At 63.6% G+C, this 56,112-nt stretch carries 55 protein-coding genes, 1 tRNA gene and 1 pseudogene (2 of these 57 running past the window's edge); 29 read left to right on the top strand and 28 right to left on the bottom strand.

The annotated features are described in order from the left end of the window. A protein-coding gene (locus FJ492_RS08925; RefSeq protein WP_140716737.1) for an ABC transporter permease crosses the window boundary here: on the top strand, positions 1-487 show its 3' portion. It extends 458 nt beyond the left edge of the window; 487 of the gene's 945 nt are visible here — the last part of the coding sequence; its start codon lies beyond the left edge, outside the window; it ends in the stop codon at positions 485-487. 95 nt (positions 488-582) lie between these two features. Here FJ492_RS08925 and FJ492_RS08920 read toward each other — a convergent pair whose 3' ends face one another. Next, positions 583-1,350: an SDR family oxidoreductase gene (locus FJ492_RS08920; RefSeq protein ID WP_140510796.1), complete on the bottom strand. Its 768-nt coding sequence runs from the start codon at positions 1,348-1,350 to the stop codon at positions 583-585. A 265-nt stretch (positions 1,351-1,615) separates the two neighbouring features. Between FJ492_RS08920 and FJ492_RS08915 the strand changes: the two genes are divergently transcribed. Both FJ492_RS08915 and FJ492_RS08910 read left to right on the top strand, forming a co-directional pair. Then, positions 1,616-1,771, top strand: coding sequence for a hypothetical protein (locus FJ492_RS08915; RefSeq protein ID WP_140769562.1), 156 nt, complete (start codon positions 1,616-1,618; stop codon positions 1,769-1,771). Between the two features lie 132 nt (positions 1,772-1,903). Further along, positions 1,904-2,854, top strand: a complete 951-nt coding sequence (locus FJ492_RS08910; protein ID WP_140510793.1) for an LLM class flavin-dependent oxidoreductase — start codon at positions 1,904-1,906, stop codon at positions 2,852-2,854. Here the strand turns inward: FJ492_RS08910 and FJ492_RS08905 are convergent. Further along, complete coding sequence (locus tag FJ492_RS08905; RefSeq protein ID WP_246675949.1) at positions 2,805-3,422, bottom strand: TetR/AcrR family transcriptional regulator C-terminal domain-containing protein; 618 nt, start codon at positions 3,420-3,422, stop codon at positions 2,805-2,807. The two genes, FJ492_RS08910 and FJ492_RS08905, sit on opposite strands and share 50 nt — an antisense overlap. Positions 3,423-3,748: 326 nt before the next feature. Between FJ492_RS08905 and exbB the strand changes: the two are divergent. The 3 genes and pseudogenes from exbB (at position 3,749) to FJ492_RS08890 (ending at position 6,064) form a co-directional block, all read left to right on the top strand. Continuing rightward, positions 3,749-4,643 (top strand): annotated as a pseudogene (exbB, locus tag FJ492_RS08900) (tonB-system energizer ExbB). Positions 4,644-4,655: 12 nt separating this feature from the next. Beyond that, positions 4,656-5,123, top strand: a complete 468-nt coding sequence (gene exbD, locus FJ492_RS08895; protein ID WP_140751837.1) for a TonB system transport protein ExbD — start codon at positions 4,656-4,658, stop codon at positions 5,121-5,123. Continuing rightward, a complete protein-coding gene (locus FJ492_RS08890) occupies positions 5,120-6,064 on the top strand; it encodes an energy transducer TonB (protein WP_140769558.1) in 945 nt (314 codons plus the stop codon). The genes exbD and FJ492_RS08890 overlap by 4 nt, the downstream gene beginning before the upstream one ends. Positions 6,065-6,088: 24 nt before the next feature. On the opposite strand, the gene FJ492_RS29120 is transcribed toward FJ492_RS08890, so the two are convergent. The 4 genes from FJ492_RS29120 to FJ492_RS08865 form a co-directional block, all read right to left on the bottom strand. Further along, entirely contained in the window at positions 6,089-6,283 is a 195-nt protein-coding gene (locus tag FJ492_RS29120; protein ID WP_246672897.1) for a hypothetical protein, read from the bottom strand. 239 nt (positions 6,284-6,522) lie between these two features. Continuing rightward, positions 6,523-6,774, bottom strand: coding sequence for a hypothetical protein (locus tag FJ492_RS08880; RefSeq protein WP_140769556.1), 252 nt, complete (start codon positions 6,772-6,774; stop codon positions 6,523-6,525). A gap of 419 nt (positions 6,775-7,193) precedes the next feature. Next, positions 7,194-7,943 (bottom strand): helix-turn-helix transcriptional regulator, encoded by a 750-nt coding sequence (locus tag FJ492_RS08870; protein ID WP_140769552.1) that lies wholly within the window; start codon positions 7,941-7,943, stop codon positions 7,194-7,196. Positions 7,944-8,250: 307 nt separating this feature from the next. Further along, positions 8,251-8,326: transfer RNA gene (locus FJ492_RS08865), tRNA-Ala, on the bottom strand. A gap of 147 nt (positions 8,327-8,473) precedes the next feature. Between FJ492_RS08865 and FJ492_RS08860 the strand changes: the two genes are divergently transcribed. Further along, positions 8,474-8,767, top strand: coding sequence for a YggT family protein (locus FJ492_RS08860; RefSeq protein WP_015315112.1), 294 nt, complete (start codon positions 8,474-8,476; stop codon positions 8,765-8,767). A gap of 7 nt (positions 8,768-8,774) precedes the next feature. Next, positions 8,775-9,098, top strand: coding sequence for a DUF167 family protein (locus tag FJ492_RS08855; protein WP_140769550.1), 324 nt, complete (start codon positions 8,775-8,777; stop codon positions 9,096-9,098). Positions 9,099-9,105: 7 nt separating this feature from the next. Here FJ492_RS08855 and FJ492_RS08850 read toward each other — a convergent pair whose 3' ends face one another. Genes FJ492_RS08850 through FJ492_RS08840 form a run of 3 tightly spaced genes read right to left on the bottom strand, consistent with a single transcriptional unit; the run spans position 9,106 to position 11,847 of the window. Further along, positions 9,106-9,987 carry a MurR/RpiR family transcriptional regulator gene (locus tag FJ492_RS08850; protein ID WP_027144548.1) on the bottom strand — a complete coding sequence of 294 codons (882 nt, stop codon included), beginning with the start codon at positions 9,985-9,987 and terminating at the stop codon, positions 9,106-9,108. 16 nt (positions 9,988-10,003) lie between these two features. Beyond that, complete coding sequence (locus FJ492_RS08845) at positions 10,004-11,074, bottom strand: ABC transporter ATP-binding protein (protein WP_140769548.1); 1,071 nt, start codon at positions 11,072-11,074, stop codon at positions 10,004-10,006. A 2-nt stretch (positions 11,075-11,076) separates the two neighbouring features. Further along, positions 11,077-11,847 (bottom strand): SDR family oxidoreductase, encoded by a 771-nt coding sequence (locus tag FJ492_RS08840; RefSeq protein ID WP_140769546.1) that lies wholly within the window; start codon positions 11,845-11,847, stop codon positions 11,077-11,079. Positions 11,848-12,027: 180 nt separating this feature from the next. On the opposite strand from FJ492_RS08840, the gene FJ492_RS08835 reads away from it, so the two are divergent. The 4 genes from FJ492_RS08835 to FJ492_RS08820 all read left to right on the top strand — a co-directional run bounded on the left by FJ492_RS08835 (position 12,028) and on the right by FJ492_RS08820 (position 16,640). Next, entirely contained in the window at positions 12,028-13,254 is a 1,227-nt protein-coding gene (locus FJ492_RS08835; RefSeq protein ID WP_140716721.1) for a sugar ABC transporter substrate-binding protein, read from the top strand. A 140-nt stretch (positions 13,255-13,394) separates the two neighbouring features. After that, positions 13,395-14,264, top strand: coding sequence for a sugar ABC transporter permease (locus tag FJ492_RS08830; protein WP_140716719.1), 870 nt, complete (start codon positions 13,395-13,397; stop codon positions 14,262-14,264). Beyond that, positions 14,261-15,085 carry a carbohydrate ABC transporter permease gene (locus FJ492_RS08825; RefSeq protein WP_027144543.1) on the top strand — a complete coding sequence of 275 codons (825 nt, stop codon included), beginning with the start codon at positions 14,261-14,263 and terminating at the stop codon, positions 15,083-15,085. The genes FJ492_RS08830 and FJ492_RS08825 overlap by 4 nt, the downstream gene beginning before the upstream one ends. A gap of 79 nt (positions 15,086-15,164) precedes the next feature. Next, positions 15,165-16,640, top strand: coding sequence for a M81 family metallopeptidase (locus FJ492_RS08820; protein ID WP_140769544.1), 1,476 nt, complete (start codon positions 15,165-15,167; stop codon positions 16,638-16,640). 182 nt (positions 16,641-16,822) lie between these two features. Here the strand turns inward: FJ492_RS08820 and FJ492_RS08815 are convergent, their stop codons facing one another. The 6 genes from FJ492_RS08815 to FJ492_RS08790 form a co-directional block, all read right to left on the bottom strand. Further along, on the bottom strand, positions 16,823-18,877 hold the full coding sequence (locus FJ492_RS08815) for a M3 family metallopeptidase (protein WP_140769542.1): 2,055 nt from the start codon (positions 18,875-18,877) through the stop codon (positions 16,823-16,825). A 90-nt stretch (positions 18,878-18,967) separates the two neighbouring features. After that, complete coding sequence (locus tag FJ492_RS08810; protein WP_140769540.1) at positions 18,968-19,402, bottom strand: nuclear transport factor 2 family protein; 435 nt, start codon at positions 19,400-19,402, stop codon at positions 18,968-18,970. Further along, a complete protein-coding gene (locus FJ492_RS08805; protein ID WP_027144539.1) occupies positions 19,399-20,043 on the bottom strand; it encodes a carbonic anhydrase in 645 nt (214 codons plus the stop codon). The genes FJ492_RS08810 and FJ492_RS08805 overlap by 4 nt, the downstream gene beginning before the upstream one ends. Before the next feature lie 146 nt (positions 20,044-20,189). Next, positions 20,190-20,981, bottom strand: coding sequence for a DUF429 domain-containing protein (locus tag FJ492_RS08800; RefSeq protein ID WP_140769538.1), 792 nt, complete (start codon positions 20,979-20,981; stop codon positions 20,190-20,192). Then, complete coding sequence (gene pdxY, locus FJ492_RS08795; protein WP_140750580.1) at positions 20,978-21,862, bottom strand: pyridoxal kinase PdxY; 885 nt, start codon at positions 21,860-21,862, stop codon at positions 20,978-20,980. Before pdxY ends, FJ492_RS08800 begins: the two co-directional genes overlap by 4 nt. A 12-nt stretch (positions 21,863-21,874) precedes the next feature. Further along, a complete protein-coding gene (locus FJ492_RS08790) occupies positions 21,875-22,126 on the bottom strand; it encodes a hypothetical protein (protein ID WP_140503944.1) in 252 nt (83 codons plus the stop codon). 162 nt (positions 22,127-22,288) lie between these two features. Here FJ492_RS08790 and FJ492_RS08785 point away from each other — a divergent pair, with 162 nt between their 5' ends. The 6 genes from FJ492_RS08785 (at position 22,289) to ppa (ending at position 26,957) form a co-directional block, all read left to right on the top strand. Next, on the top strand, positions 22,289-22,927 hold the full coding sequence (locus tag FJ492_RS08785) for a LemA family protein (protein WP_140750578.1): 639 nt from the start codon (positions 22,289-22,291) through the stop codon (positions 22,925-22,927). Between the two features lie 309 nt (positions 22,928-23,236). Next, a complete protein-coding gene (locus FJ492_RS08780; protein ID WP_348641906.1) occupies positions 23,237-24,040 on the top strand; it encodes a YgcG family protein in 804 nt (267 codons plus the stop codon). Positions 24,041-24,044: 4 nt separating this feature from the next. Continuing rightward, the gene (locus tag FJ492_RS08775) at positions 24,045-24,935 is read left to right on the top strand and encodes a YgcG family protein (protein ID WP_140769534.1); all 891 of its coding nucleotides are present in this window, start codon (positions 24,045-24,047) and stop codon (positions 24,933-24,935) included. Positions 24,936-24,944: 9 nt separating this feature from the next. Further along, positions 24,945-25,583, top strand: a complete 639-nt coding sequence (locus FJ492_RS08770) for a TPM domain-containing protein (RefSeq protein WP_140769532.1) — start codon at positions 24,945-24,947, stop codon at positions 25,581-25,583. Positions 25,584-25,727: 144 nt separating this feature from the next. Next, positions 25,728-26,234, top strand: a complete 507-nt coding sequence (locus tag FJ492_RS08765) for a GNAT family N-acetyltransferase (RefSeq protein WP_140503934.1) — start codon at positions 25,728-25,730, stop codon at positions 26,232-26,234. Between the two features lie 189 nt (positions 26,235-26,423). Then, positions 26,424-26,957, top strand: a complete 534-nt coding sequence (gene ppa, locus FJ492_RS08760; RefSeq protein WP_140503932.1) for an inorganic diphosphatase — start codon at positions 26,424-26,426, stop codon at positions 26,955-26,957. Positions 26,958-27,016: 59 nt separating this feature from the next. On the opposite strand, the gene FJ492_RS08755 is transcribed toward ppa, so the two are convergent. Both FJ492_RS08755 and FJ492_RS08750 read right to left on the bottom strand, forming a co-directional pair. Next, a complete protein-coding gene (locus tag FJ492_RS08755) occupies positions 27,017-27,610 on the bottom strand; it encodes a hypothetical protein (protein ID WP_140769530.1) in 594 nt (197 codons plus the stop codon). Positions 27,611-27,654: 44 nt separating this feature from the next. Continuing rightward, positions 27,655-28,272 carry a TetR/AcrR family transcriptional regulator gene (locus tag FJ492_RS08750; protein WP_140716697.1) on the bottom strand — a complete coding sequence of 206 codons (618 nt, stop codon included), beginning with the start codon at positions 28,270-28,272 and terminating at the stop codon, positions 27,655-27,657. A gap of 73 nt (positions 28,273-28,345) precedes the next feature. Here FJ492_RS08750 and FJ492_RS08745 point away from each other — a divergent pair, with 73 nt between their 5' ends. Next, positions 28,346-29,629 (top strand): MFS transporter, encoded by a 1,284-nt coding sequence (locus FJ492_RS08745; RefSeq protein WP_181166611.1) that lies wholly within the window; start codon positions 28,346-28,348, stop codon positions 29,627-29,629. A gap of 169 nt (positions 29,630-29,798) precedes the next feature. Here FJ492_RS08745 and FJ492_RS08740 read toward each other — a convergent pair whose 3' ends face one another. Next, positions 29,799-30,077 carry a hypothetical protein gene (locus tag FJ492_RS08740; RefSeq protein WP_140769526.1) on the bottom strand — a complete coding sequence of 93 codons (279 nt, stop codon included), beginning with the start codon at positions 30,075-30,077 and terminating at the stop codon, positions 29,799-29,801. A gap of 198 nt (positions 30,078-30,275) precedes the next feature. Between FJ492_RS08740 and typA the strand changes: the two genes are divergently transcribed. After that, entirely contained in the window at positions 30,276-32,105 is a 1,830-nt protein-coding gene (typA, locus tag FJ492_RS08735) for a translational GTPase TypA (RefSeq protein ID WP_027145159.1), read from the top strand. A gap of 57 nt (positions 32,106-32,162) precedes the next feature. Here typA and FJ492_RS08730 read toward each other — a convergent pair whose 3' ends face one another. Continuing rightward, entirely contained in the window at positions 32,163-32,789 is a 627-nt protein-coding gene (locus tag FJ492_RS08730) for a DUF1062 domain-containing protein (RefSeq protein WP_140769524.1), read from the bottom strand. A gap of 434 nt (positions 32,790-33,223) precedes the next feature. Here FJ492_RS08730 and FJ492_RS08725 point away from each other — a divergent pair, with 434 nt between their 5' ends. Further along, a complete protein-coding gene (locus FJ492_RS08725) occupies positions 33,224-33,838 on the top strand; it encodes a LysE family translocator (protein ID WP_140769522.1) in 615 nt (204 codons plus the stop codon). A gap of 131 nt (positions 33,839-33,969) precedes the next feature. Here FJ492_RS08725 and FJ492_RS08720 read toward each other — a convergent pair whose 3' ends face one another. The 3 genes from FJ492_RS08720 to FJ492_RS08710 form a co-directional block, all read right to left on the bottom strand. Then, a complete protein-coding gene (locus FJ492_RS08720; protein WP_027145156.1) occupies positions 33,970-34,296 on the bottom strand; it encodes a hypothetical protein in 327 nt (108 codons plus the stop codon). A 195-nt stretch (positions 34,297-34,491) separates the two neighbouring features. Next, positions 34,492-36,312: an aromatic amino acid ammonia-lyase gene (locus FJ492_RS08715; protein WP_140769520.1), complete on the bottom strand. Its 1,821-nt coding sequence runs from the start codon at positions 36,310-36,312 to the stop codon at positions 34,492-34,494. Positions 36,313-36,452: 140 nt separating this feature from the next. Then, complete coding sequence (locus FJ492_RS08710; RefSeq protein ID WP_140503915.1) at positions 36,453-37,016, bottom strand: peroxidase-related enzyme; 564 nt, start codon at positions 37,014-37,016, stop codon at positions 36,453-36,455. A 137-nt stretch (positions 37,017-37,153) separates the two neighbouring features. Between FJ492_RS08710 and FJ492_RS08705 the strand changes: the two genes are divergently transcribed. Together FJ492_RS08705 and FJ492_RS08700 are read left to right on the top strand one after the other, a co-directional pair. Next, complete coding sequence (locus tag FJ492_RS08705; RefSeq protein WP_140769518.1) at positions 37,154-41,941, top strand: NAD-glutamate dehydrogenase; 4,788 nt, start codon at positions 37,154-37,156, stop codon at positions 41,939-41,941. Between the two features lie 85 nt (positions 41,942-42,026). After that, a complete protein-coding gene (locus FJ492_RS08700; RefSeq protein ID WP_140750565.1) occupies positions 42,027-43,403 on the top strand; it encodes an MFS transporter in 1,377 nt (458 codons plus the stop codon). 50 nt (positions 43,404-43,453) lie between these two features. Here the strand turns inward: FJ492_RS08700 and purH are convergent, their stop codons facing one another. Then, complete coding sequence (gene purH, locus FJ492_RS08695) at positions 43,454-45,070, bottom strand: bifunctional phosphoribosylaminoimidazolecarboxamide formyltransferase/IMP cyclohydrolase (RefSeq protein ID WP_140769516.1); 1,617 nt, start codon at positions 45,068-45,070, stop codon at positions 43,454-43,456. 150 nt (positions 45,071-45,220) lie between these two features. On the opposite strand from purH, the gene FJ492_RS08690 reads away from it, so the two are divergent. After that, positions 45,221-45,529, top strand: coding sequence for an antibiotic biosynthesis monooxygenase (locus FJ492_RS08690; protein WP_140769514.1), 309 nt, complete (start codon positions 45,221-45,223; stop codon positions 45,527-45,529). Between the two features lie 21 nt (positions 45,530-45,550). Here FJ492_RS08690 and FJ492_RS08685 read toward each other — a convergent pair whose 3' ends face one another. From FJ492_RS08685 to htpX, 3 genes are all read right to left on the bottom strand, one after another. After that, positions 45,551-47,275, bottom strand: coding sequence for a heparinase II/III family protein (locus tag FJ492_RS08685; protein WP_140750559.1), 1,725 nt, complete (start codon positions 47,273-47,275; stop codon positions 45,551-45,553). 140 nt (positions 47,276-47,415) lie between these two features. Then, the gene (locus tag FJ492_RS08680) at positions 47,416-48,807 is read right to left on the bottom strand and encodes an RsmB/NOP family class I SAM-dependent RNA methyltransferase (protein WP_181166610.1); all 1,392 of its coding nucleotides are present in this window, start codon (positions 48,805-48,807) and stop codon (positions 47,416-47,418) included. Next, positions 48,804-49,823, bottom strand: a complete 1,020-nt coding sequence (gene htpX / locus FJ492_RS08675; RefSeq protein ID WP_140769510.1) for a zinc metalloprotease HtpX — start codon at positions 49,821-49,823, stop codon at positions 48,804-48,806. Before htpX ends, FJ492_RS08680 begins: the two co-directional genes overlap by 4 nt. A 105-nt stretch (positions 49,824-49,928) precedes the next feature. Here htpX and FJ492_RS08670 point away from each other — a divergent pair, with 105 nt between their 5' ends. After that, positions 49,929-50,150, top strand: a complete 222-nt coding sequence (locus FJ492_RS08670; RefSeq protein ID WP_027145146.1) for a DUF1674 domain-containing protein — start codon at positions 49,929-49,931, stop codon at positions 50,148-50,150. 158 nt (positions 50,151-50,308) lie between these two features. Here the strand turns inward: FJ492_RS08670 and FJ492_RS08665 are convergent, their stop codons facing one another. Further along, on the bottom strand, positions 50,309-50,974 hold the full coding sequence (locus FJ492_RS08665) for an HAD-IA family hydrolase (RefSeq protein WP_140503902.1): 666 nt from the start codon (positions 50,972-50,974) through the stop codon (positions 50,309-50,311). A gap of 170 nt (positions 50,975-51,144) precedes the next feature. Between FJ492_RS08665 and FJ492_RS08660 the strand changes: the two genes are divergently transcribed. The 4 genes from FJ492_RS08660 (at position 51,145) to FJ492_RS08650 (ending at position 55,473) form a co-directional block, all read left to right on the top strand. Continuing rightward, entirely contained in the window at positions 51,145-52,014 is an 870-nt protein-coding gene (locus FJ492_RS08660) for a transglutaminase family protein (RefSeq protein ID WP_140769508.1), read from the top strand. A gap of 562 nt (positions 52,015-52,576) precedes the next feature. Then, on the top strand, positions 52,577-53,533 hold the full coding sequence (locus FJ492_RS08655) for a pilus assembly protein (RefSeq protein ID WP_348641905.1): 957 nt from the start codon (positions 52,577-52,579) through the stop codon (positions 53,531-53,533). Then, positions 53,530-53,841, top strand: a complete 312-nt coding sequence (locus FJ492_RS29555) for a hypothetical protein (protein WP_348641904.1) — start codon at positions 53,530-53,532, stop codon at positions 53,839-53,841. Before FJ492_RS08655 ends, FJ492_RS29555 begins: the two co-directional genes overlap by 4 nt. A 363-nt stretch (positions 53,842-54,204) precedes the next feature. Then, complete coding sequence (locus tag FJ492_RS08650; protein WP_140503898.1) at positions 54,205-55,473, top strand: cyclopropane-fatty-acyl-phospholipid synthase family protein; 1,269 nt, start codon at positions 54,205-54,207, stop codon at positions 55,471-55,473. Positions 55,474-55,488: 15 nt separating this feature from the next. Here the strand turns inward: FJ492_RS08650 and FJ492_RS08645 are convergent, their stop codons facing one another. Beyond that, positions 55,489-56,112, bottom strand: the 3' portion of a protein-coding gene (locus FJ492_RS08645; RefSeq protein WP_140716671.1) for an MOSC domain-containing protein. Its footprint extends 123 nt past the window's final position; the window shows 624 of its 747 coding nt (coding positions 124-747); the start codon falls outside the window, past its right edge; it ends in the stop codon at positions 55,489-55,491.

The following is a 56,112-nucleotide window of genomic DNA, read 5'->3' as shown; positions in this document are numbered from 1 at the left end:
GGTCTATATGGCGATCATTGCCATCCCGCTCGCCGCCTTCGTGCTCTACCGCACACCCTGGGGCCTGTCGGTGCGCATGGTCGGTGAAAACCCGCGTGCCGCCGATTCGGCCGGCGTCAGCGTCATTGCCACGCGTTTCCAGGCCGTCATTCTCGGCGGCGCCCTGATGGGGCTCGCCGGCGCCTTCCTGTCGATGGCGCAATTCAATGCCTTCACCTTTGGTGTCGTCTCCGGGCGCGGCTGGGTGGCGATCGCGCTGGTCGTGTTCGGCCGCTGGGACCCGTGGCGCTCGGCAGGGGCCGCGCTGCTGTTCGCCTTCGTCGATGCCTTGCAACTCCGCATGCAGGCGAGCGGTTTGGGGCATATCCCCTACGAGGCGTTCCTGATGCTGCCGTTCATCTTTACCATCATCGCGATGGCGGTCATGTCGCGCAACGCGGTGGCACCCTCGGCACTGCTGAAGCCGTTTCGGCGGGAAGAGCGGTAAGCGAACAGGACTTGGCATCCTTTCCTCTCCCCCGATCGACGGGTAGAGGAAGGCGCCAAGCTGTCCCTGGGTCGAAGACCCAAAGCCCGAATGCGTCACATCGCGGTAAAGCCGTTATCCACGAACAGATGCGTGCCGTTGACGAAACTGGACTCGTCGCTCGCCAGGTAAAGCGCTGCCTTCGCCACTTCCTCCGGCTCGCCGATGCGGCCCTGCTGCGCGGCAAGTGCGGCGTCCGAGACATCGACGCCGAGCCTGCCAAGATCGGCGACCTCGCGCAGGCCGTGCGGCGTTCTGATGAAGCCGGGACAGACCGCGTTGCAACGGATGTTGTGGTCACGGAACTCCACCGCGATGGCGCGCGCGAACATGTGGCAGGCGCCCTTGGTGGTGTCGTAGAGCACTTCATTCGGCGTCGCCGCCACCGCCGAGATCGACGAGGTGCAGACGATCGATCCACCGCCGGCGGCGATCATGCCGGGCAGCACGGCGCGTGTCATCAGGAACATCGAGCGCACATTGACGGCGTGCAGCCAATCCCATTCCTGCAGCGTCGTCTCCAGGAACGGCTTTATCACGATGGTGCCGGCATGATTGAACAGCACGGTGACGGGCCCGAGTTTTTCGGTCGCCCCTGTAACCGCAGCTTCGACCTGGGCCTCATCAGAGACGTCGGCCACCCAGTGTTCGGCTATGTGTCCCCGCGCGCGTATCGCGGCCGCGGTTGCAGCAGCTGCTTCACCGTTGCGGTCGATGATCGCGACCTTGGCGCCTTCGGCGGCAAACAGTTCCGAAGCCGCGCCGCCCATTCCCGTCGCGCCGCCCGAAATGATGGCGACCTTGCCGCCCAGTCTTTCGCCCATTTTTCTGCTCCCAACGTCCCTTTGGATGATTTCATGTTGCAACTGGCAGCGATGCTATCCCTCCTGCATCGAGTGGCCAATGCAGGAAACAAGCGCGTGAAGCGATGCCGCCATACCGTATCACTTCATCGCCTGGATATGTCTCCACAGCAATTTCGTACCAATTTTCGGCGATCAATCAGAAAATAATTTTGCCCGTGACACAAAAATAACAATCGACAAAGTCTACAAGTTTTATAGACTAACCGGCGAGACGGAGGTCGATATGTCCTATATCCAGAACGCCCAGACCGACAGCAACGGCCAGAAGCTGGCCAATGCCCAGGGCTTTCGCCCGGCCTATGCCGGCGCTTTCGCCTATCTCGTCTTTGCCCTTGCGTTCGTGTTCACCGGGGCAATCGTGCTGGGCCTTATTCCCTAAGGGATCGACAGGGGCTGTTGCCCCACAGCTTTCAGGCAATCGGAGTTGAATGAACCGGATCCCGGAGCGCTTTCGCGCACCTGAGGGCCGCATTTCACAGCATCAGTGATTCCAGAGATGGAGGAGATGACAATGCCGATCGAATTCACCCATATTCCCGGCAAGACCGCCGACGCGGCGGTTCCTTTTTTCTATGACTTCGCCGAGACCGCGACGAAGCTCGGGCTGATCGAGGACGGCGGTTTCCAGAAGATCGTCGTCGACGATTCGGCCGGGCTGCTGACCAACATGGATCTTGCGTCCCAGGTGCTCAACCGCACCGCTTCGCTGGAAGTGGTGCTCACTCATTGGGCCGGGGTGATCGACCCGACGGTGGCTGCCCGCCAGCTGGCGTCCATCGACAGGGAGAGCGGCGGACGGCTGGCGCTCAGGATGATCAGCGAGCCGCTGAACGATGACGATGCCGAGACACGGCCGGTCGGCCATGGCGTCGTCTGGCAGCGCATCGACGAATATCTGGTCCTGTTGAAGCGGCTGTGGTCGAACGACCGGCCCTTCGATCACGAAGGCGCGTTTTACAGCATCAAGGGCGGTTACGTGCCGCGCAAGGGTCCGCATGGCGCCGACCTCGTGATCCGCATGGGCGGGCAATCCGGAACGGTGCTGAGGGTGGCCGGCCGGCATGCCGATCTCTTCGAGCTGGCGCCAGGCTCGATCGACGATATCAGGCAATTGATGGAGCGGGCGCGTGGCGCCGCAGCCGAATATGGCCGTGCCGGCAAACTGCGCTTCGCGCTTCCGGTCAGGATCCACCAAGGTGTTTCCGCCGCCGGCCACAAGGCGGTCGACCTCTCCGGGCCACCGGCCCAGGTCGCGCTGTCGTTGCTTGCCTATGCGGCTCTCGGCATCGATGAGTTCATGGTCGTCGGCGTCGACACGCCACACGAGATCGCGACAGTTGGCCGGGAAACACTGGCGCTGCTGCGCAACTCCCTGGCGCGCCGGGAGGCCGATGCGCCACAGCTAGGCAGGTTCATCTCCCGGGAGCGAGGCCCGCAAGCAGCAAATCGAGGCCCTTCCTGAAGGTGCCGACCCAATCGTCGTCGAACAGCAGGCGAGAGCGTTGGATCGTGGGATAACGTTCGCCCGGATGTGCGTGGTGCTGCTGCGTGGCGGCCTTGTCGCTGTCCGCGAGGTCGAAACTCGTCCGGGTTATGGTGGCGCCCATCACATAGTTCCATAGCGACCAGATCGCGACGTTCAAATCCTTGTCCGCCACGCCGGCTCGGGACAAAGTCCTGCCGAGCAATTCCAGGCGGCTGAGAATGTTCGGTCCAAGCGCCCGGCTCGACAACAGCGGTACCGACCAGGGATGGCGCAGCATGCCGGCCCGCCAGTCTTCGAGCATATGGACAATTTCCACTCGCCAGTCCTCAGCGGCATTTATTTGCGGCGATCCGTGATATTCGAGCACGGAATCGAGCGCCAGATCGAAGACGCCGTCCTTGTTGTCGACGTGCCAATATAGGCTCATCACGCCCGAGCCGAGACGATCAGCCAGTCGACGCATCGTCAATCCGTCGATCCCCCGTGCGTCCAGCAGTTCCACCGCAGTGGCGACAATGCGTTCCAAGGAGAGAGGGCGTTCCAGCGAGAGGTGCGGTTCACCGCGCGGCTCCGGCGCGGGCTAGAACTCCGTCCGTCGGGGCCGTTTGCTCCGGGCGCCGCACACGGCGACACTGGATGCCTGTCATCGCCCCGGGGCGGATATCGCAGACCACCGGCGGCGTAGCGTTTCAGGGATTTTGCGGCGCATTCCCGAATTGTTGAGCATTGCAGTCATCTTGAATGTTGACTAATAAGTTCATGTTTCATAGTCAGCCGGGCACCTTGCCTGGCGCAGCCGGGATTGGAATGCGGCGGCCGCGCTGGAGAAATGCCATGACCGGGGCCGCTGTAAGGACAAGGAAGAAGCTCGTGTTGAGACATGGTTTGTTGGTGGCATTTGTCGCATCGGTGATCCTGGCGGCGATCGGCGCGATGGCCCAGGAGCAACCGGCCGGCGCTGCTCCAGCCGCACCGGCACCTGCCGCGCCGGCGGCTGCCGCACCCGTGACGCCGGCGCTCCCGCTGCCGGCGGCACCTGCGGGGGCGATGGAGCTGAACCTGCCGCACGACCTGTCGCCATGGGGCATGTTCATGGCCGCCGACATCATCGTGAAGGCGGTGATGATCGGACTGGCCATCGCGTCGCTCGTAACCTGGACGATATGGCTGGCCAAATCGCTGGAGATTTTCGGCGGCAAGCTGCGCATCCGCCGCGCGGTTCGCGCGATCGGCGATGCCGCGACATTGAAGCAGGCGAGCCGCGCGCTCGACCGCGGTGGCGGCCCCGGCGCGCTCCTGGTGCGGGCGGCGGCGGAAGAGACCGCGCTTTCGGCCGGTGCGCTCGACCATGTCGGGGGAGACGGCCTGAAAGAACGGGTCAGTTCGCGCCTGTTGCGCATCGAGGCGGCGGCGTCGCGGCGCATGTCGCGCGGCACCGGCCTGCTGGCGACGATCGGTTCCACCGCGCCTTTCGTCGGCCTGTTCGGCACCGTCTGGGGCATCATGAACGCCTTCATCGGCATTTCGCAGGCGCAGACCACCAATCTCGCCGTGGTCGCGCCAGGCATCGCCGAGGCGCTGCTGGCCACGGCGATGGGTCTGGTCGCGGCGATTCCGGCGGTGGTGATCTACAACGTCTTCGCCCGCTCCATAGCCGGCTACCGGCAAATCCTGGCCGATGCCTCGGCGGGCGTCGAACGGCTGGTCAGCCGGGACCTCGATTTTCCGCTACGTCGCACCCGCGACGGCGGTGGCGGCCGAGTAGCGGCGCAAGACCATGGGCAGCCGGATCCGCCAGACCATGGATGACGACCTCGAGGAGAGCCACGAGATCAATGTCACGCCGTTCATCGATGTTATCCTGGTGCTCCTGATCATCTTCATGGTCGCGGCACCGCTGGCGACGGTGGATGTCAATGTCGACCTGCCCGGGTCGACCGCGACACCGGCGCCGCGGCCGGAGACCCCGCTTTTCCTCACATTGAAGGATGATCTCACGCTCTCGATCGGCAATGACACCGTGCCGCGCCCGGCTTTTGCCGCCACACTCGACAGCCGCACCAAGGGCGCCAAGCAGACGCGCATCTTCCTGCGCGCCGACAAGGCGGTCGCCTATGGCGACCTGATGGAGGCGATGAACCTGCTGCGTGCAGCCGGCTATCTGAAGGTCGCCCTGGTCGGCCTGGAGGCCGCTCCCGCCAGTGATGCCGCCGCACCGGTGCCAGGCGCGACGGCTGCCCCATGACATGCTCCGCCGCCTCGGCCACGATGGTCCTGTCGCGCTTCGGCTGGCGCGATCTTGGCCTGTGGGCATGTGCGGCCGTGCTGATGCTTGGGGCGCACGTCGCGGTCGCCTATGCCGTGCAGAATTTCAGTCCAGCCGACCTGCCGGATGGCGGACCGCCGCCAGCCCTGATGATCGAAATGGCGCCGATGATGGTGACGCCGGCGTTACCTGAACAGGCCGCGATGCTCGGTGCGGCCATTCCCGACCAGACCGAGCCGGTTGAAGAGACCAAAAAGATCACCAAAGCCGAACCCGACAAGGTGACCGAGCAAGCGGAGCCTGCTGCCGAGCCGGAGACGGTGCCGCCGGACGAGTCAACGGAGATGACGAAAGTCGAACCAGTCGACCAGCCGCCGCTGGAGGAGGTCGTCCCCGATATCGTCGAGACCGTCGCGCCGGAGATTGTCGTTCCGCTGCCGCAGGCAAAGCCGACGGAGCGGCGCAAGGAAAAGGAACCGGCCGAAGCCAAGGTCAAAAGGCCTGTCGACATGCCCAAGCCAAAGCCGAAGAAGCAAAAGGCGGAACCGCCGAAGACGGCAAGTGCCGCAAACGCCGAGATCAAGCCCGCCGCCAAGGCAGCGACGCCGAAATCGGCGGCCGGGATTTCGGGTGTCAGCCCAGTCAAATGGGAATCGCGGCTGACGGCGTGGATCAACCGCCACAAGCGCTACCCGAGTGCCGCGAAATCCCGACGCGCGCAGGGCAATGCCAATGTGGCCTTCACCGTGGATGCCTCAGGCCGGGTGATATCGGCGCACGTGGTCCGTTCGTCCGGCGATGCCGAACTCGACCGTGCCGCGCTTGCGGTGCTGCAGGGCGCCACCGTGCCGGCGCCGCCGTCGGAACTAGGCTCGCGCGTCAGCCGTACGGCGCCATTTGTGTTCAGTTTGCGGGACTAGCAGCCGCCAGGAATTGAACGGTGTCTATCGCCGGCTCATCGATTGGCAGAGCGCCTCGACCTGTTCCAGGTAGAACGGCATTTGGTGCGCAGGATTCCAAAGGTTGGGATCGCCGACGCCATTGATGTCGATGGTCTGCATCATGAAGTCGAAATGGACGTGAAAGGCATCCGCCGCGCCCCAGAGGCTGTCGGCCTGCCAGGTATCGGCCATTGCCATGGAAATCAGCTGCCGGGCCTCGAAGCGGGCAGCATCCGGCGAGGCCGTCCGGCTGGCGATCAGGGCCTTCAGCCGAGATGCTTTCGCCGGCGTCGGCGCTCCTGATGGTCGCGATCATGTTCATTTGCTGGTCCCCTCAAATCTGTGCTCATGAATGTCCGTGTCGCGGGCTGCCGGCGATCAGGCCGAGGTCCGCGGCGACCTTTTCCAGCAGCGGCAGCAAGTTTTGCAGCACCGCGCTACGCTGTCCTTGGTTGAGCGTGGTTGCCTTTCGCGTGTGCCTTGGGGTGCATAGGGTTGGCGCTGAGCTGCGCATGTCTGGCCGGCCGTGCGCCGCGCAAGACGTCGAAGGCCTCGGCATAGGCCATGCCGAGCAGATAGGAGATCATGGGAAAACGGCTTGCTTCGGCCATCTGCACCAGCTCATTGGTCATCGTCGCGATATATTGGAGACTATCGAGCTCTGACTGACGTAAGGAATGATTTGACACGTGCTGCTCCTGTCATCGGATGGAACTCTGGGAAGGGGTATTGGCTACATTGGACATGTTAAGTCGGCTAATTGATCGACCAGCCGCCGTAGTGCATGCCCTGCGAGAAGAAGGCGGTCTGCGTGCCAGCGGCAACCGTCAGCTTCGGGGCATTGTTGACTTTCTTGGCCATTTTCGTCCCTTTCCCGACCCCCCCCCAATGGGATCTGTTGAAGGATCCCCAAAAGGGATCCGCGAGAAGAAAGGTATGGTCCGAGAAGTTAATCCTTTGTTAAAATTGTAGTAAATCAAATACGATCTAAAATATCTTTCCTGGTAGTAAAGTCTAAAAAAATCGATTTTACTCAGATATGGAGTAGGCAAAAGCCAGCATACGCTTTTTCGGGATATTCTTGTTCTTTTTCAGCGTAAGCATGCGGCTAGCCCAGTCCATCCCGGGCGAGGCTGACGACGAGCTGATCGATACCGGGATCATCGAGCCTGATGACGTGCGCCATGCGGATCGCACGCCTGGGCGGGATATTGGACATGTCCTGCCGCATGATGACCGACACGAATGCCGGTCCGGTTTCGGTCAGAAGCATGGCCTTGCCCGTCAGCACCGGTTCGGAGATAGGCGCCCATTGCACCGAGATCAGCGACGGCTCGCCTGTCTGGCGGCGGTTGACGCCGCTGAAATAGATCCAGTTGAGACGCGAGATCGCCACGCCATAGTGGTTGCCGCGCGCCCGCGCCCATGTCGAGCCGCGGCGCTCCGACCATCCGGTAACCCTGCGGAATGTGACCAATTCGGCCTCGCGACGCACGAAGGTCACCGAGCGCATCAGGAGGTCGGCGCGGGTCGGAATCGAAAAATAGGTGAAATAGGTGCCGCTCGCGATCGACGGAGCGGGCGGGCGGATCATCTGGGTGAACAGGCTTTCGGAAATCAGCGGCAGGCCGGGAGCCGAGAGCTCAGGCGTGCCGGGGTCCCGGTACAGTTCGGGTTCATCGACGCGGAAGTAGTCGCAGATCAGCTTGGCGGTGGTCTTGTTGGGAACGGTCTGCCCCTGCAGGTAACGCTCGAACTGCGTGCGGTTGATGCCCAGCTCGCGGCACACCGCGCTGACGGAAGCATGGTCCTTGCAGAGCCGCCTGAGATTTGCAGCGAGATTCTCGCGAATGGACACTTTTTTGCTTCCGCGGGCGGCTTCTTCATTTCGAGTCGGAATCCGTATAGCGCCTTCGGTCGCCCCTGCCGAAACGCCTTGTCACAACACACAGAAAAAACTGATTTGAGAACGCCAGTCTAATGGGGCGGCTTCCAAAAAAAATAGCGTCTACCGGACAGAGGCCATCGCCATAAGTCCAATTGACAACCATTTCGCCTTGGGAACGCGAAATCGCATCTGGCCATTTTTGGGGGCATTGACGCCGTGGTATCGCATGATGCTTGGGCGTTACCGCTCGGGAAAGGCGGACAATCGATTATTCCGCTGGTGGAGCTGAGGAGGATCGAACTCCTGACCTCGTCATTGCGAACGACGCGCTCTCCCAGCTGAGCTACAGCCCCGTCCAGCGGATGGCGCATTTATCGGGGGACGCGGTTTCCTGTCAAGGCGGCGCATCACCGAAAACCCGACCGCAGGTCGCATGGCGGAACCTGCCCTTGCCGGTTTGGCGTGTAATGGCTACATGTCGGCAACAATTGGAGACCGGCATGCTCGCCCTCATTCAAACCATCGTCATGGCGCTCGACCTCTATTGGTGGGTCATCATCGCCTCGGCGATCTTTTCCTGGCTCTATGCATTCAACGTCGTCAACTCGCGCAACCAGTTCGTCGGCAGCATCGGCAACATGCTCTACCGGCTGACCGAGCCGGCGCTGCGGCCGATCCGGCGCTTCATGCCCGACCTTGGTGGCATCGACATCTCGCCGATCATCCTGCTGCTGATCCTGTTCTTCCTCAGGCAGTTCATTCTCACCACGGTGGCGCCACTGCTGCTGGCCTGAAGATCGCATGAGCGCGCCGTACCGCATTAGGGAGAGCGGCATCGAGCTGTTTGTCCGGTTGACGCCAAAGTCTTCGGTGGACAGGCTCGAAAGTGTCGAGACATCGGCGGACGGACGAAGTCACGTGAAGGCGCGGCTCCGCGCCGTGCCGGAAAACGGCGCCGCCAATCAAGCGCTGGAGAAGCTGGTCGCCAAGGCGCTGGGCATGCCGGCTTCGGCCGTTTCGGTCGTTGCAGGCGGCACGGCCCGGCTCAAGACTCTGCGCATTCTTGGCGAACCGGCTGCGCTGGCAAGACGTGTCGAAGCGCTCTGCGATCAATCCTCTGCCTGAAGTTCAATCAATCGCCCAGCGGCAAACGCGGATCGTCGACCTTCAGCGTGTTCACGCTCTGCTTGATGCGACGCAGGTTCTCCAGCACCTTCGGGCCGCGCGTCTCGGCGACCGATGTCACGATCATGTCGACGATCGCCAGCAGCGCGTAGCGCGACGATGTCGGCTTGTAGATGTTGCCGTCCTCGAGCGGCTGCAGGTGGATGACCGTGTCGGCGGCCTTGGCCAGTGCGGAGTCGGGCGCGGTGACGGCCACCGTGGCGGCGCCATATTGCTGGGCGACCTGCACCGCCTCGATGACCGAGCGGGCATAGCCGGAGACCGAGAAGGCGACCACGGTGGTGTCCGGCGTGGCGACGGCGGCGTACATGCGCTGCAGTTGCCCGTCGATCTGCGCCAGAACCGGCAGGCCGAGCCTGAACAGCCGGTTCTGCATTTCGGTCGCCATCATCGAGGAAATGCCACCCGAACCGATGCACAGCACATTGCCTGACGCAGCAAGGCGCGCGGCGACATCGACCAGCGTCGTCATGTCGAGATTCTCGCTGGCGCGCTGGATGGCTGTGACAGCCGCTTCGGTGATGGCCGACGCAATGCGCTGCTCGCGGGCGTCGCGGCTCAGCGGCTCCGGCGACAGATACTGGCCGCCGATGGCAATGGCCTGCGCCAGATGGAACTTGAAGTCGCGCAGGCCCTCGCAGCCGAGGTTGCGGCAAAAACGGGTCACTGTCGGCTCACTGACGCCGACGCGCGCGGCAATCTCGGAGATCGCGGCCTTCGAGGCGAAGTCGAGGTCGGACAGGACAAGACTTGCCAGTCGGCGATCCGATTTGGTGCCGTCCTGCGACATCAGCTGCAGCCGGGTGATGATGTCGGCAGGCGTCTTCATATCCGAGTTTCCGTCGTCATCTCAGAGGCAGGCCCGTCGCCGTGTCGAACAGATGGATGTTGCCGGGATCGACGGAGACCGGCAGCAGGTCGCCTGGCCGGACCGGCAGCCGGTCGCGGAACACGGCGCGTACCGTATCAGTGCCAATGGCACCGTAGACATGGGTTTCGGAACCAGTCGGCTCGACGACGTCAACCTTGAGTGTCATGGTGCCGGCGGCTTCACCGACGATGAAATGCTCGGGCCGGATGCCCGCCTCCACCGCACTGCCTGCCGGCACCGGCTTGCCGGCGAGCGCAAGCCGCCCGCCGCCGACCGACTCGAACCAGGTTTTCTCGGGCGTCGTCTTGAGAGCCCCGGACACAAAACTCATCGACGGCGAGCCGAGGAAGCCGGCGACGAACTTGTTGGCCGGCCGGTCATAGAGCACCAGCGGCGCCCCGACCTGCTGGACCCTGCCGCGGTCCATCACCACGATGCGGTCGGCCATGGTCATGGCCTCGATCTGGTCGTGGGTGACGTAGACGATGGTCGATTTCAGCCGTTGGTGCAGCGCCTTGATCTCGGTGCGCATCTGCACGCGCAACTGTGCGTCGAGATTGCTGAGCGGCTCGTCGAACAGGAACACCGAGGGTTCGCGCACGATGGCGCGCCCCATGGCGACGCGCTGGCGTTGGCCGCCTGAGAGCTGGCGGGGGTACCGGTCGAGATAGGAGAACAGGTTGAGGACGCCGGACGCCTTCTTGACCTTCTGGTCGATGGCCGTGCGGTTCTCGCCCCGGATTTTCGGGCCGAAGCCGATATTGTCCGAGGCCTTCAGGTGCGGAAACAGCGCATAGGACTGGAACACCATGGCGATGTTGCGCTGCTGCGGCGGCAGGTCGTTGGCGCGCGTGCCGCCGATCAGGAGATCGCCGGAACTGATGGTCTCCAATCCTGCTAGCATGCGCAGCAAAGTCGATTTGCCGCAGCCGGACGGGCCGACCAGTACCACGAACTCGCCGCTCTTGATGTCGAGGCTGATGTCCTCGAGGATCTTGTGCTGGCCAAAGGATTTCGACAGGTTGCGAAACTCGACGTCGGTCATGGTCACGCTCCCAATATGTCGTCGATGAACGGCAGGCAGCCGGCGGTCAATCCCGCATCCACGGGCATCACCACGCCTGTTACGCCCGAGGCCCGGTCGGAAGCAAGGAAAGCTACCGCTTCGGCGACTTCCGAGGCGTTGACGATGCGGCCGAGCGGATAGAGCCGCTGCAGCTTGCCCAAGATCTTAGGGTCCTTGGCAAGGCGATGGTCCCAGGCGGCGGTGCGGATCGATCCGGGGCAAACCACATTGGCGCGCACGCCGCGGCGGCCGAGCTCGACGGCGATCGATTTGGAATATGCGTTGATGCCGGCCTTTGCGGCGGCATAGGCGGGGTTGCCGAAATGCGCGATGGCGTTGACGGAGGAAATGAAGACGACGCTGCCCGAACCGCGCGCGGCCATCGCCTTGGCAATGGGATCGGCGAACATCATCACGCCGGTCAGGTTGAGGTCGAGTTCGTGCTCGATCCTGTCCGCCGTCAGCGCATCAAGCGTCTCGGCGCGGGTCCAGCCGGCATTGTTGATCAGGATGTCGGGGACGCCGTCCTTTTCAAGCACGGCGGCGATCGTGGCTTCGACCGAGGCCCGGTCGAGAAGGTCGAAGACATGGCGCGAGGCAAGGTGCGGGCTCGCCAGCGCCTCTTGCGACTGGTCGCAGCCGACCACCCGCGCGCCCCTGTCGGCCAGCAATGCGACGATCGCCGAGCCAAGGCCACCACCGGCGCCGGTAACTATGACGGTCCTGCCTTCGAATTCGGCTCTCGAAACCACGGCGCTTGCTCCTCCCGCAGGTCGGGCAGATGCCGGGAGGCTAAAGAACACGATGTAATTAAGCAACATATTAATCCGCTTGCATGCGGCGAATTCATCGATAATGTAGGAAAGTCACATAAATCTTGTGTCAGCACCGGCACAAGGAGCGCGAATGCGCGAACAAATGGGAGAGATCGGATGAACCTTGCAAAATGGACGGCCGGCCTGATGGCCGGAATGGGCATGCTGGCCTTCGCGGCGCAGGCAGAGGCCGGCGAAGTGCGGGTTACCGTCGCTGAATACAGCGCCAAGACCGGCCCCTACTTCGAGCAGGTCAAGAAGGAGTTCGAGGCGAAGAACCCCGGCATCACGGTCAAGTTCGAGGTGGTGCCGTGGGATGTGCTCTTGCAGAAGCTGACCACCGACATAACCGCCGGCACCAATGCGGATCTCTCCATCATAGGCACGCGCTGGCTGATCGATTTCGTCCAGCAGGATGTCGCAGAGCCGCTCGACAGCTATATCACGCCCGAATTCAAGGGCCGCTTCATCGACACCTTCCTGTCGCCCTCGATCATGGGCGGCAAGACCTACGGCCTGCCGATCGCCGCTTCGGCGCGCGCCATGTATTACAACAAGGAGCTGTTCGAGAAGGCCGGCATCGCCAAGCCGCCGGCAACCTGGACCGAACTGCAGGAGGATGCGCGCAAGATCAAGGCGCAGGGTGCCTTCGGTTTCGGCCTGCAGGGCAAGGAGATCGAGACCGACGTCTATTACTATTACGCGATGTGGTCGCAGGGTACCGAGATCCTCAACAAGGACGGCACGTCGGGCCTCGGCACGCCGGGCGCGCTCGAAGCCGCCAAGCTCTACAAGTCGATGATCGACGAGGGGCTGACCGAGCCCGGCGTCACCTCCAACAACCGCGAGGACGTGCAGAACCTGTTCAAGCAGGGCAAGGTCGGCATGATGATCACGGCGCCCTTCCTGTCCAACCAGATCAAGGAGGAGGCGCCGAGCCTCAAATACGGCGTGGCCGCCATTCCGGCCGGTCCGACCGGCGTGCGCGGCACCTATGGCGTCACCGACTCCATGATCATGTTCAAGAACTCCAAGAACAAGGACGAGGCCTGGAAGCTGATGGACTTCCTGTTCACCACGGAGCAGCGCGCCAAGTTCACGCAAGGCGAAGGCTTCCTCCCGGTGAACAAGGAAGAGGCCAAGATGGATTATTACGTCAACAACGCCGATCTCGCCGCCTTCACTGCCCTGCTTCCGGATGCCCGTTTCGCGCCAGTCATCCCGGGCTGGGAAGAAGTTGCCCAGATCACCTCGGATGCCATGCAGAAGATCTATCTCGGCGGCGATCCCGAAGCAGGCTTGAAGGACGCCGCGGCCAAGGCCAATGCCGTGCTGAAGAAATAGGGCGTATCTCCCTGCGCCCGTGGCGCGCCCCCGACTCAGGCGGGGCGCGCCACATTTTTGACTTCCTGCCGGGTGCAGCGGATCCGAAATTCGCATAAGCAGAAACTCAGATCCAGCGCACCGGGACTCAACCCAAGCCGATGCAAAATCGCTTCCTGCCCTATCTCCTGACCTTGCCCAGCCTGTTCCTGGCGGCGGTGGTCATCTTCTGGCCGGTCTGGGACCTGATCCAGATCGCGACACATGACGTCAACCGCTTCGGTCAGTTGCGCGAGTTCAGCGGCCTTGCCAATTTCGCCGCGCTGACCGCCGATCCCGATTTTGTCGCCGCACTCTGGCGCACCGGGCTGTGGACCTTGCTGGTGGTCGGCGGCGCGCTGCTGCTCTCGATCCCGGTGGCGATGATCCTCAACACCGATTTCTATGGCCGGGGCCTTGCCCGTGTCATCATCATGCTGCCCTGGGCGGTGTCGCTGACCATGACGGCGGTGGTCTGGCGCTGGGCACTGAGCGGCGAAAGCGGCATGCTGAATTCGGCGCTGATCGGGCTTGGCCTGATCGACCACAACATCCAGTGGCTGGCACAGGCCGGAACCGCCTTTCCGATGCAGGTTCTGATCGGCATCTTGGTGACGGTGCCGTTCACCACCACGATCTTCCTCGGGGGCCTGTCGTCGATCCCGGACGATCTCTACGAGGCGGCCGCACTGGAAGGGGCAACGCCGCTGCAGCAGTTCCGCGAGATCACCTTTCCGCTGCTGAAGCCGTTCATCAACATCGCCATCGTGCTCAACACCATCTACGTCTTCAACTCGTTCCCGATCATCTGGGTGATGACGCAGGGCGGGCCGGCCAACTCGACCGACATCCTGGTCACCCATCTCTACAAGCTCGCGTTCCGCATCGGCAAACTCGGCGAGGCTTCGGCGGTGTCGCTGGTGATGTTCGCCATATTGCTGATCTTCACCATGATCTATGTGCGCCTCGCGATGCGGGAGCAGCGCGCATGACTGGCAAGCTGAAGCGCACCGTCATCGCCTGGCTGTTGCTGGCGCCCTTGATCGTGGTGACGATCTTTCCCTTCGCGGTGATGTTCCTGACGGCGGTCAAGCCACGGACCGAGGTGCTGACACCCACATGGTGGCCGAGCGAGTTCCGCTGGTCGAATTTTTCCGACATGTGGGTGGCGACCGGCTTCGGCCAGGCGCTGGCCAATTCACTCTATGTCTCGGTGATCGCCACCCTCGGCGCCATCTTGATCTCGGTGCCGGCGGCTTACGCGATGTCGCGCTTTCGCTTTGCCGGTTACGGCGCCTTCCGCCAGTTCCTGCTGATCTCGCAGATGATCTCGCCGATCGTGCTGGTGCTCGGCCTGTTCCGGCTGATGGCCGCCTGGGGGCTGGTCGAATCGACCACCGCGCTCGGCTTCATCTACATGGCCTTCAACGTCGCCTTCACGGTCTGGATGCTGCAGAGCTATTTCGACACCATTCCGCGTGACCTCGAGGAGGCGGCCTGGATGGAAGGCGCCGGCCGCTGGCTGACGCTGCGCAAAGTGTTTCTGCCGCTCTGCCTGCCGGCGATCGCGGTGACGGCGATCTTCACCTTCATCAACGCCTGGAACGAATTCGTCGTGGCGCTGACCATGCTGCGCAGCCAGGAGAGCTACACGCTGCCGATCCAGGTGTTCTCGTTGGTCGCCGGCCGCTACACGATCGAATGGCATCACGTCATGGCCGCGACGCTGCTGGCCACTTTGCCGGTGGCGATCCTGTTCATCTGGCTGCAGCGTTATCTCGTTCGGGGGCTGGCGCTCGGGGCGGTCAAGTAGCGATCCCAGCAAGTCCAGGAAAAGTGCGCGGCGGTTTTCCGTCCGGAATTGCGAAAAACAAGAAGTCTACGGAGCTTTCATGCGCGTCTTCACCGCCTCGCTGGCGACGGAAACAAACAGCTTCTCGCCGGTGCCGACCGACCGGGCCTCGTTCGAGATGGCGTTCTATGCCGGGCCGGGCAAGCATCCGGAAACGCCGACCCTGTGTTCCTCGCCGATCGTGGCGCTGCGCCGTTGCGCGGCCGCGGAAGGGCTGACCGTGATCGAGGGCACCGCGACCTGGGCCGAGCCCGGCGGTCTCGTGCAGCGGCAGACTTATGAAGCGCTGCGCGACGAGATACTCGGCCAGCTCAAGGCGGCACTTCCGGTCGACGCCGTCATTTTGGGCCTGCATGGCGCCATGGTGGCGCAGGGTTATGATGATTGCGAGGGCGATCTGCTGGAGCGCGTGCGCGGCATTGTCGGGCCCGGCGTGGTGATCGCCTGCGAGTTCGATCCGCACAGCCATCTGACGCCGAAGCGCGTGGCGGCGTCCGACATCATGGCCTACTTCCTCGAATTCCCGCACACCGATTTCTACGAGCGCGGCGAGCACGTCGTCGAACTTGGACTTGCCGCGGCGCGCGGCGAGATCAAACCCGTCATCTCGACCTTCGACTGCCGCATGATCCAGGTGCTGCCGACCAGCCGCGAACCGATGCGCTCCTTCGTCGACCGCATCAAGGCGCTGCACGGCAAGGACGGCGTGCTGTCGGTCTCGGTCATCCATGGCTTCATGGCCGCGGACGTGCCCGAAATGGGCACGCGCATCCTTGTCGTCACCAACGATGACAAGGCCAAAGGCGATGCGCTGGCCGAGCGGCTGGGACGCGAGCTCTATGCCATGCGCGAAACGACGGCGATGGCCATGCTGAGCGCGGCCGACGGCATCAATCGGGCGCTGGCCGTTCGCGCCGAAAATCCCGGCAAGCCCGTGGTCATCGCCGACATCTGGGACAATCCCGGCGGCGGCGTTCCCGGCGACGGCACCATCGTGCTTCGCGAACTGCTGGCGCGGGGCATCGCAAGCGTCGGCGTGGCGACGATCTGGGATCCGATCGCGGTGACTTTCTGCCAGGCGGCGGGCGAGGGCGCGGTCATCGACCTGCGCTTCGGCGGCAAGGCCGGGCCGCAGGCGGGCGAGCCGATCGACGCGCGCGTCACCGTGTTGAAGGCTGTCAGCGAAGGCTGGCAGAGTTTCGGGCCGAGCCGCGTGACATTGGGACCGTCAGCGGTGGTGCGCATCGAAGGCACCGAGGTCGATGTGATCCTGAACACCAATCGCACGCAGACCTTCGAGCCCGATGTCTTTTCCAACATTGGCGTCGATCCGCTGACAAAGGACCTACTGCTGATCAAATCAACAAATCATTTCTACGCCGGCTTCGAGCCGATCGCCGCCGAGATCATCTATGTCGCAGCGCCGAGTTCGTATCCCAGCAATCCGGCGGCGACGAATTACACGAAGCTGACCCGGCCAGTGTGGCCAAGGGTGGCTGATCCTTGGGCGGTGTAGGGTTCTTCCTTCTCCCCTTGTGGGGCCCGAAGGGCGGGCGAGGCCCATGACTCGCCCAGGGCGGTGGCCTCGCGAAGCGAGTTCGCAAATGCAACTTGACACCTCAGATAGTCGCTCATCCGTCTCGGCGCTGCGCGCCGATCCACCTTCTCCCACAAGACAAGGGGAGAAGGAAAAGGGCGCTACACCAATCCGCGCTTGACCATCATTGCTTCCGGCGAAGGCATCTTGCCGCGAAACGCCGTGTAAAGCTCCTCAGGGTCCTTCGAGCCGCCGGCGGCATAGATGTTCTTCCTCAGCCGCTCGGCCAGCGCCGGGTTGAAGGGATCGCCTGTTTCCTCGAAGGCGGCGAAGGCATCGGCATCGAGCACCTCGGACCACATGTAGGAATAATAGCCGGCCGAATAGCCTTCGCCCGCAAAGACATGGCCGAAATGCGGGGTGCGATGGCGCATCGCGATCGTGTCGGGCATGTCGAGCTTTTCCAATGTTTCGGTTTCGAAACGAAGCGGCTCTTCCGGTGCATCGGGCAGTGCATGGTAGGCCATGTCGATCAAGGCAGAAGCGGTGAACTCGACGGTGGCGAAGCCGGCGCCGAAAGTGCGCGTGGCCAGCATCTTATCGAGCAGCGCCTGCGGCATCGGCTTGCCGGTCTTGACATGCAGCGCGTGCTTTTCCAGCACCGCCGGCACCGTCAGCCAGTGCTCATAGAGCTGCGAGGGCAATTCAACGAAATCGCGGCTGACCGAGGTGCCGGACACCGACGGCCAGGTAACGTCGGTCAGCATGCCGTGCAGCGCATGGCCAAACTCGTGGAACAAGGTCTTCGCCTCGTCGACCGACAGCAGGGCCGGTTCGCCCGCCGGCGGCTTGGCGAAGTTCATGATGTTGTAGATCACCGGCTGCGAGCCATGCCCGAGCTTGTAGCCGGACTTCAGCGCGCTCATCCAGGCGCCGGAACGTTTTGAAGGCCGCGCGAAATAGTCGGCCAGGAACAGGCCGCGCTCGCTGCCGTCGGCGTTCTTCACCACGAAGACTCGCGCGTCCGGATGCCAGGCGGCGATGCCCTTCTTCTCCTGGAAGGTGATGCCGAACAGCCGTGTCGCCACATCGAAACAGGCATCGATGATACGGTCGAGCTGCAGAAAGGGTTTCAGTTCGGCCTCGTCGAAAGCGAACTTTTCCGCGCGCAGCTTCTCCTGGTAGAAACGCCAGTCCCAGGCAGCGAATTTTTCGTTGCTGCCGGCCTCGGCCGCCAGCCGCTCCAGCTCCTTCTGGTCGGCGGCGGCTTTTTCCAGCGCCTTTTCCCAGACCGGGTCGAGCAGCGCATGCACCGCCGTCGGCGTCTTGGCCATGGTGTCGTCGAGCTTGAGCGCGGCGAAGGAGGCGTAGCCGAGCAGCTTCGCCTTTTCGGCGCGCAGCTTCAGCATGTCGCGCACCACGGTCGTGTTGTCGGACGCGCCGCCATTCTGGCCGCGCATGGTGAAGGCGCGATAGGCGATCTCGCGCAGGTCGCGGCGTTCCGAGAAGGTCGTGAACGGCTCGTAGATCGAGCGCGACAGGGTGACGGCATATCGGCCCTTCCGGCCGCGCATCTCGGCGGCCTCGGCCATCGAACTTTTCACGAAATCCGGCAGACCGGCGAGGTCGGCCTCGTCGAGGAACAGCGCCCAGTCGCGCTCGTCGGCCAGCACGTTCTGACCGAAAGTCGTGCCGAGCGACGACAGCTCCTCGTTGATCTTGGCCAATCGTATCTTGCCGTCGGCGTCGAGTTTGGCGCCGGAACGCACGAAGCCTTTCCAGGTCTTCTCCAGGACACGCAGCGTCTCGGGATCGAGCTTCAGAGCTTCGCGGCGCTGGTAGAGGTCGTCGATGCGGGCAAACAGCTTCTCGTTCATCGAGATCGCTGAGAAGTGCCTCGACATCTTCGGCGAAATGTCGCGCTCCAGCGCCTGGATCGTCTCGTTGGTATAAGCGCCGGCGCGGCACCAGAAGATTGACGAGACATGATCGAGCGCCTCGCCGCCAAGTTCCAGCGCGGCAAGCGTGTTCTCGATGGTCGGCACTTCCTTGTTGGTGGCGATCGCGTCTATCTCCGCCTCATGCGCCTTCAGCGCGGCGTCGAAGACGGGGGAAAAATCACCATCGCCAATATGGGCAAAATCGGGCAGACCGAGCGGGCCTCGCCACACGGTCAACGGATGGGCGGCAAGATCGACGACTTTCGTGGAGGGCATGGAGGGTCTTTCGCTGGCGTCAGGAAGGAGGGTATCACCGATGTAGGACGCTGCCTGCTGACCCGCAATATACCAGTTGGCCGCTCCGCCTCAGTAGCCCTCGCAGGTTTCGGCGATCGCTGCTTGCGAACTGGCGGTGATGCGGTTGTCGCTCACCGCGAAGGTCTCCTGCATCAGCATGTCATTGTTGGGGAAATCGTAGCAGGCGATCACGGTGGTCACCCCGCCTTCGCTCTTCTCGATGCGGTGGCGGATAGCAGCACCGGCAACCGCACCTTTCCATTCGTCGAGCGAGGCGATGAATTCCTGCTTGCCCTGGATAACGCCGAGGTCGTCGAGCTTGATGCGGACGTCGTCGGCGAGCAGGTCCGCCAGCTCGGTGCGATCGGCGACCAGCAGCGCCGAATACCAGCGGCTGATGATGGCGCGGTCATCGGCGCGAGCGGCAACGATCGCTATCATCAGCGCGGCCGCCGTGAAAACGACCGGCCGGACGTCCGTCAGCTGTCGCGCGGCCCCGTTCATTCCAGCACCGGCCGCTCGAAATCGCCGGTCTCCTTGTTCATCACCCAGAGTTCGCCGGTCGAAATGTCGAACCAGGCTCCGTGCAGCGACAGCCGCCCCTTGCCCTCGAGGATCGAGACGCAGGGAAAGGTCCTGAGATTGGCGATGGAATAGCGGACCGAGATGCGCTCGAGGGCCGTCTGGCGCTCTGTCGCCGTCATGAAGGTGCTGGCCGACACCGTCTCGGCAGCCGGCGCGATCAGGCTCATCCATTTGCCGATGAAGTCGCCAGGAGACAGCGGCGCGGAATTGGGGTCGAGCGCGGCGCGAATGCCGCCGCAGCGGCCGTGGCCCATGACGACGATGTTCTTGACCTTGAGGCTCTGCACGGCGAATTCGAGAGCCGCCGAGGTCGAATGGAACTCGCCGTCCGGCTCGTAAGGCGGCACCAGGTTGCCGACATTGCGCAGGACGAAAAGTTCGCCGGGGCCGGCGTCGAAGATCGCCTCGGGCGCGGATCGGGAGTCGCAACAGGCGACGATCATGGTCTCGGGCGCCTGGCCTTCGCGGGCGAGCTCGCGATAGCGGCCACTCTCGGTGAGGTAGCGGCCGTTCATGAAATTGCGGTAGCCGGCGAGGAGGTGGTCGGGAAGATGAGGCATGGGCGGCTAAGGCCTTTCCGGTTGGAGGCGGCAGCTCGTTGCGGTCGAGGAAAGGCTCTAACGGCAAAAGCCCGCTGCGAGCAATGCAGAATTGCGGGAGCTGGCCATAAATGCCATGCGCCAAAGTGGGACGCCCGCCGACTTTGTCACGCCCAGATGGCGACCGGTATGCCAAAACCATCAGCGAGCGGCGGATTGGGAAACGGCTTTGCTTCGCCACCGGCGATGCGGCCGGCAATCAGCATCATGGCCGCCGCATCGAGGAAATCATCGGCGGCCGCACCACGTGGCGGCGGCTGCTCGAGGAAATCCATGTCATAGCCGTGCCGGCAAAGCAGCGCCTTGCGTTCCACCATGCCGGCTGGATTGACGCTCCCCTTGATCTTCTTCGGCAACAGCATGGCCCGATCGCCGTTCAGGCGGCAGAAGGCGACTTCCGGGTGCGATTCGAAGACACGGCCGCGCAGCTCGGGCCGCGCGATCAGCAACGCGTCGATCTCGCGGATTTTCGAGAAGATGCCGAAGGCCTGGATGGAAACGCCGCGCGGAGGGTCCGATGTCGTCCTGGCCACGTCGCTTGCCCTGAGATGTGCTGCGTACCAGGCTTCGGTCGTGGTGAAGCCGCTGGTGTCGGCATAGAGCGCGGCGCGCGACGGGATCGAAAAGACGCTGGACTGGCGCGCACCGAGCAGCGGCCGCACCTGCGCCTCCGGTCCGCGCCCGCCTTTGCTGGAAAATTCGGGCAGGCCGATCGGCATGTCGACGGCGACGATCGCGTCGTGGGGGATCGCCGCCAGCAAGGCGGCGAAGGTGGGGAAGACATCGACCGAAGGCGCGGCGTCGGGGTTACGAGGTGTCGAACCGGGTTCGCGCAGCACGGCGATCCAGCCGGCCTTGCAGCCATCGGCGCCGACGAGCAGGACTTTGGCCGGGGTCACGCCCGGCGGTCCCGCCCCGGATGCGTGAGGTGGCGCAGCTGGACCATGGCCATCGGGTGCGACAGGCTCTGCGCATCGGTCTCGAGCTGCAACTCGTCGCCGCCGCGTTTTGCCGTGCGCGCCAGGATCTCGTAGACCGCCGCCGTGGTCGACTGCAGCGCCTTGATCGCCGGCTGGCCGGACAGGATGCGCGCCAGGTAGACCGCCGCGGTCAGGTCGCCCAGGCCGTTCGGCGGCTTGTCGATCAGGCGGTGTTCAGCGAGCAGCGCCTGGGTGCCGTCGAGCAGCAGATTGCCGGTGCCGCCTGAAATCATCGACGGTGCCGAGGTGACCAGCATGGTCGACGGTCCGGCATGGAGTGCCGCCGAGATCACCGATTTCAGGTCGGGCAGCGGCGCGCCGGCCATCCATTCCAGCTCATAGCGGTTCGGAGTGGCGATGTCGGCGATCGGCATCAGCCGGTCGCGCATGACGGCGGCGGTGGGCTCGGGCACATAGAGGCCACCGGAATCACCCATCACCGGATCGCAGATATAGACGGCGTCGGGCGTCCTCGTCTTGACAGCGGCGACCAGAGAGGCGACCGCCTCTGCCTGGCCGGCCTCGCCGAGATAGCCCGACAGCACGGCACCGACCTCACCGAGCCACGGCGCGCGCTCCAGATCGGCCATCAGCGCCTTGAACTGGTCGAGCGGCGGCACGATGCGGGTCGCGCGGCCATGGCCGGGATGCCATGGCAGGATGATTGTCGGCACCGCCCAGACCGGAAAGCCCAGTGTCTCCAGCGCGAACACGGCGGCACGGTTGCCGACCGAGCCACGCGCGACATGGCTGGAAATGACGATGACCGCGCGCGGCGCGTCGGTTCTTTCGGCGCTCATTGTTTTTGATTCCTAGCTGCCCCGGGTGAGGAAAAGCACGAGCCAGACCATCAAGCCCAGCGCCAGAAGCAGGCCGAGTATCCTGCCAACGCGCGTACCCCAGACTTCGATCGGGTCCGAGCGGTCGGCATCGGCCGCGGAGACGTGGTCGTGCATGCCTTTTGCCGTCCGTGCCACGAAAGAATTGCCGGCCGGATCGGTCTCCTGCGCGACGCGCTGGAGGATACGGCGCGATTCCCTGTCGCTGTCCTGGCCTTCCGGCATGATGATGTCCCGTTTTGGTGGAACCTTATCGCGTTCGCGCGGCCAATCACAGGGCCTTGCGCGGGGTGATCCATGCCGAGCCTGATGCAGAGGTCGGGGCCGTTTTCTTGCGGGCCGATTGTGGTAATGCTTCGGATGCAACTTCTATCGAGGGACCTCATCATGCTTGCCCAGCGCCTTGCTCGACCATCGACATTACGCACGCTGCCCACCTTCCTGATGATGGCAATCGTGCTGCCGCTGCTTGCCGGCTGCGGCTACAACACGATCCCGACGGCGGAAGAAAACGCCAGGGCGGCATGGAGCGAGGTGTTGAACCAGTATCAGCGCCGCGCCGACCTCATCCCCAATCTGGTCGAGACGGTCAAAGGCTATGCCTCGCATGAAAAGGACACGCTCGACGCTGTTGTCCAGGCGCGGGCCAAGGCGACGCAGATCACGGTAACGCCGGAAACGCTGAAGGATCCGGAAGCGCTCAAGAAGTTCCAGGATGCCCAGGCAGGGCTGACCAGCGCACTTTCGCGGCTGATCGCGGTGTCGGAGGCCTATCCCGACCTCAAGGCCAACCAGAATTTCCTGGCGCTGCAGGCGCAGCTCGAAGGCACGGAGAACCGCATCGCGGTGGCGCGGCGCGACTACATCCAGGCCGTCAGGGACTACAATCTGACGCTGAAGACGTTCCCGTCGGTGCTGTGGGCGACCTTCTGGTTCCGCGGCAGCGAGCCCTTCGCCAACTTCACCGTAGAGGAAGACAAGATGCAGCCGCCGAAGGTCGATTTCGGCACGAAGCAGGGCGGGTGAACGGCGACTGTCATCGAAATAAATTCCGCGAAAAGACGGATCGCTGGCGTGCAAACACCCCCCTCTGTCCTGCCGGACCCGGCCCTTCGCTGTCGCTCCGGGCGTTCGTCATTCGGAAAGCCAAGCAATTGGCTTTCCGTCCGCTTCGCGGACCACTCCTCACCCCCCGCAAGGGGGGAGATTGGCCGCTTTGCGGCCGGCTTCCACTCTCAATCCCTGGCGATTGGCGAAACCCTGTATGACATCCAATCTCCCCCCGTGAGGGAGAGGTGTCCTGCCGGACAGAGGGGGGCGCGACAGAACGCCAACCTGGCTTTTCTTGGCGCGTTATTCTGCCTTTTCCTCCTCTTGCCCCTAACCGCCTTCGCTGCCGATCTGCCGGCGCTCACGGGCCGCGTGGTCGACAATGCCGGCATCATCGATGCCGCGACCAAAGCGGCGCTGACGCAAAAGCTGGCGGACTTCGAAACCAAGGGCTCGGACCAGATCGTCGTCGCCACCATCCCCAGCCTCGACGGCGAGGAGATCGAACCCTACGCCAACCGGCTGTTCCGTTTCTGGAAGCTCGGCCAGGCCAAGGAAAACAACGGCGTCCTGCTTCTGGTCGCGCCCAACGACCGCAGGATGCGCATCGAGGTCGGCTATGGGCTGGAAGGCACGCTGACCGATCTGCACACCAAGCTGATCATCGAGAACGACATGGTGCCGGCCTTCCGCGCCGGCGATTTCTCCGGCGGCATCTCGAAGGCCGTCGACGACATGATCATGGTGCTGGAGGGCAATCCGGAGGAGCTGGAGGCGCGCGGCAAGCGCAACGAGCAGGCCCCGTTCAATTCCGACGACCTGTTCTTCGCCATTTTCATCAGCATCTGGGCGATCATTTTCTTCGGCGGCATCGCGGCTTCGGTCCTGCCGCCGATCTTCGGCCAGAAGCTTGGGCCCGGACGCTATCGCTGGCTCGGCATGACCTTCGAGCCGCACCGGCGGTCCTCATCCGGGGGCGGCTGGTCGTCCGGAAGTTCCGGCGGCGGCTGGTCTTCGGGCGGCGGCGGTGGCGGTTTTTCGGGTGGCGGCGGTTCGTCCGGCGGCGGCGGCTCCTCGGGAAGCTGGTAAGGGCATGACGACGCGCAGCATCAGCCTGTTGAGGTCCGGCCGCCTTATCCCGGCTATCCATGCTGTCCTGATGGTGCTGGCGCTACTGCTGTCCAGCTTCGCGGGTTTCGCCGCCGAGCTGCCTGTTCTGAGCGGCCGCGTCGTCGACAATGCCGACATCATCGATGCCGCGACCAAGACGGCGCTGACGCAGAAGCTGGCGGACTTCGAAACCAAGGGCTCGGACCAGATCGTCGTCGCCACCATCCCCAGCCTCGACGGCGAGGAGATCGAACCTTACGCCAACCGGCTGTTCCGCTTCTGGAAACTGGGGCAGGCCAAGGAGAACAACGGCGTTCTGCTTCTGGTCGTGCCAAACGACCGCAAGATGCGCATCGAGGTCGGCTATGGGCTGGAAGGCACGCTGACCGATCTGCACACCAAGCTGATCATCGAGAAAGACATGGTGCCGGCCTTCCGTGCCGGCGATTTCTCCGGCGGCATCTCGAAGGCCGTTGACGACATGGTCATGGTGCTGGAAGGCAATCCGGAGGAGCTGGAGGCGCGCGGCAAGCGCAATCCCGCCGACAGCAGCACTCCCATGGACCCGGTCGTCGCCGTGTTCCTGATCCTGTGGGCGACGATGTTCTTCGGCGGCCTGGCAATGGCATTCCTGCCGCCGATGTTCGGCACGAAGCTGTCGCCGGGCGTGTATAGATGGCTGGGCATGACGTTTCGTTATGGCCAGGGAGCGGGCGGATCCACGCGCAGCAGCGGTTGGACGACGGGGTCGGGCGGCGGCTGGTCCTCGGGCAGTTCTGGCGGCGGGTGGTCTTCGGGGTCAAGCAGCGGCGGCGGCGGGTTTTCGGGTGGCGGCGGCTCGTCCGGCGGTGGCGGTTCTTCAGGAAGCTGGTGAGACAAGATCATGGCAACACGACCAATCAGCCCACAGGATCATGAGCGGATCGCCGCTGCGATCCGCTCGGCGGAATCCAGGACCGACGGCGAAATCTATTGCGTCGTGGCGCATGCCAGCGATGGCTATTTCGCCCCTGCGGCCTTGATGGCGACGCTCGGCATGTTGGTCGTCAGCCTCGTGGTCGCCTATGGGCTGGAGGCCTGGTGGCTCACCATCCGCCTGCCTCATTTCGTCATCGCTGAGTTGCTGGCGCTGGCCTGCGTGCTTGCCCTGCTGTGGACGCGGCCCGGCCTGCGCATCCATATGGTGCCGCGTCGGCTGCGCTATCTGGCCGCGCATGCCAATGCGGTCAAGCAGTTCCTCGCCCGCAACGTCCACCGCACCACAGCGCGTACCGGCGTGCTGATCTTCGTCTCGATCGCCGAACGCTATGCCGAGGTGGTCGCCGATTCAGGCGTCGACGCCAAGGTCGGCCAGCATGTCTGGGACGGAGTGGTGCGCGATCTCACCGCGCATGCCGGCGACGACCGGCTCGCCGACGGCTTCGTCACGGCAATCGAGCAGGTGGGGGCGGTGCTGGCCGAGCACTTCCCGGTCACGCAAGGCGATACCAACGAGCTGGACGACCATCTGGTCGAGATCTGAAAGCTCGCCCGCAAACGCTCCTCAGCCGGATTCCTGACAGGCTTTGCTGGATGTCACCAGCGTCATGGATCGTCTGTGCGAAAGCGCACCATCGGCCGCCCGCACTCTTGCAATCGGGCAATGCGGGTTTATGGTTAACAAATCATGAATACGCTGACGATCGACATTCGGAAGGCAGACCCGCGCGATGCCGGCGCCATTGCCGAGGTGCATCTGGAAGCCTGGCGGGGCGCCTATTCCGGCATCATTCCGCACCGTACGCTGACATCGATGATCAACCGCCGTGGCGCCGACTGGTGGGCGAATGCCATCCGCCGCGCGGCCACCGTGCTGGTCGTCGAAATCGGCGGCAAGATCGCCGGCTATGCGACGATCGGCAAGAACCGCGCCAAGGAACTCAAGCAGCAGGGCGAGATCTACGAATTGTACCTGCGCCCGGAGTATCAGGGCATCGGGCTTGGCAGGCGGCTGTTTTCGGCGGCCAAGGCACGTCTCGCCGACCACGGGCTGAAAGGCATGGTGGTGTGGGCGCTGGAAGACAACCAGAACGCGCTTGCCTTCTATGCCGGGGCCGGCGGCCGCGACATCGCCGAAGGCGTCGAGATTTTCGAGCAGAAGGCGCTCAAGAAGGTCGCCTTCGTCTGGGAGTGACCGCCGGGGAATAATCGGAAGGCGAAGCCCCCGACTCACGCAAAATCACGGCGCTGAAACATCTTGTGCCGATGATTGAACGCGTGGAGCGCCATCGCGTCTCTCCGGATGCATCTAAGCACCATTCGCCGCATTGCACCATTTTGCGCCGCCCGCTATCTCCTGCCAATCGAGAGAGGGACAAAAGCCATGCGCATCGAAGCCATAGCCACTGGAAAGAATCCGCCTGACGACGTCAACGTCATCATCGAGGTGCCGATCGGCGGCGAGCCGATCAAGTACGAGATGGACAAGGAGGCCGGCACGCTGTTCGTCGACCGCTTCCTGCACACCTCGATGCGCTATCCTGGCAATTACGGCTTCGTGCCGCACACGCTGTCAGGCGACGGCGACCCGATCGACGTGCTGGTCTGCAACACGCGCGCTTTGGTGCCGGGCTGCGTCATCAACGTGCGGCCTATCGGCGTGCTGATCATGGAAGACAATGCCGGCCAGGACGAGAAGATCATCGCGGTGCCGTCGCCGAAGCTGACACTGCGATACGAGAACGTCACCGAATACACGCAGCTGCCCGACATCACGCGCCAGCAGGTGCAGCACTTTTTCGAGCACTACAAGGATCTCGAGCCCGGCAAATGGGTCAAGATCGAGGGCTGGCACGATTCCAAATATGCCAAGAAGATGATCATGGACGCGATCGACCGGGCGAAGGCGAGCAAGTAGGTACCCGACTTCGTCATGCCGGGGCGGAGCAGCCGCGAAATGGCGCTTCGGTGATGTCCTCAGTTATCGACCCGGCCGAAAGCCGGCACGTTGCCGACCACCACGCGCTTGTCCTTGCCACAGGCGAAGCCTTTCGCCTTCTCGTCGGCGATCTTGCGCGCCTGGTCGTTGGCGGTGAGGTTGCCGGTGGCCAGCACCAGGCCGACGGTGCAGCCGTCACGGGCGTCCATCTGGGCGACCTTGGCGACGAGCAGCACCTCGGTCTTCTTGGTCTCGTCCTCGGGATCGCTGATCGAGCGGCGGTGGATGACCGCGAATGGCACGGCTTTGTCGCCATTGGTTTCGATGCGCCACTCGACCTTGGCCCCAGACGAATTCAAGGCCGAAAAACTTTCCCAGGCGGACGTCATGTCGCCGCCGGGCGGAAAGCCGTAGAACAGCGATTCGCGGGCGTCGTCATATCCGATCAGCACGGAATAGCCGCGATAACCGGAGCAGGCGAGGTCGGCCCAGTCGCCGTCGCCCTGCTCGGCCTGCGCATAGGTCACGCAGTCCTTCTTCCAGTCGAGGTCGGTGTAGGCGCTGGATATCTCGCCGGCTTGTGCCGCCTGGCAGAGGCCGGCGAGGGTAAGCGGGATCAACAGGCTGCGCATCGCGGAGATCTCCGTTGGAGGTCGTCCCAGCGTATCGCCAATCGCTATTTCTTCAAGCTCGCTTCGATCAGCAGGTCGGCGTTGCGGGCAACCGACTGCGCCGGTCCGCCAAGGCCGAACAGCTGGCCGCTGATATAGGCGCCTTCGATCAGCAGCAGCAGCCCGTCGCCCAGCGTGTCAGGGTCTTGCGCGCCCATCGCAGCCGCCATGGCGCGCAGGCGGCGGCGCAATTCCTGCTTGTTGGCCTCACTGACGACGCGGGCCGGATGGCTGTGGTCGGGATATTCGACCGCCGCATTGGTCATGCCGCAGCCGCGATAGTCCGCCACTTGCGTTCGCTTGCCGATGCGGGTCAGGAAAGCCTTGATCTGCGCGCGCGGGTCGCCGGGATAGGCGGCAACGGCCTCATCGAAACGCTCCCAGTATTCAAGATCGTATTGCCTGAGGTAGGAGGCGGCCAGCTCGTCCTTGGAGGGAAAGCTGCGATAGAGGCTGGGCTTGGTGACGCCGGCGCGCTTGACGATTTCGTCGACGCCGATCGCCCTGATACCTCGCCGGTAGAACAGGTCATAGGCCACGTCGAGGATCTTCTTGGCGGCCTTGGGTGGCGCGGAAGCATGACCGTCTCTGATGGTCAGTTCAATATTTTTGTCGCTTGGCATCATGGGACTCGATTGACAATGTTACCGATCGGTACGATACATACTCCCACCTTGCAACGTACCGGTCAGTAACATGATAGCTCAATCCCGTCCATTTGGCCAGCGCTACGCTTTCGTCGTGGTTGGGGTCATCTTCCTTTGCCTGCTGATCGCCGCCGGCCTGCGCTCGGCGCCTTCCGTCATGATGCTGCCGCTGGAAAACAGTTTCGGCTGGCGGCGCGACGTCATTTCGCTGGCCGCGGGCGTCGGCATCCTGCTCTATGGGCTGACCGGTCCGTTCGCCGCGGCGCTGATGGAACGCATCGGGCTGCGCCGCACGCTGCTGGCGTCGCTGGTGGTGATGTCGGCTTCGACCACGCTCAGCCTGCTGATGACCAAGCCATGGCATCTGTTCATCACCTGGGGCGTTTTTTCCGGCATCGGATCCGGCGCTGTCGCCAGCGTCCTTGGCGCCACCATCGTCAACCGCTGGTTCAAGACCAATCGCGGCCTTGTGATGGGGCTGATGTCGGCCTCCAGCGCCACCGGCATGCTGGTCTTCCTGCCGCTGATCGCCTCGCTGGCGCAAGCCGGCGGCTGGCAGCCCGTTGTCGTCGCCGTCGCGATCGCCACTGCTGCGCTGATCCCCCTGGTCTGGCTGCTGGTGCCGGAGCGCCCGGCTTCGATCGGCATGGTGCGTTATGGCGCCGAGGCGGATGACGTGCCGCCGACTTCGCCCGCGTCACAAGGCAATTTCCTGGCGCATACGCTCAACACGTTGCGCCGCGCCGCCGGCACGCGGGTGTTCTGGTACCTGTTCGCCACCTTCTTCGTCTGCGGCTTCACCACCAACGGGCTGGTTGGCACGCATCTGATCGCGTTCTGCGGCGACATGGGCATTGGCGAGGTGCAGGCCGCCGGCCTGCTGTCGATGATGGGCATTTTCGACCTGATCGGCACCACGCTGTCAGGCTGGCTCACCGACCGTTTCGACCCGCGCAAGCTGCTCGGCGTCTACTATGGCATCCGTGGCCTGTCGCTGATTTACCTGCCCTATTCCGGGTTTTCGGCGACCAGCCTGATCATCTTCGCCGTGCTATACGGCCTCGACTGGATCGCCACAGTGCCGCCGACGCTGCGGCTGGCCAACGAAGCCTTCGGCGACCGCAGCGGGCCGATCGTGTTCGGCTGGATCGTCGCCGGCCACCAGGTGGGTGCCGCCACCGCCGCCGCCTTCGGCGGCACCATGCGTGAACTGCAAGGCAATTACGAACTGGCGTTCCTGATTGCCGGCATGACGGCAATCGCGGCGGCCTGTATTTCGCTCCTGATCAACACCAGCCGACCGGCCTTCGATCCGGAACCGCAGGCGGCTTGAGGCGTGTTGAGATTCAGGTGAGGCCGGCCTGCAAACGGCGGCTTCCTGCGCTTCCGGTGCTCACGTACAAAGGTACGCTCCGCTCCGGTTCTCGGATCCACCATTTTCGACTCGGCCTGACCTGAATCTCAACACGCCTCAGCGTGTAAGAACTGGCGCGAGAGGCGTCTCAGTCGGGGTAGCAGACCATTGGAATGTTGGGCCAAACCGCCGCATCGCAGTTGGCGCTGGCCTGTCTCTGCTTGAAGGCGGCGCTGACCGGGCCGGTGACCACCGGGTCGACGCCGTCGGGCGCGTCGGCAAAGGCCTGCTGCGCGGAAGGCGTATCAGGCAGGACAGACCGCGCTTCCTTCAGCGTCGCGGCCGACTGCGCAGCGTTGGCCGCCAGCAGGACGGCAAAGGCAGCGGACGCGATCAGCGGCCAAAATCGGTTGAGTTTATCGGTCATGACGTTCGAACTGCCCGGGGCCTTAAAAGGTTCCCGCCTTGGTTAACAAAATCATTTCACACGCAGATGCTTAAGATTTGATGAGTATTTGGTGTCGCGCGTCCCCTTTCGCAACTGCGAAAAACCCTGTATGAGCCGCGCAACCGAAAGAGGCAGCGCCCTTGGCCTGCTGCCTGCAACGCTTCCGAGACCAGAATCATGAACCTCCGTAATATCGCGATCATCGCGCACGTCGACCATGGAAAGACCACCCTGGTCGATCAGCTTTTGAAACAGTCCGGCTCCTTCCGCGACAACCAGCGCGTCGCCGAGCGCGCCATGGATTCCAACGATCTCGAAAAGGAACGCGGCATCACCATCCTGGCCAAGGCGACCTCGGTCGACTGGAAGGACACCCGCATCAACATCGTCGATACCCCAGGCCACGCCGATTTCGGCGGTGAGGTCGAGCGCATCCTGTCGATGGTGGATTCGGCCATCGTGCTGGTCGACGCCGCCGAAGGGCCGATGCCGCAGACCAAGTTCGTCGTCGGCAAGGCGCTCAAGGTCGGCTTGAAGCCGATCGTCGTCATCAACAAGATCGACCGTCCCGACGCGCGCCATGTCGAGGTGGTCAACGAGGTGTTCGACCTGTTCGCCGCGCTCGACGCCACCGACGAGCAGCTCGACTTCCCGATCCTCTATGGTTCGGGCCGCGACGGCTGGGTGTCGGAAAACCCGGAAGGGCCCAAGGACCAGCAGCTCGCGCCGTTGTTCGACCTCGTCATCAAGCATGTGCCGGCGCCGACCGTCCATCCCGGTCCGTTCCGCATGATCGGCACCATCCTGGAAGCCAATCCGTTCCTCGGACGCATCATCACCGGCCGCATCGAGAGCGGCACGCTGAAGTCCAACCAGGCCGTCAAGGTGCTGCACAATGACGGCACCCAGATCGAAACCGGCCGCATCTCCAAGATCCTCGCTTTCCGTGGCCTCGAGCGCCAGCCGATCGAAGAAGCGCAGGCGGGTGACATCGTCGCCATTGCCGGCCTGTCCAAGGGGACCGTCGCCGACACGTTCTGCGACCTGGCGGTGACCGAGGCGCTGCATGCACAGCCGATCGATCCACCGACCGTGACCATGTCCTTCCTCGTCAACGACAGCCCGCTGGCCGGCACCGAAGGCGACAAGGTGACCAGCCGCGTCATTCGCGACCGGTTGCTTCGGGAAGCCGAAGGCAATGTCGCGCTCAAGATCGAGGAATCGCCCGACAAGGATTCGTTCTTCGTCTCCGGACGTGGCGAATTGCAGCTCGCCGTGCTGATAGAGACGATGCGCCGCGAAGGCTTTGAAATCGCCGTCTCGCGTCCGCGCGTCGTCATGCAGAAGGGCGAGAACGGCGAATTGCTGGAGCCGGTCGAGGAAGTCGTGATCGACGTCGACGAGGAGCATGCCGGCGTCGTCGTGCAGAAGATGTCGGAACGCAAGGCCGAAATGGTCGAACTGCGCCCGTCGGGCGGCAACCGCCAGCGTATCGTCTTCCACGCGCCGACGCGCGGCCTGATCGGCTACCAGTCGGAACTTTTGACCGATACGCGTGGCACCGCCGTGATGAACCGGCTGTTCCATGCCTATGAACCCTACAAGGGCGAATTGCCCGGCCGCACCAACGGCGTGCTGATCTCCAACGAGCAGGGCGAGTCGGTCGCCTATGCCATGTGGAACCTGGAAGACCGTGGCCCGATGGTCATCGATCCGGGCGTCAAGGTCTATCAGGGCATGATCATCGGCATCCACAGCCGGGACAACGATCTCGAAGTGAACGTGCTGAAGGGCAAGAAACTGACCAACATCCGCGCCGCCGGCAAGGATGAAGCGGTCAAGCTCACCCCGCCGATCCGCATGACGCTGGAGCGCGCATTGGCCTGGATCCAGGACGACGAGCTGGTCGAGGTGACGCCGAAGACCATCCGCCTGCGCAAGCTCTATCTCGACCCGAACGAGCGTAAGCGTTTCGAGAAGTCGTCCAAGGCGGTCGGCGCGGCGTAAGGTTTTCCTTTTTCGAGAACTGAGAGGGCGGAGCACCTGTGCTCCGCCCTTTTTCGTTCACCCACCAGCAGCCGAGATGATGGTCCGACGGTCGGGCTCGCCGGCGAGATGGATGCGGATTGTCGCTCCCTCTCGGGCTGGTTTGCGCAGGGCCTTTGCTCCATCCGGCTCGACGGTCAGCAACTTCCGTTCGTCCAGCGCCTGAAGCCGCGACCGCGAGATGCGAAGTTCGTTGGCAAGCAGCCGGTCGAGCCTCAGCGATACCGGCGTTTCCAGACCGAGCCGGAGTTCCAGCGCCGTCGCGTCTTCCTTCATCTCGCCGATCACCTGCTTGCGCACGGCGGCGTCAGGGAACTCCTCGACGCGTCCCACCTGTTTGCGCAGGGCAACGATGTCGAAGGCATGGCTCCGGACCAGTGCCGGATCATTGCTTTCGAGTGCCGCGAGCAGCGCCGGCGCGATGTCGCGGCGGTTGCAGCGCTCGAAAATACCGAAATTCCAGGAATTGTCGCAATCGACGCAACGATAGATCAGCCACACGTCGATGCGCTTGCCGTTGGCGTTGACGCGGAATTTCCCGCTGCAGCGATAGGCTTTCACGCAGCCGCAGCGATTGCAGTTGATCAGGGGGCGTGGTGCGATTTCAGGCGCGATCGTCCAGTGGACGCGCAGGGCCGAAGACATGCCGGTAAGTCCTTCCCGTAGGGAAGTTCATCCGGTCGGCGATGTCGAGATGCCCATGCGGGCGCGGCATGGCGGGTGGCTGCGGAAAATGTGAATACAAGTGTCGCTTGCAAAAAGCGCGCGACAGCGGTTCAGCAGTGCCAAACCGGTCTCGAACCGCCGCCCAGAAGAACACATGAAAACGAAACAGGCACTGCTGATGCGGCGCCATGCAGGTGTGTCGGGGGAGTTTGACGAGACCGGCGGTTACTGAGGCAAAGTGAGGCTCGAAATTGTTTCGCGGCGGCCCTTCTAGCGGCGTGACGCCGGGTCTGCAAGGGGCTCCGCGAGCACACGGCAGGTCAGCGCCCGCGGCCCATATTGTCTTGCCTTTGCCAGAGCCGCAGCTGTCGGGTTATTGTGGCTGATCGAGCCCCAACGCAGAGACCCTCGCCATGCACCTCGCCTCACTGCTGATCTTCGCCGCCGCCTTGTTCGTGGCCGCCGGTTCGCCCGGTCCGTCGATCGCGGCGCTCGTCGCGCGCGTCATCTCGAAAGGGTTTCGCGATGTGTTTCCGTTCCTGCTTGCCATGTGGATCGGCGAAGGCATCTGGCTGTCGCTGGCTGTGTTCGGGCTGGCGGTGGTGGCGCAGACCTTCCATCTCGCTTTCGTCATGGTGAAATGGGTTGGCGTCGCCTATCTCGCCTACCTCGCCTGGAAGATGTGGACGGCGCCCGTCGACGCCAAGGAAGGCGAGATGCCGCGCGAGGATTCGGCCGGCAAGCTGTTCTTCGCCGGCATGGCCGTCACGCTCGGCAATCCCAAGATCATGATGTTCTATCTGGCGCTGTTGCCGACCATCATAGACCTCGCTTCGGTCAGCCTCGTCGGCTGGGTCGAACTGACGGCGACCATGGCGGTGGTGCTGATCGCTATCGATTTCGCCTGGGTGCTTGCCGCCTCGCAGGCGCGCAAGCTGCTCAGGAGCAAGCGCGCCATGAAGATCGCCAACCGCGTCAGCGCCACGACAATGGCCGGTGCCGCGGCGGCCATCGCGGCGCGGTCCTAGGGCAGTTCGCCGTTTTATGGAAACGTCGAACCACTCTAGCTCTTTTTTAACGCAATTCCTTAGGGAAAGCGCTACGCGCTTCTCCGGGGAAAACCGCTTCGCACTTTTCCTGGAATTGCTCTAAGCAGGCGTCAGCCCATCATGTTGATGATCGGCGCGATCTCGACGTTGCAGTTCGGCTCCATCAGGATCGGACACTCCCTGGCCTTGCTGGCCGCATCATCGATGTCCTTCGCCTCGATGATCGAATAGCCGCCGGTCGGGTTGCTGCCGCCATTGTTCTCGACCTTGCCGCCGGGCAGCACCGTCTTCGACATGCCGACAGGATTGCCGCGCTCGACCACGGCCGAGCCGAGTTTTCCGAACCAGCCTGTCCAGGCGTCGGTCATTGCTTTGCGGTCCGCTTCGTTCGCCGGCATCTTGCCCGAGCCATGATAGATGTAGAGAAACTTTGCCATGCTCTCCTCCCTGATCAGCGGCATCGAACCGACATGCGGTCATGCCGCCTGCCGATCATCCGGCCAAAATGACCAGCAGGCAATGAAAATTCGCCAGCGCTAATATTCGTCTCCGCGAGGTGATCGCCATATGCTACTCGACCGTCCTGAAGGTGGGCATCGGTATCCTGGATACCCGCCTTGCGGCGGCCTTCATCACTTGGGTAGAACGCCGGCCGTCGGAAATGCGGCACTCTTCGGCGCCTGCGGTCCGCCGGGATAGAATTTCGAGGCCGGGTTCTCCTGCATGAAATCATAGGCGACCATGCCGAGCGGCCGCTTTTGCCGTTCCGATGCCGCCTGATGCCAGGGGATCACCTGGCGCAGCGCCTCGAGTGCCGCGGTTGGCGCCTCACCGAATTTCCGCTGCGGGTTCTGCGCCTTGCGGATTTCCATCCAATAGCTTGCCGTCAACAGGTCCTGAGCCAGCAGGTGAAACGACAGATCGACCGCTTCGCGGGCGCGTTGCGTTTTGATGCGGGTCTGCGCTTCGAGGTCCTCGACGGTGGCGACGATGGCCTGGCCATTCGGTGTCACCGGCGTGCCGAGGTCGGCCAGTTCCTGCCAAAGATCGGTCGGAAGATAGCCGTCGAAGGTCGGGATATCCTTGCGCTCTTCGGGCTTCAGCACATCGGCCGGCTTGACCACGGTGAAGAAGGGATTGCGGAAGCGCTCGATGCGCTGCGCCACCGCGACGCCAAGATTGGTGAGAGAGATGGTGAAAGCCTCGACCTGATTGGCCATGGGATAGGGATCCCAGTTGGCATTGGAGAAGATATAGCCGGACTTGCCGTTACTCAGCGGTCCGCCCTTGATGTAATATTTCAGGAATTGCGGTGTGCTCAGCTCGGGCGAGCTCTGCGGCGTCAGGCCCGGCAGCACGGCCGGATTGTGATCCGACGAGTTGATGGAGAGCAGCACGGATTGGCGCAGATCCGCCCAGGCCTGCCAGGCCGAGCCCTGGCGCTGGCTGGAGGCGCGCATGCTTTCCGGGTCCTGGATGATGCGGGCCGCATCCTCATCGAAGAGATAGCTGCCCTTGATCATGTCCATGATCCTCGCCGCATCCCATGTCAGCCACGGGTAAGGCCGCATGGATTGCACCGGCACCGATATCGGCGTCACGCTGGAATTCATGCCGTTCAGCCCCATGGCGTAGCTGAGGTCGGTCCATTCCAGCAGTTTTCGCGCGTCCTCAAGCAAAAGCACCGCGTGTGCCTGCGCGTAGGCATTGCTGCTGGTCAGCGCGGCCTGGTCGGCGGCGAACGGTTCGAGCGGCTTCAGGCCGGCCTGCGAAAGGGCCTGCGCGGCCGGCATGCGAACGCCGTTGAGGTAGGCCTCGCCTTCGCCGACCATGGCCGCGCCGATATTGCCGAGTGTCGCGAGGTCACCTTCGCCGAGCGTGCCGCGCGATTGCACGACCGGCGTCACCCGCTTGTTCAGCATGTCGAGGAGCATATGCGTCAGCTGCGGGCTGGCGGCTTCGTAGGACATGGTGTTGGCGCGGATCGCCATGATCGCGCGCACGAGCGCCTCCTCCTGCAGCTCCGGCCCGTAGCCTCTGTTGACCCCGCCCTTGAAGCGGGCGAGCTGCTGATCCTTGAGGAGCTTGCTGTTTTCCGGCGTCGTCGGGTCGCCGGAGAAGATCACCGTTTCGCGCTGGTCGCCGGCGCCACGGTTGAACCAGTAGATCGTGATACCTTCGGCGGCACCCTCGAGCAGCAGGCCGTAGGCATCCGCCGAGCGCTGCAGCGCTTCCGGGCTGAGTTCGACCTTGGCGCCGTTGCGGGCGATGTCGATGACTTGGTCGATGGTCAGGTCGTGGCCGGTCAACGTTACTGTCTTGGCCGCCGCCGTTTCGAAAATGGGCTGGTAGGCTGTCGCCGGCTCGAATGCATGGGCGGGTGGGGATGCGAGCGCCAGCGTCATGGTCAGGGCGCAAAGAACAATCCTGGGTTTGGCGATTCGGTCAAGCATAAGGGCTCCCATTCTCGAAGCGCTAGCCTCGGGCACGAAGTTTCACCCCTCGGAAATTTTGTTTCCCGGAAACCTAGCCGGCAGTGTCTGCCTGTCAACGCTTGATGAGAACGAGGACCGATGGTGGAGCGCGCGTGGCCCTATCGCGCCATGGCGTGATATTCGTCGTTCGGCCGCATGTCGATCGCGGCCGCGACACGATTCGACATGTTGAAGAAGGCCGCGGTCGAGGCGATGTCCCAGATGTCGCGATCACTGAAGCCGGCCTGGCGCAATGCAGCGCGGTCGGCCTCGACGATCCTGGCCGGCTCTTGCGTCAACTTGACGGCGAATTCGAGCATCGCCGTTTGCTTCGGGGAAAGGTCGGCCGCGCGGAAATTCATCACCATCATCTCGCCGAGCAAGGGATCGCCCGAGAGCTGACGCACCGCAGCGCCATGGGCGGTCAGGCAATAGTAGCAGTGGTTGATGGAGGAGACGGCGACAGCGATCATCTCGCGTTCCAGCTTCGACAGGCCGGATTCGCCCAGCATCAGGTCGTTATACATGTCGGTGAAGGCGCGCAGCTTCTTGTCGTCGAAGGCATAGGCCCTGAGCACGTTGGGGACGAGCCCGAGCTTTTCCTCGCATTTGGCGAAATAGGCTTTTGTCGGCTCGCTCAGCTCTCCCGAGGCCAAGTCAAGCGCGGTGATTTTGCCGGTCATGGATCATTTCTCCTCGTCAGGCGATGCCTTGCCGCCGAATTCCGATAATTCTTAGCAAGCCGTCAAACCTTTGTCGCCAAACAGCGGTCATCTGCTACCATAGTCGCAAAAGCATGCGACGGGAGGGAAGAAGCGTCATGGCCAGTGTGAAGTCCGCAGCCAAGTCGAAGAAGAAGGCACCTGCGGCGAAGATCGAGGACAGACCGGCCAGGCTCACTGATTACCTGCTCGCCCGCGCGCCGGCGGAGGATATCGCCGCCTACGACGTGACGGACCTCGAACGTGCCGCCGATCTCGCCGGCCAGGCGGTCGCCGTTCACAAAAAGGGTGAGTGCGTCGTCGCCGTCGAAGCCGATTCGGGCGTCGTTCGCGAAGGCCGCCCGGTGACCGTCATCACGGTCGTCAACGACAACATGCCGTTCCTGTTCGATTCCATCCTCGGCGAGGTCACAGAGACATCAGGTGAACCGACCCTGGTCACCCATCCGGTGATCACGGTTCGCCATGGCAAGACGGGTGTGGACGAAATCCTCGGCGACGGCAATTTCGCCAAGGACGACGGCAGCCACGACCGGCTGAGCGTGATACATGTGCATATTCCCCGGCTGACGCCCGAACAGGCAAATGGCTTGACCGAGCGGCTGCGCAAGATGCTTGGACAGGTCCACGCCGCGGTCAACGACTGGCGGCCGATGCTGGCCCGGCTCGATCAGGCAATCTCCGAATTCCGCTATTCGGCGGTGCCGCTCGACAAGAAGAGCGTCGCCGAGGCCATCGCCTTCCTGGAGTGGCTGCGCGACGACAACTTCACCTTCCTCGGCATGCGTGAATTCAAATATACCGGCGGCGAGGAAAGCGGCAATCTGGAACGCGCCGAAAAGCCCGGCCTCGGCATCCTGACCGACCCGGACGTGCTGGTGCTGAGGCGCGGGACCGAGGCGGTGACGACGACGCCGGAAATCCGTGCTTTCCTGCACGGACCGGAGCCGCTGATCGTCACCAAGGCCAATGCAAAGTCGCTGGTGCACCGGCGCATCTATCTCGACTACATCGGCGTCAAGACCTACACCGCCAAGGGTGCGCTGGCGGGCGAACTGCGCATCGTCGGCCTGTTCACCTCGACCGCCTATACGCGGTCGGTGATGAAGATCCCGTATCTGAGGTCCAAGGCCGAAACCATCATCGCCAAGTCCGGGTTCGACCGCCATGACCACTCCGGCAAGGCGCTGATCAACGTGCTGGAAAGCTACCCGCGCGACGAGCTGTTCCAGGTGCCGGTTCCGATCCTGCGCAAGCATGCCGCTGCCATTCTCGGCCTGGTCGAACGGCCCCGCGTGCGAGCGCTGGTGCGCGCCGACCAGTTCGACCGTTTCGTCTCGATCCTCGTCTTCGTGCCGCGCGACCGCTACGACAGCGTCGTGCGCGAGAAGATCGGCGCCTATCTGAAAACCGTGTTCGAGGGCCGGCTGTCGGCCTACTACCCGGCCTTCCCCGAAGGCGGGCTGGCGCGCGTTCACTTCATCATCGGCCGCTCCGGCGGCAAGACGCCGAAGGTCGAGCAGGCGACGATAGAGGCGGCGATCCGCGACATCGTGCGCACCTGGGAAGATGCGCTTGCCGACGCAGCGGAAGCCAGCGGCAGCGACCCGGCATTGAAAGCGATCGCCGCGCGGCTGCCGGAGAGCTACCGGGATACGTTCAGCGCGGCGGTGGCGCTGGCCGACGCCGGGCGTATCGCCAAGATCAGCGCCGGCAATCCGATCGCCATCGACTATTACCGCCATGCCGAGCAGAAGCCACACCAGGCGGCGCTGAAGATCTATCACCATGGCAGCCCGGTGGCGTTGTCGCGGCGCGTTCCGGTGCTGGAGAACATCGGCTTCCGTGTCATCAGTGAGCGCACCTTCGAGGTCGGCGACGACCAGTCGGGCTTGGTCTTCATCCACGACATGGAGCTGGAGAACAGCTACGGCAAGCCGATCGACCTCGCCGACGGCGGCGCGCTGTTCGAGGACGCTTTCCTGTCGGTATGGCGCGGCGATGTCGACAATGATGGCTATAATGGCCTTGCCCAGACCGCCGGCCTGTGGTCGGGCGAGATCACGATCCTGCGCGCCTATGGCCGCTATTTGCAGCAGGTCGGCATTCCGCAGAGCCAGGATTTCATTGCCGCGGCGCTCAACCGCTATCCCGAGATCGCGCGCGGCCTGCATGACCTGTTCATCGCGCGGCTCGGCCCGACGGCGGAAACGGAAGGCGTGGTGGCGGCCAAGCACCTCAAGGCCAAGATCAGGGATGCGCTGGAAGATGTGCCCAACATCGACGACGACACCATCATCCGTCGCTATTTAAATCTGATCGAAGCCTCGCTGCGCACCAATCATTTCGTTGCCGATACGAAAGAGAAAGGCCAGTCGCTGGCGATCAAGCTCGAATCGCAGGCGGTCGAGGGATTGCCGGCGCCGCGGCCATGGCGGGAAATCTTCGTCTACGGCTCCGAGGTCGAAGGCCTGCATCTGCGCTTCGGCCCGGTGGCGCGTGGCGGCTTGCGCTGGTCGGACCGCGCCCAGGACTACCGCACCGAAGTGCTCGGCCTGGTCAAGGCGCAACAGGTCAAGAATGCCGTCATCGTGCCTGTCGGCGCCAAAGGCGGCTTCTATCCCAAGAAGCTGCCGATGAGCGCCGGCCGCGACGCCATTTTCGAGGCCGGCACCTCGGCTTACAAGAACTTTGTCTCCAGCCTGCTGTCGATCACCGACAATATCGGCCTGGACGGCGTCATTCCGCCGGCCGGCGTAGTGCGCCGCGACCAGGACGATCCTTATTTCGTCGTCGCCGCCGACAAGGGCACGGCGACCTTCTCCGACACCGCCAACGCCATCTCGGAGAAGCACGGCTTCTGGCTCGACGATGCCTTCGCCAGCGGCGGTTCGGCCGGCTACGACCACAAGAAGATGGGCATCACCGCCAAGGGCGCCTGGGAAGCGGTCAAGCGGCATTTCCGCGAGATGAACCGCGATGTCCAAACCTCGCCGTTCTCTGTTGTCGGTGTCGGTGACATGTCGGGCGACGTGTTCGGCAACGGCATGCTGTTGTCGCCGAAAACGCGGCTGATCGCCGCCTTCGACCATCGCGACATCTTCATCGATCCGGATCCTGACATGGCGGCCTCGATGGCCGAGCGCGAGCGCATGTTCGCGTTGCCGCGTTCGAGCTGGCAGGACTATGACAAGACCAAGCTGTCGGAAGGCGGCGTCATCGTCTCGCGCAACCAGAAGTCGATCACCTTGCCGGCGGCCGCGGCGGTCGCGATCGGCCTCGCCAAGACGACCGCCACGCCGGTCGAGATCATGACCGCCATCCTCAAGGCGCCGGTCGACCTGTTGTGGTTCGGCGGCATCGGCACGTATCTCAGGGCGTCGACCGAAACCAATGCCGAGGTCGGCGACCGCGCCAACGATGCCGTCCGCATCACCGCGCTCGACGCGCGCGCCAAGGTGATCGGCGAGGGCGCCAATCTCGGTGTGACGCAGCGCGCACGCATCGAGTTCGGCATGAATGGCGGCCGCTGCAATTCCGACGCCATCGACAATTCGGGCGGCGTCAACTGCTCCGACGTCGAGGTCAACATCAAGATCGCGCTGGCGTCCGCCATGCGCAAGGGATCGCTGACACGTCCGGCGCGCAACAAGCTGCTGGCCGAGATGACCGACGAGGTTGGCGGCCTGGTGCTGTCCAACAACTACCAGCAGACGCTGGCGCTTTCGATCGCCCGCAAGCGCGGTCTCGCCGACATCGCGCATCAAAGCCGCTTCATGACGGCGCTGGAGGCGCGCGGCCTGCTCGATCGTGTGGTCGAGACGTTGCCGTCGCCGGTAGCTCTTGCCGAGCGCGAGGCACGCGGCGAGCCGCTGACCCGGGCCGAGCTTGGCGTTCTGCTCGCATATGCCAAGATCGTGCTGTTTTCCGACATCGTCGCCAGCGACGTGCCGGACGATGCGCATTTCGACCGCGATCTGATGGGCTATTTCCCGGACCGGATGGCGAAGAAATACGCTTCCGAGATCCACGGTCATCGGCTGCGCCGCGAGATCATCGCCCGTGTCGTGGCCAACGACCTGGTCAATCGCGGAGGGCCGTCCTTCGTCAACCGGCTGCAGGAAGCGACGGGGCGCACTGCCGCCGATGTGGTGCGCACCTTCGCCGTGGTGCGCGATGGCTTTGCGCTGCCGGCGCTCTATCGCGAGATCGACGCGCTCGACAACCAGATCGACGGCCAGGTGCAGCTCGATCTCTACCAGATGGTGAGCCGGCTCATCTATATGAGCAGCGGCTGGTATCTGAAGAACGATGCCGGCACGGCACCGCTCGGCCAGCGCATCGCCGAACTGCAGGAGGCGCGCAAGGCGCTGGAGCCCAAACTGGTATCGCTGCTGCCGGCTTTTTCCCGCGAGCGGATCGAGGAGAAGCGGCACGGGCTGTTCAAGGCTGGCGCCCCGGAGAAGCTGGCCGAGCAGCTGGCGATGAGCGAGGCGGCGGAGCTCATCCCCGATATCGCGCTGACGGCGCGCACCGCCGGTGCCGATATTGTCGCGGCCGCCAGGGCGTTCTTCGCCGTCAGCGACGCCTTCCGCATCCCGCGCGTCGAGGATGCGGCGCGCTCGATCACGCCTTCGGACTATTATGATCAACTCGCTCTGTCCCGCGCCACCGACACGATCGGCGCGGCACGGCGCGGTATCGCGGTCGCCGCGCTCACCGGCCAGTCCAAGGCGGCCGATCCGGTGGCGGCCTGGCTCGAAGCCGGCGGCGAGCGGGTGGCGCGCATCCGCGATCGGCTACAGGCGCTGACGGAAGGCGGCGACATCACCGTGTCGCGGCTGTCGGTTGCGTCGGGCCTGATGAGCGATTTGACGGGAATGTGAGCCAGCGCTTGTCCATTTGCATGAATATTCGAAACATGCAGACATGGCGCCCGAAATGGGCGGAGCGGGTGCCGGGGGAATCACTATGGCGGTAGAGACAATCCAGCGGGCGTCCGGGCGCGGCATTTGGGGGTGGATGTTCTTCGACTGGGCGGCGCAGCCGTTCTTCACGGTCGTCACCACCTTCATTTTCGGCCCCTATTTCGTTTCGCGCATGGCGGGCGATCCCACCACCGGCCAAGCCGTCTGGGGCTATGGCATCGCCGCTGCCGGGCTGGTCATCGCGGTGCTGTCGCCGATCCTCGGTTCGATCGCCGACCAGACCGGACCGCGCAAGCCATGGATCGCCTTCTTCGCCGCGATCAAGGTCACCAGTCTCACCTTGCTCTGGTTCGCCGCGCCCGGCTCGAACCTGTTCCTGATCGTGGCGCTGTTCTCGCTGGCATCGGTGGCGGCGGAGTTTTCTACCGTCTTCAATGATTCCATGATGCCGCGCCTGGTGCCGAAGAGCGAGATCGGCCGCATCTCCAACGTGGCCTGGGGCCTCGGTTATCTCGGTGGCATGATCGCACTGATCTTCGTCGTCACCTGCCTGGCCGGCTCGCCGGAAACCGGCAAGACGATCATCGGCATCACCCCATTGTTCGGTCTTGACCCGCAGCTGGGCGAGGATGCCCGCGCCACCGGGCCGCTGTCGGCCGGATGGTATTTCCTGTTCATCCTGCCGATGTTCTTCTTCACGCCCGACGCCATCAAGGGCATCCCGATCGGGCCGGCGGTGCGCGAAGGCCTGTCGGAGCTGAAATCGACGCTGGCCGAGGTGCGCAAGCGTGGCGGCATCTTCCGCTTCCTCGTCGCCCGCATGATCTACCAGGACGGCGTCAATGCGCTGCTGGCGCTGGGCGGCACCTTCGCGGCGGGCATGTTCCAATGGTCTATCACCGAGATCGGCATGTTCGGCATCATCCTCAACGTCGTCGCCATCTTCGGTTGCTGGATCGCGGCGCGGCTCGACACCGGCCTGGGTTCCAAGGCGGTGGTGATGATTTCGTTGGTCATGCTGTCCATCGCCACCATCGGCGTCGTCTCGACCGGCCCGGGCTTCACGCTGCTTGGCCTGATCCAGCTTTCGACCGCCGACTCGGGAGGCCTGTTCGGCACGGCGGCCGAAAAGGCCTACATCATGTACGGCCTGCTGATCGGCCTGGCTTTCGGGCCGGTGCAGGCGTCGTCGCGCTCCTACATGGCGCGCAGCGTGACCGCAGCCGAATCCGGCCGCTATTTCGGCATCTATGCGCTAGCCGGCCGCGCAACCAGTTTCCTGGCGCCGTTCATGGTGGCGACGATTACCGCAACCAGCGGCTCGGCGCGGCTCGGCATGGCGGCGATTATCCTGTTCCTGGCCATCGGCATGGCGATCCTGGTTCGCACGCCGTATCCGGCGGATCGGCCAGTTGAATAGCAGCGCCTCTTCCTTCTCCCACAACAACAAGGGAGAAGGGAAGAAGCTCCTCAATGCCGGAAATGCCGCACGCCTGTGAACACCATGGCGATGCCGTGTTCGTCGGCGGCGGCGATGACGTCGTCGTCGCGCATCGAACCGCCCGGCTGGATCACGGCGGTGGCACCGGCTTCGATGGCCGACAGCAGGCCGTCGGCGAAGGGAAAGAAGGCGTCCGAAGCGACCACCGAGCCCTTGGTCAACGGCTCCGCCATGCCTGCCGTCTCCGCCGCGTCGACCGCCTTGCGCGCGGCGATGCGTGAGGAATCGACCCGGCTCATCTGGCCGGCGCCGATGCCGACGGTGGCACCGTCCTTGGCATAGACGATGGCGTTCGACTTGACGTGCTTGGCGACGCGGAAGGCGAATTTCAGATCGGCCATTTCGCTGGGCGTCGGCGCGCGCTTCGTCACCACCTTCAGATCGAGGTCGTCGACCACGGCGTTGTCGCGGCCCTGGACGAGCAGGCCACCGGAAACCGACTTGACCGTCGTGCCTGCCGTGCGCGGGTCGGGCAGGCCGCTGGTGACCAGCAGGCGCAAATTCTTCTTTGCAGCTATGATTGCCGCGGCCTCGTCGGTGGCGTCGGGGGCGATGATCACCTCGGTGAAGGTTTTCACGATTTCCTCGGCCGCCTCGGCGTCAAGGGTGCGGTTCAAGGCGACGATGCCGCCGAAGGCCGAGACCGGGTCGCAGGCGAGCGCCTTGGCGTAGGCCGCTTTCAGCGACGTACCTTCGGCCACGCCGCACGGATTGGCGTGCTTGATGATGGCGACGGCGGCCGAGCGGTTCGGATCGAACTCGCCGGCCAGTTCGAAGGCGGCGTCGGTGTCGTTGATGTTGTTGTAGGATAGTTGCTTGCCCTGCAGCTGCCGCGCCGTGGCGACGCCCGGCCGTTTGTCGCCATTGACGTAGAAGCCGGCATCCTGATGCGGGTTTTCGCCGTAGCGCATGACCTCGGCAAGCCTGCCGCCGAAGGCGCGCCAGGTCGGATGCTCGATCTCCAGCGCCTCGGCGAACCAGCCCGAGATCGCCGCGTCATAAGTGGCGGTGCGGGCGAAGGCCTTGGCCGCCAGCTTCTTGCGGAAATCCAGCGACAGCGAGCCGATGTTCATCTCCAGCGCGTTGAGCACCGCGGCGTAGTCGCCGGGATCGGTGACAATGGCGACATAGGCATGGTTCTTGGCCGAGGCACGGATCATCGCCGGGCCGCCAATGTCGATATTCTCGACGATCGCCGCGTAGTCGGCGCCGGAGCGGCGGACCTCCTCGAACGGATAAAGATTGGAGACGACAAGATCGATCGGCTCGATGCCGTATTTGCGCATCGCCAATGTATGCTCGGGATCGTCGCGCACGCCAAGCAGCGCGCCGTGCACGGACGGGTGCAACGTCTTGACGCGGCCGTCCATGATCTCGGGAAAACCGGTGAGCTCGGAGACATCGCGCACCGCCATGCCGGCTTCGGCGATCGCTTTTGCCGTGCCGCCGGTGGAGACGAGCTCGACGCCGGCCGCGGCCAGTGCCCTGGCGAAATCGATCAGCCCGGTCTTGTCGAAGACGGAGAGCAAGGCACGGCGGACGGGAACGAGGTCCGGGGCGGGAATGTTCTTGGCGGCGACGGCCATTGGCTGGCGGCCTTTCACGGCTGGTGTGATGGATGCCCCGCGCCGTAGCATATGAGGCCCGGAAATCAAGCGTGGCGCGTCATTCGACGGTTTCATATGAAATTGAGGGCATCCAGTATAGGCTCATGTGCTCGCGATGGAGGAAAACCTATGGCATTCGTGCGTATTGGCCAGTTCAGGGCGTTGCCGGACACGACGGAGCGGGTGCGGGACGTCTACGAGGCCGAGGCGATCCCCGCCATCCGCGCTGCCAAGGGCAATATCAGCGCCGTTCTGCTGCAGCAGCACCAGGCGCGCGACACGTTCATGGCAATCACCGTTTGGAGCACGGCAGAGGATGCCGAGCGCTATGACCGAAGCGGCGAGGCGGCGGCGATGGTCGACAAGATCCGCTTCGCCTTCGCCGGCCCGCCATCGCTCAGCACCTATGACGCCTTCGGTATCCCGCAGCAGGCTTGAGCCGACTGGTTTGGCGGCGGTTCAGTTGTTTTCGGGATAACCGGCGATCTTTGTCCGCGTCAGCTGCCAATGGACTTCGGCAATGTCGGACGCCTTGAAGGCGAGCACGATCTGGCGGCTGCGGCGCGGCCCGCCCAGACCGGCGAAATAGATCGATTCCTCAACTTCGGGCACCACCTCGTCCGAGGTGAACACCCAGGTGTCGGCCAGATCGGCGGTCAGCACCAGCCGCTCCTGTTCGTCCTGCAGCAGATTGATGTCCGGATGGACGTGAAAGCGCACCGTGATGAAATCGCGGCCGCTGTTGCGGATCGCGGCGTTGCCGGGTCGCTGGAACCGGTCCCGGCCCGCCAGCACATTGCCGTCCGAGGAGAGTTTCAGCTCACGTTCGTGCAGGAAGCCGAAACGCTGCAGATACCCGTCATGACGGGCGATGAAGCCGTGGACGCCCTTCTGGTCGATGCGCTTGCACTGCACTTGCTGCGGGCCGCCGATCAATGGTGATCCCAACTGGTCGTTGACCCGCAGCGCGTGGGTGAAACGCGCCGAAGACGTGTCGTTGATGGTGGCTGTCGAATGCGCTGCGGTGGCGCGGGCCAGTGGCCGGAACTCCGCGGCGCCGTAGGTGTCGATGCCGGCATTGACGATATAGTGCTGGCGGCCCGACGACAGTTCGAAGGCGAGGCAGCCGGCATGGGCTGCATTGGACACGTCGACCGGCGGCGGCAGGCCGGTATCGGCGATCACGGTGGTGCCGCCGATCGCCAGCCGTTCATAGCCCGAATGCGGTGCATGCAGCAGCGGGGAGCCGGCGGTGTCGTCATGGCGCAGGATGGTGGCGATGCGGTCATGGATTGTGGCGCCCATACCGTTGAAGCGGGCGAGGCTGCCATCCTGATGGCGGAAGAAGCGCAGCGCCGGCAGCATGCGGTCAATGGCGCCGATCAGCGCCTGCGGCGGCGCTTCGGCCTGGTTGGCGTAGGTCTGGCGCAGCGGCAGGAGGTCGGCGAGGATTTCCAGCACAGCCATTGGATTGCGCGAGATATGGCCGCCGTCGGCAAGGATCTGGCGATTGAGTTCCCCGGCAAGGTTGCGGGTGGCGCCGCGCAGCGCGGAAGCCGGCGCCGGCAGGGACAGTGCCGCGAAGGCCAGCGCGATACGGGCGCGCAGCCGATCCTTGCCGTCGGGCATTTCGCGCGCCATCGACCTGAGATAGCGGATCTGCATGGCGAGCGATTTCAGGAAAGCGCGGTAAAAGGGGAACTCGGCGCCCTGCAGCACGACGGAGGAATGCTGCAGCCAGGCGATGATGCGTTTGGCCGTCGTGCCTGGCTCCCAGGCGATGCCTGAAATATGGTTGCCATGCATGGCGATCCAGTCGGAGACGAGCGCGCGGGCGTTTGCCGCGGCGAGCTCCGTGCCAGCGGCACGCATGTGGCGCAGCCAGCGGAAGCCATGCAGCGTCTTCTGCCACCCGTGATTGGGGACATTGATCTGGAAAGGGGATTTGCCGCCGGTCTCGACCAGATGGCCAGATAGGGGATAGCGGCCGTAATAGATCTCGAGTGCGATCTGCGGGTCGGCGAGGCGCAGGTCCGGCGGCGCGATCAGGACACGTTCGGGCGTGCGGCCGGAATAGCGCCAGCGATAGACCGGGCTGGCACGCAGGCGCCGGCGCGTCTTGCGCCAGAACTCCTTCGCGACCAGCGTCCACAGACGCGTCGTGTTGCTGGCAGCCAGTGCCAAAACCCCTCCTGATCGTCCTCTACCCCAAGCACAAGCTTATATGATTCAAGAATTTATGCGAAGGCGAATTCCATAGGACGGCGCCGGGTCCCCTGCTTTTGGACCGGTTCCTTCCTAAAAAAATCTGCAAATCCCAGTGCTTAGGCCGAGGTTCGACGCATGCGCGCGGCGAAGAAGCCGTCCAGACCGGAGCACTCCGGCGCGCCGAGGTCAAGATCGGCGGGCGTGGTGCGCAGTGTGCCTTGCGGCGTCAGGAACGAATCGATGCCGGCGATCTCGCCTTGCCGCAGCGGATCGTCAATGACCGCAGCCGTGTCCTTGAGAAAGGAACGATGCAGTTCTTCGCCCTCGATCGGATCGAGGGAACAATTCGAAAAGACGATCCTACCGCCGGGCCTGACCAGTGTAACGGCGCGCGCGAGCAGCCTGCGTTGCAAGTCGGCGAGTTTTTCGACGTCCGCCGCCGTCTTGGTCCACGGCACGTCCGGATGCCGCCGCACCGTGCCCGTCGAGGAACATGGCGCATCGAGCAGCACGGCGTCGAACAATTCGCTGGGCTCGTATTTGAGCAGATCGGCCTGGACGATGTCGGCGGAGAGGCCGAGGCGGCCGAGATTCTGCGCCAGCCGCGCCAGGCGGTTCTTCGAGGTGTCTACCGCTGTGACCCTGGCGCCAGCGAGAATGAGCTGCGCGGTCTTGCCGCCGGGCGCTGCGCAAAGGTCGGCGACGCGCAGGCCGGCGACATCGCCGAACAACCGGGCGGGAAGGCTGGCCGCAGCATCCTGGACCCACCATGCCCCCTCCGCGAAGCCCGGCAATTCCGTGACGGCGCAGGCTAGCTTCTCCACCCGAACCGTTCCGGTGGGCAGGACAATGCCGCCGAGCTTTTCGGCCCAGAGTTCGGCATCGGCCTTGACCGAGAAATCGACCGGCGCCTCGTGGCGATGGGCAGCCAGGATCTGCCGGGCCTTCTCGGTGCCATAGGCGGCCTTCAGCCGGTCGGAAAACCATTTTGGCGCTTCGTCTGTGGCGGCAAGCGCGGCCGGAAGCTCGGCTTCCTTGGCTCGCGCCAGCGTGCGCAGCACGCCGTTGACCAGGCCGGAAAAACGCTGCGTGCGGGGGTCGGACTTGGCGTGGGTCACGGCTAGGTCGACGGCGGCGCTGTCGGGAATGTCGAGGAACAGGATCTGCGCTGCCGCCACATGCAATATGTGCGACAAGGCGGTCGCGTTGGGCGGCAGCGGCTTTTCCAGGCGCCGCGCCAGCAGTCCCGAGATGGTCATGCGGTAGCGCAGCGCGGTTACCAGTATGGCGCGCACCAGGCCACGGTCGCGCAAATCGAGGACCCTGTATTGCGGATGGCCGTTCTCGTGGTCGGTCAGGCCATCAAGCGGCGTGCGGGCATCGATGACTGCGGCCAGCAGCCGCGCCGCAGCCTTCCGCGCGGCGAGGCCGGCAACGAACTCGCCGCCGGCATTGTGTTCCTGATCGCCTGCAACCGTGCGTCGAGGTGCTCTGCCCGCCACGCTCACGACCACCGGCCCTTGGGCCCGGTCGGGTTGCGACCCCACGGATTGGATTTCGGGCTGGCCGGTTCGGCCGGCTGTTCCGGTTCGGCCGGCTTGCCCCACGGTCCAGCTGCTTGCGGCTCGTCCATTAGCGGTGGCGTCGGTGCCTGCCGCTGCGCGGTTCGCGGAGCGCCATCGCCCATCTGCCGCGCCATTGCCTGCAGGGCGGCGATGCGGTTGTCGGTGCTCGGATGGGTGGAGAACAGACTGTCCATGCGCTCGCCATGCAGGGGGTTGATGATGAAGAGATGCGCCATCGCGGGATTGCGCTCGGCATCGGGGTTGGGAATGCGTTCGGCCCCGCGGGCGATCTTGTCAAGCGCGGAGGCCAGCCATAGCGGGTGTCCACAGATTTCGGCGCCGCGCCGGTCGGCCTCGTATTCGCGGGTGCGGCTGACCGCCATCTGCACGATCATGGCCGCGAAGGGCGCGACGATCATCGCCGCCAGCACGCCGACAAAGCCGAACGGGTTGTTGTCGCGGTTGCCGCCAAGGAAAAAGGCGAAATTCCCGAGCATCGAGATGGCACCGGCAAAGGTGGCGACGATGGTCATGGTCAGCGTGTCGCGGTGCTGGACGTGGGCGAGCTCATGCGCCATCACGGCGGCGACCTCTTCATGGGTCAGCCGCTGCAGCAGGCCGGTGGAGGCGGCGACGGCCGCGTTCTGCGGATTGCGGCCGGTGGCAAAGGCATTCGGCTGCGGATTGTCGATCAGATAGGTTTTCGGCATCGGCAGCCCGGCCTGTTTGGCCAGTGCCTGGACGATGGCGTAATATTCCGGCGCGTTCTTCTCGTCGACCTCGACGGCGCGGTTCATCGACAGCACCATCTTGTCGGCGTTCCAGTAGCTGAACAAATTGGTGCCGGCAGCGACCAGCAGGGCGATCATCATGCCGCCCGAACCGCCGATCAGGAAGCCGACGCCCATGAACAGCGCAGTCATGGCGGCGAGAAGCATGGCGGTGCGAATGGTGTTCATCGTCTGCTCCTGTCCGGATGGTGGTGAAAAAGGGTCGATCCTCGTGACGTCATCGCTATATGATGGGAAACGCCTGTTCCTGTTTCAATCCGCTCGAGATATCGCATGAACGATGAAACCAGTAAAACGCCAGCCGGCACGGATGACGGCGAGCCGCCAAAAGAGCTGACGCCCGCCGCCCGCCGCGCGCTGCAGGAAGCCGAGGCAAGGCGGCAAGACTACCGCCGCAAGGAAGCAGCACTGCCCCGGGAAATCGGCGGCCGCGGCGGCAAGGAACCCGGCCGCTATGGCGACTGGGAGGTCAAAGGCCTGACCAGCGACTTCTAGAGTGTGTTGATATTCAGATGAGACCGGCCTGCAAACGGAAGCTGCCTGCGCTTCCGTTGCTCACATATACCTCAGTACGCTCCGTTCCGGTTCTCGGCAGCTTCCGTTTTCGACTCGGCCTGACCTGAATCTCGGCACACTCCAGGCCGCGCTGCACTCTAAGCTGCGTTGCGCTGGGGCTCGAGCGCAACCCAGCCGCGTTCGTCGACGGTGATGTCGATGTCATCGTAACCGGCGATCGTGGCATGCTGTGTTGCCAGGGGATGCTGGTGCGTGGCGTTGATCACCATGACCGACGCTCCCGCCGCCTCCGCCGCCGCGATGCCAGCCGGGGCATCCTCGAACACCAGGCAGTCACGCGCGTCGAAGCCAAGCCGTCTTGCGCCGAGCTGGAAACAGTCGGGCGCCGGCTTGCCACGGGAAACATCCTCCGCCGCGACGAGGACCCCAGGGACAGGAATGCCGGCGACCTTCATGCGTGCAAGCGCCAACGAGCGTGGCGCCGAGGTTACGATCGCCCAGCGCTCCGGCGGCAGCGCGTTGAGAAACGCCACGGCACCGGAGATCTGGAGGATGCCCTCGAGATCGTCGGCCTCGGCCTTCAGCAGTAAATCGGCTTCGTGTGTCGGGTCGACGCCCGGGAGTGCAAGGGCGGTGATGGTCTCGATCGCCCGCACGCCATGAATTGTCGGCAGGAAGGCCGCGACGTCGAGGCCGTGGCGCAGCGCCCAGTCGCCCCAGACCCGCTCCGCCGAGGCGATGGAATTGATGAGCGTGCCGTCCATATCGAAGAGGAAGGCGGCGAATTTTTTGCCAGCAAACATGATTTTCCTTGAAGTCCGGGGGAGGGTGTCGAGGGAGGACGCAACCGTAACGCCAAGGTGCCGACATGAAAAGCGCGAGAGCGCTTTTGGGTCGCGATCCAGGGAACCACCGTCACCTCGCAACGTTTGAAATCGTACAATTCCCATCACGCGAACCAGGGACGACGCCCATGCTGATACGCCTCGGCTACGAGATCGCGATTGAATGCGCCGAGGCAACCCCGGTGATTTCTCTGCTCGAAATCCACAAGGACAGGCGGGCCGACATCAAGCGGCAGACACGTGTGCTCATCTCGCCATCGGTGCCGACCAGGCTCTATCACGACCTGCATGGCAATGCCTGCCGCCGTTTCACCGCGCCCGCCGGCGGCTTTCGCATCCTCTACGACGCGGTTGTCGAGGACAGTGGCGAGACGGACGAGGTCAACACGCTGGCCCGGGAAATGCCGGTCGGCGAGTTACCCGACGAGGTGCTCTTCTATCTCCTGGGCAGCCGCTATTGCGAGACAGATCATCTGAGCAATCTCGCCTGGCAGCTTTTCGGCCATCTTCCGTCCGGTTGGGCGCGGGTGCAGGCGATTGTCGACTATGTCCACAACCGCCTGTCCTTCGGCTATGGCTATGCGCGTTCGACCCGCACTGCCGCGCAGGCGCACGAGGAACGCGTCGGGGTGTGCCGCGACTTCGCCCATCTGGCCATCACGCTTTGCCGTTGCATGAACATTCCGGCGCGCTACGTGAACGGCTATCTCGGCGACATCGGCGTGCCGGCCGATCCGGCGCCGATGGATTTCTCGGCCTGGATGGAAGCGTTCCTCGACGGCAAGTGGTACACGTTCGATCCGCGCCATAACCGGCCCAGGGTTGGTCGCGTCGTCATCGCGCGCGGCCGCGACGCCACCGACGTTCCCTTGCTGCACAGTTTCGGCCCGCACCGGCTCACCTTGTTCAAGGTATGGACCTACGAACAGCAAGGCAGGCTGTTCAATCCACCCCACCGCGGTATCGACAGGACGGCCAGCGCGCAGATGCTGGCCTAGTTCTCGGCGTCAGCCATTTTCGACTCGGCCTGATCTGAATCTCAACGCGTTGGCTAATACATGTCGCCCGGAAGTGTCCTCGGTTCCGGGACAACGACACGCATTAAATCAGAAGCCTACAGCAGGTCGGGCGAATCCCATTCGCCGCGACATGCTGTAGGTTTGTGCCATGCCTCGCAACCCTGGGACAGTTGGTCCGCTTCCGCACAGAAGGCCTGTGCCGCAACAGGACGTCGCCAAGACCTCGGCAATTGCCTCGCCTCGAGCATGGTAAGCGTCTGATAAACGCGGCGAGGATCGTGGTTTTTCGTTTACCAGTCGTTCACTTTCGCGAAGGTCTAAAGCAAGCAAAAACAACAGCTTGATATCTGGCCGAAGGTGTCCCGGCGTGAGGCGGAGTCATCCGGCTGGAATCCTGCATTGCCCTGTCTGCGGCGACGAGGCCGAGGCAAGCGGAGGCTGTTGGATGCGGAATTGCGGGGGTCTTATTCACGCGGTCGGCAGGTTCGCCAGAGATCGCGGTGGAAATTTCGCGGTCCTGTTCGGCTTTGCTGCCTCGGTCTTGGCGCTGGTCGCGGGCTTCTCGGTCAATGTCACGCAGCTCTACAATGCCAAATCGAGCCTGCAGGGCGTCGTCGACGCGGCGGTGACATCGACGGCACGTGACCTGACCACGGGTGCCATCAAGGAGGCCGACGCAAACAAATCCGTGCAGGCCTTTCTCGACGCCAACGCTGCCGCCGGAATTCTGCAGGCCGGCCAAGTCGTTCTTGACCGGCTGATCGTCGACAAGATCGCAAAAACGGTCCAGGTGGACGCCCACGTCGATGTTGCCCTGTTCTTCCCGATTTTCGGCACGGACGATGCGAGGCGGGTCACTGCTTCGACAACATCGCTTTATTCGGACAAGACCATCGAAGTGGCGATGATGCTCGATGTAACCGGATCGATGGCCGGTCAGAAAATCAAGGACCTGAGGACCGCCGCCGCCAATGCGGTGGACAGCTTCCTGGGTACTCAGGACCCGAACAAGCCGCGCGTTCGCCTCTCCATCGTGCCCTACGCCAATTCGGTCAATACCGGCCAACTTGCGGCCAGCAGCGTCTATGTGGAAGCCAATGCCAGTCAGCGCAAGCAGGCGCCCGGCAATGCGAGCGCTCAACCTGCTTCGGCATCCCCGCGCCCGGATAATTGCGCCACCGAACGCAAGGGGACCGATCAATATTCGGAAGCGGGTCCTGGCTCCAGCATGGTCAACCGCGACTATCTGTTGTCTAGCTTTGCCGCTAACACAAACACTGCGGCTTGCCCGGCCGCCGCACTCGTCCCTTTGACGGCTGACGTCGCCACGCTCAAGAATGTCATCAAGAATCTTGGCGCCTCGGGGGTACTGCCGGCCACATCGGCGTTCAATGGACCTGGTATATGCTGTCGGAAAGCTGGGGCGGCGTGCTCAATGCCTCTCAGCGGCCAGCCAAATTCGATCCCAAGAAAGTTGGCAAGTACGCGATCCTTATGACAGACGGCGAATTCAACCTGTCCTATTTCGACGCGACCAGCGTTGGCGGAGTCTATAACGATGCCGGCAAGGAAACGACCCGCACGGCCGCGACAAAACTCTGCGCCGCCATGCGCGACAAAGGCATAGAGATATTCACGATCGGCTTCAAACTCGATAAGACGAATGCCGCTTCGACGCTCCAGAACTGTGCCAGCCCCGATACCGGTTCAGTCAAGCACTTCTATCAGGCCGCCGACGGCGCCGAATTGGATTCGGCCTTTCAGACAATCGCCCGCAACATCGAAACCCTTGCTTTGACCAAGTAGAACCCAGCCCAAACGGAAAAGGCCGCCGCTTCTTTCGAAGCCGGCGGCCTTCCGTGTTTCCGTCCATGGCGCGGCTCAATGGCGGTGACGTTCACGTCACCCGCCGCGCATCTCGCGCCTTAACGGGAAGACTGCTTCCCGAAAGTGCAATCCGCTGAGGCCACGTTCTGGAAAACGAAATCACTCGACATCGGATCACCTCCTTTCGATTTGTTGAACACACCCTCATGATGGGGTGCGTTGCAGCAAATGACAAGTGCCATGCTGAAAAAGGCATCCTTGCCGGAAGATGGCGCCGTATGCTTTGGCTTGCGATCCAGGTCCCGAACGGACAAGATTGAGCCATCGACAGCGGGGAAGGGTATGGACGCCACCGAAAGAGCTGCGCGCATCGTTCGAACGGTAGTCGAGGCGGTGAAGCCCGCCTTCGCGGTCAGGCTGTGGACCGGCGAGCGGATCGGCCCCGCTACCGGCCCCGTGCTCGTCATCAACGACCACGACATTGTCTGGCAGATCGTTCGCCGACCGTCCCTGTCGACCCTTATCGAGATGTGGATTTCCAAGGCAGTCGACATCGAGGATGGATCGCTGTTCGATTTCTACGCCCTGCCTTCGACGGGCAAGCTGCGGTCGAAGCTGAAGACATTGCCGAAACGGGCGCTTCTGCGTGACCTGCCGGCGGTGCTGTTTTCGAGAAAGCAGATGACGTCGCGGGTTGATCTCGCTGGTCGCAACCCGTTCGTCAGCGGCTCCAGCAAGGAGGCGATCCAGCATCACTATGATATCTCGAATGCCTTCTACGGGCTCTTTCTCGACGAGCGCATGGTCTATAGCTGCGGGTATTTCCAGGATTTCGCAAACGGCATCGACGAGGCGCAGGTCGACAAGCTCGACCATATCTGCCGCAAGCTTCGGCTGAAACCGGGTGAAAGATTGCTCGACATCGGCTGCGGCTGGGGCGCGATGCTGATCCACGCCGCGAAAAATTATGGTGTCGTCGGACACGGCGTATCGCTGTCGCAAGCCCAGACCTCACTAGCCCGCGAGCGCATTCGCGCCGAGGGTCTGGAGGACAAGATCACCATCGAGATAAAGTCCTACGCAGAGCTCACCGGCACCTTCGACAAGATATCGTCCATCGGTATGTTCGAGCATCTGGGCCTGGCAAACCATGCGGCCTACTTCTCCGCTGTCCACCGGCTGCTGAAACCGGGCGGAATCTATCTGCATCACGCCATCACAAGGCGCAGCAAGGGCGACATCAAGAAGACCCTGCGCAAGGGGCCGGAATACAGGGCGCTGATCAAATACATCTTCCCGGGTGGCGAGCTCGATACGGTCGGCATGACGCTAGGCAATCTCGAAGCGCACGGCTTCCTCGTCTACGATGTCGAGAATTTGCGCGAGCACTATGCCCGCACCTGCAGGCTGTGGGCCGAGCGTCTGCAGGCGCGGTTCGGCGAGGCAATCGCCGAGGTCGGCGAAGCCAAGGCGCGGCTGTGGCTGCTTTACCTGAGCGGCTGCTCCATCACCTTCGAACGCGCCTCGGCGCAGATATTCCAGACCGTCGCCACCAAACGCGCGCGAGGCCCGAGCGGCCTGCCACCGACCCGGGCGGACCTTTATCGATAGGCTTGGGTCGGCAGGTCAGACAAACCGCATCGGCGCACCGATCTCGACACGGCCAGGCTGGTCGACGGTGCAATAGACGCCGAGATTGTGGCCGTTGTGGCGGACCAGATTGCGCAGGATCCCTGGATCATTGTCGAAACCGTCCTGGGCGATGATGGTGAAGCCGCAGCGGCGGCACGGCTCGGAGATGGTCAAGACCAGGTCGCCGATGGCGAGCTTTCGACCGATCCATTCGGTTTCGGGAAACGAGCCCTCGACCGGAGCGATGTCGACGACGATGTTGGGGCGGAAGCGGCGCGGATCGGCGGCCCCTTCCGGATGCAGTGCCTTCAGCCGCGCCAGCGATGCCGTGGTCAGGAGATGGATCGGCGCCTTGCGGTAGCGTTCCGCGGTCAGCGGACCGGCATAGCCTGCCGCATTCTCCCTGCGGAACGGCCGGATCGACGCGCCGAAGCCGAGATAGGCCGACACGGCGCGGTCGCATTCGGCGCTGGGTGCGGCGAGCCAGTCGCCATCGGGGATGGCGATTTCCAATTCGCCGCCGTGGCTCAGCCGGGTGCGGATGCTCGGCACCTTGTGCCATTTGGCGTCACGATCGGGCCGGGCGATCTCGTTGTCCGAGATATCGACGAGGCCGAA

The organism is Mesorhizobium sp. B2-5-4, assembly GCF_006441095.1.
GTDB classification, from domain to species: domain Bacteria; phylum Pseudomonadota; class Alphaproteobacteria; order Rhizobiales; family Rhizobiaceae; genus Mesorhizobium; species Mesorhizobium salmacidum.
The sequence above is the reverse complement of the archived record's forward strand: the minus strand, read 5'-3'. Positions and strand labels throughout refer to the sequence as shown.

Bases quoted from the DNA above. Each gene is read 5' to 3' on its own strand.
- FJ492_RS08850 (WP_027144548.1), bottom strand. From the start codon at position 9,987: ATGAAGACGCCTGCCGACATCATCACCCGGCTGCAGCTGATGTCGCAG.
- FJ492_RS08725 (WP_140769522.1), top strand. From the start codon at position 33,224: ATGCACCTCGCCTCACTGCTGATCTTCGCCGCCGCCTTGTTCGTGGCC.
- FJ492_RS08720 (WP_027145156.1), bottom strand. From the start codon at position 34,296: ATGGCAAAGTTTCTCTACATCTATCATGGCTCGGGCAAGATGCCGGCG.
- FJ492_RS08705 (WP_140769518.1), top strand. From the start codon at position 37,154: ATGGCCAGTGTGAAGTCCGCAGCCAAGTCGAAGAAGAAGGCACCTGCG.
- FJ492_RS08715 (WP_140769520.1), bottom strand. From the start codon at position 36,312: ATGCTTGACCGAATCGCCAAACCCAGGATTGTTCTTTGCGCCCTGACC.
- FJ492_RS29120 (WP_246672897.1), bottom strand. From the start codon at position 6,283: ATGGCAATGGCCGATACCTGGCAGGCCGACAGCCTCTGGGGCGCGGCG.
- FJ492_RS08670 (WP_027145146.1), top strand. From the start codon at position 49,929: ATGAACGATGAAACCAGTAAAACGCCAGCCGGCACGGATGACGGCGAG.
- FJ492_RS08750 (WP_140716697.1), bottom strand. From the start codon at position 28,272: ATGCCAAGCGACAAAAATATTGAACTGACCATCAGAGACGGTCATGCT.
- exbD (WP_140751837.1), top strand. From the start codon at position 4,656: ATGGGCAGCCGGATCCGCCAGACCATGGATGACGACCTCGAGGAGAGC.
- FJ492_RS08690 (WP_140769514.1), top strand. From the start codon at position 45,221: ATGGCATTCGTGCGTATTGGCCAGTTCAGGGCGTTGCCGGACACGACG.
- FJ492_RS08890 (WP_140769558.1), top strand. From the start codon at position 5,120: ATGACATGCTCCGCCGCCTCGGCCACGATGGTCCTGTCGCGCTTCGGC.
- FJ492_RS08915 (WP_140769562.1), top strand. From the start codon at position 1,616: ATGTCCTATATCCAGAACGCCCAGACCGACAGCAACGGCCAGAAGCTG.
- FJ492_RS08650 (WP_140503898.1), top strand. From the start codon at position 54,205: ATGGACGCCACCGAAAGAGCTGCGCGCATCGTTCGAACGGTAGTCGAG.
- FJ492_RS08910 (WP_140510793.1), top strand. From the start codon at position 1,904: ATGCCGATCGAATTCACCCATATTCCCGGCAAGACCGCCGACGCGGCG.
- FJ492_RS08830 (WP_140716719.1), top strand. From the start codon at position 13,395: ATGCAAAATCGCTTCCTGCCCTATCTCCTGACCTTGCCCAGCCTGTTC.
- htpX (WP_140769510.1), bottom strand. From the start codon at position 49,823: ATGAACACCATTCGCACCGCCATGCTTCTCGCCGCCATGACTGCGCTG.
- FJ492_RS08805 (WP_027144539.1), bottom strand. From the start codon at position 20,043: ATGCCTCATCTTCCCGACCACCTCCTCGCCGGCTACCGCAATTTCATG.
- FJ492_RS08755 (WP_140769530.1), bottom strand. From the start codon at position 27,610: ATGCGCAGCCTGTTGATCCCGCTTACCCTCGCCGGCCTCTGCCAGGCG.
- FJ492_RS08790 (WP_140503944.1), bottom strand. From the start codon at position 22,126: ATGCCGGAAGGCCAGGACAGCGACAGGGAATCGCGCCGTATCCTCCAG.
- FJ492_RS08815 (WP_140769542.1), bottom strand. From the start codon at position 18,877: ATGCCCTCCACGAAAGTCGTCGATCTTGCCGCCCATCCGTTGACCGTG.
- FJ492_RS08810 (WP_140769540.1), bottom strand. From the start codon at position 19,402: ATGAACGGGGCCGCGCGACAGCTGACGGACGTCCGGCCGGTCGTTTTC.
- FJ492_RS08845 (WP_140769548.1), bottom strand. From the start codon at position 11,074: ATGACCGACGTCGAGTTTCGCAACCTGTCGAAATCCTTTGGCCAGCAC.
- FJ492_RS08770 (WP_140769532.1), top strand. From the start codon at position 24,945: ATGGCAACACGACCAATCAGCCCACAGGATCATGAGCGGATCGCCGCT.
- FJ492_RS08765 (WP_140503934.1), top strand. From the start codon at position 25,728: ATGAATACGCTGACGATCGACATTCGGAAGGCAGACCCGCGCGATGCC.
- ppa (WP_140503932.1), top strand. From the start codon at position 26,424: ATGCGCATCGAAGCCATAGCCACTGGAAAGAATCCGCCTGACGACGTC.
- FJ492_RS08820 (WP_140769544.1), top strand. From the start codon at position 15,165: ATGCGCGTCTTCACCGCCTCGCTGGCGACGGAAACAAACAGCTTCTCG.
- FJ492_RS08855 (WP_140769550.1), top strand. From the start codon at position 8,775: ATGAGCGCGCCGTACCGCATTAGGGAGAGCGGCATCGAGCTGTTTGTC.
- FJ492_RS08665 (WP_140503902.1), bottom strand. From the start codon at position 50,974: ATGTTTGCTGGCAAAAAATTCGCCGCCTTCCTCTTCGATATGGACGGC.
- FJ492_RS08920 (WP_140510796.1), bottom strand. From the start codon at position 1,350: ATGGGCGAAAGACTGGGCGGCAAGGTCGCCATCATTTCGGGCGGCGCG.
- FJ492_RS08710 (WP_140503915.1), bottom strand. From the start codon at position 37,016: ATGACCGGCAAAATCACCGCGCTTGACTTGGCCTCGGGAGAGCTGAGC.
- FJ492_RS08730 (WP_140769524.1), bottom strand. From the start codon at position 32,789: ATGTCTTCGGCCCTGCGCGTCCACTGGACGATCGCGCCTGAAATCGCA.
- FJ492_RS08745 (WP_181166611.1), top strand. From the start codon at position 28,346: ATGATAGCTCAATCCCGTCCATTTGGCCAGCGCTACGCTTTCGTCGTG.
- FJ492_RS08740 (WP_140769526.1), bottom strand. From the start codon at position 30,077: ATGACCGATAAACTCAACCGATTTTGGCCGCTGATCGCGTCCGCTGCC.
- FJ492_RS29555 (WP_348641904.1), top strand. From the start codon at position 53,530: ATGACAGACGGCGAATTCAACCTGTCCTATTTCGACGCGACCAGCGTT.
- FJ492_RS08660 (WP_140769508.1), top strand. From the start codon at position 51,145: ATGCTGATACGCCTCGGCTACGAGATCGCGATTGAATGCGCCGAGGCA.
- FJ492_RS08835 (WP_140716721.1), top strand. From the start codon at position 12,028: ATGAACCTTGCAAAATGGACGGCCGGCCTGATGGCCGGAATGGGCATG.
- FJ492_RS08825 (WP_027144543.1), top strand. From the start codon at position 14,261: ATGACTGGCAAGCTGAAGCGCACCGTCATCGCCTGGCTGTTGCTGGCG.
- FJ492_RS08785 (WP_140750578.1), top strand. From the start codon at position 22,289: ATGCTTGCCCAGCGCCTTGCTCGACCATCGACATTACGCACGCTGCCC.
- pdxY (WP_140750580.1), bottom strand. From the start codon at position 21,862: ATGAGCGCCGAAAGAACCGACGCGCCGCGCGCGGTCATCGTCATTTCC.
- purH (WP_140769516.1), bottom strand. From the start codon at position 45,070: ATGGCCGTCGCCGCCAAGAACATTCCCGCCCCGGACCTCGTTCCCGTC.
- FJ492_RS08860 (WP_015315112.1), top strand. From the start codon at position 8,474: ATGCTCGCCCTCATTCAAACCATCGTCATGGCGCTCGACCTCTATTGG.
- typA (WP_027145159.1), top strand. From the start codon at position 30,276: ATGAACCTCCGTAATATCGCGATCATCGCGCACGTCGACCATGGAAAG.
- FJ492_RS08700 (WP_140750565.1), top strand. From the start codon at position 42,027: ATGGCGGTAGAGACAATCCAGCGGGCGTCCGGGCGCGGCATTTGGGGG.
- FJ492_RS08775 (WP_140769534.1), top strand. From the start codon at position 24,045: ATGACGACGCGCAGCATCAGCCTGTTGAGGTCCGGCCGCCTTATCCCG.